The organism is Rhodanobacter denitrificans (assembly GCF_003335105.1).
GTDB classification, from domain to species: Bacteria; Pseudomonadota; Gammaproteobacteria; order Xanthomonadales; family Rhodanobacteraceae; genus Rhodanobacter; species Rhodanobacter denitrificans_A.
In genome coordinates this window covers 171,265-228,935 of the sequence record NZ_QFWQ01000002.1, presented here as the reverse complement: position 1 = coordinate 228,935, position 57,671 = coordinate 171,265, and the positions used below count along the sequence as shown (strand labels likewise).

The 57,671-nt window shown below is 66.5% G+C and carries 46 protein-coding genes and 1 pseudogene (2 of these 47 only partly in view); 22 read left to right on the top strand and 25 right to left on the bottom strand.

All coding sequences use genetic code 11. The annotated features are described in order from the left end of the window. On the bottom strand, positions 1-454 hold the 5' portion of the coding sequence (locus DEO45_RS01915) for a CDGSH iron-sulfur domain-containing protein (RefSeq protein ID WP_114340641.1). It extends 245 nt beyond the left edge of the window; 454 of the gene's 699 nt are visible here — the first part of the coding sequence; the start codon lies at positions 452-454; the stop codon falls past the left edge of the window. Between the two features lie 125 nt (positions 455-579). Next, complete coding sequence (locus tag DEO45_RS01910) at positions 580-1,176, bottom strand: YceI family protein (RefSeq protein WP_114340640.1); 597 nt, start codon at positions 1,174-1,176, stop codon at positions 580-582. Between the two features lie 235 nt (positions 1,177-1,411). Here DEO45_RS01910 and DEO45_RS01905 point away from each other — a divergent pair, with 235 nt between their 5' ends. After that, positions 1,412-3,004: a hypothetical protein gene (locus DEO45_RS01905; protein ID WP_114340639.1), complete on the top strand. Its 1,593-nt coding sequence runs from the start codon at positions 1,412-1,414 to the stop codon at positions 3,002-3,004. A 52-nt stretch (positions 3,005-3,056) separates the two neighbouring features. Here the strand turns inward: DEO45_RS01905 and DEO45_RS01900 are convergent, their stop codons facing one another. Together DEO45_RS01900 and DEO45_RS01895 are read right to left on the bottom strand one after the other, a co-directional pair. Next, complete coding sequence (locus DEO45_RS01900; RefSeq protein ID WP_114340638.1) at positions 3,057-4,721, bottom strand: APC family permease; 1,665 nt, start codon at positions 4,719-4,721, stop codon at positions 3,057-3,059. Positions 4,722-4,954: 233 nt separating this feature from the next. Further along, entirely contained in the window at positions 4,955-6,337 is a 1,383-nt protein-coding gene (locus tag DEO45_RS01895; protein WP_114340637.1) for an L-serine ammonia-lyase, read from the bottom strand. Positions 6,338-6,414: 77 nt separating this feature from the next. On the opposite strand from DEO45_RS01895, the gene DEO45_RS01890 reads away from it, so the two are divergent. After that, positions 6,415-6,651, top strand: a complete 237-nt coding sequence (locus DEO45_RS01890; RefSeq protein ID WP_114340636.1) for a glutaredoxin family protein — start codon at positions 6,415-6,417, stop codon at positions 6,649-6,651. A gap of 81 nt (positions 6,652-6,732) precedes the next feature. On the opposite strand, the gene DEO45_RS01885 is transcribed toward DEO45_RS01890, so the two are convergent. The 6 genes from DEO45_RS01885 to DEO45_RS01860 all read right to left on the bottom strand — a co-directional run bounded on the left by DEO45_RS01885 (position 6,733) and on the right by DEO45_RS01860 (position 12,451). Beyond that, the gene (locus DEO45_RS01885; RefSeq protein ID WP_114340635.1) at positions 6,733-7,305 is read right to left on the bottom strand and encodes a DUF4337 domain-containing protein; all 573 of its coding nucleotides are present in this window, start codon (positions 7,303-7,305) and stop codon (positions 6,733-6,735) included. A 97-nt stretch (positions 7,306-7,402) separates the two neighbouring features. Beyond that, positions 7,403-8,770 carry a GTP-binding protein gene (locus DEO45_RS01880; protein WP_114340634.1) on the bottom strand — a complete coding sequence of 456 codons (1,368 nt, stop codon included), beginning with the start codon at positions 8,768-8,770 and terminating at the stop codon, positions 7,403-7,405. A 10-nt stretch (positions 8,771-8,780) separates the two neighbouring features. Further along, positions 8,781-9,329: a YceI family protein gene (locus DEO45_RS01875; RefSeq protein WP_114340633.1), complete on the bottom strand. Its 549-nt coding sequence runs from the start codon at positions 9,327-9,329 to the stop codon at positions 8,781-8,783. Further along, the gene (locus DEO45_RS01870; protein ID WP_114340632.1) at positions 9,326-9,907 is read right to left on the bottom strand and encodes a cytochrome b; all 582 of its coding nucleotides are present in this window, start codon (positions 9,905-9,907) and stop codon (positions 9,326-9,328) included. The genes DEO45_RS01875 and DEO45_RS01870 overlap by 4 nt, the downstream gene beginning before the upstream one ends. Beyond that, positions 9,904-10,524 carry a YceI family protein gene (locus tag DEO45_RS01865; protein ID WP_114340631.1) on the bottom strand — a complete coding sequence of 207 codons (621 nt, stop codon included), beginning with the start codon at positions 10,522-10,524 and terminating at the stop codon, positions 9,904-9,906. The genes DEO45_RS01870 and DEO45_RS01865 overlap by 4 nt, the downstream gene beginning before the upstream one ends. 925 nt (positions 10,525-11,449) lie before the next feature. Beyond that, a complete protein-coding gene (locus DEO45_RS01860) occupies positions 11,450-12,451 on the bottom strand; it encodes a polyprenyl synthetase family protein (RefSeq protein WP_114340630.1) in 1,002 nt (333 codons plus the stop codon). Positions 12,452-12,581: 130 nt separating this feature from the next. Here DEO45_RS01860 and DEO45_RS01855 point away from each other — a divergent pair, with 130 nt between their 5' ends. The 10 genes from DEO45_RS01855 (at position 12,582) to ssb (ending at position 24,695) form a co-directional block, all read left to right on the top strand. Then, positions 12,582-13,796: an MFS transporter gene (locus DEO45_RS01855; protein WP_114340629.1), complete on the top strand. Its 1,215-nt coding sequence runs from the start codon at positions 12,582-12,584 to the stop codon at positions 13,794-13,796. Positions 13,797-13,873: 77 nt separating this feature from the next. Beyond that, positions 13,874-14,857: a DedA family protein/thiosulfate sulfurtransferase GlpE gene (locus DEO45_RS01850; protein WP_114340628.1), complete on the top strand. Its 984-nt coding sequence runs from the start codon at positions 13,874-13,876 to the stop codon at positions 14,855-14,857. Between the two features lie 242 nt (positions 14,858-15,099). After that, positions 15,100-15,192: a K(+)-transporting ATPase subunit F gene (gene kdpF / locus DEO45_RS01845; RefSeq protein WP_114340627.1), complete on the top strand. Its 93-nt coding sequence runs from the start codon at positions 15,100-15,102 to the stop codon at positions 15,190-15,192. Then, positions 15,189-16,991, top strand: a complete 1,803-nt coding sequence (gene kdpA / locus DEO45_RS01840; RefSeq protein WP_114340626.1) for a potassium-transporting ATPase subunit KdpA — start codon at positions 15,189-15,191, stop codon at positions 16,989-16,991. The genes kdpF and kdpA overlap by 4 nt, the downstream gene beginning before the upstream one ends. Positions 16,992-17,027: 36 nt before the next feature. Next, complete coding sequence (kdpB, locus tag DEO45_RS01835; protein ID WP_114340625.1) at positions 17,028-19,100, top strand: potassium-transporting ATPase subunit KdpB; 2,073 nt, start codon at positions 17,028-17,030, stop codon at positions 19,098-19,100. Beyond that, on the top strand, positions 19,100-19,897 hold the full coding sequence (locus DEO45_RS01830; protein WP_114340624.1) for a TorF family putative porin: 798 nt from the start codon (positions 19,100-19,102) through the stop codon (positions 19,895-19,897). Before kdpB ends, DEO45_RS01830 begins: the two co-directional genes overlap by 1 nt. A 75-nt stretch (positions 19,898-19,972) precedes the next feature. After that, positions 19,973-20,566, top strand: a complete 594-nt coding sequence (gene kdpC, locus DEO45_RS01825; RefSeq protein WP_114340623.1) for a potassium-transporting ATPase subunit KdpC — start codon at positions 19,973-19,975, stop codon at positions 20,564-20,566. A gap of 34 nt (positions 20,567-20,600) precedes the next feature. Next, positions 20,601-23,282 carry a sensor histidine kinase gene (locus DEO45_RS01820; RefSeq protein WP_114340622.1) on the top strand — a complete coding sequence of 894 codons (2,682 nt, stop codon included), beginning with the start codon at positions 20,601-20,603 and terminating at the stop codon, positions 23,280-23,282. 24 nt (positions 23,283-23,306) lie between these two features. Then, positions 23,307-23,999, top strand: a complete 693-nt coding sequence (locus DEO45_RS01815) for a response regulator (RefSeq protein ID WP_114340621.1) — start codon at positions 23,307-23,309, stop codon at positions 23,997-23,999. A 177-nt stretch (positions 24,000-24,176) separates the two neighbouring features. After that, positions 24,177-24,695, top strand: coding sequence for a single-stranded DNA-binding protein (gene ssb, locus DEO45_RS01810; protein WP_114340620.1), 519 nt, complete (start codon positions 24,177-24,179; stop codon positions 24,693-24,695). A gap of 289 nt (positions 24,696-24,984) precedes the next feature. Here ssb and DEO45_RS01805 read toward each other — a convergent pair whose 3' ends face one another. The 5 genes from DEO45_RS01805 to DEO45_RS16820 form a co-directional block, all read right to left on the bottom strand. Next, positions 24,985-25,464 (bottom strand): NUDIX domain-containing protein, encoded by a 480-nt coding sequence (locus DEO45_RS01805; protein WP_114340619.1) that lies wholly within the window; start codon positions 25,462-25,464, stop codon positions 24,985-24,987. A gap of 168 nt (positions 25,465-25,632) precedes the next feature. Then, on the bottom strand, positions 25,633-27,429 hold the full coding sequence (locus DEO45_RS01800; RefSeq protein ID WP_147269665.1) for a tyrosyl-tRNA deacylase: 1,797 nt from the start codon (positions 27,427-27,429) through the stop codon (positions 25,633-25,635). Between the two features lie 55 nt (positions 27,430-27,484). Continuing rightward, entirely contained in the window at positions 27,485-28,387 is a 903-nt protein-coding gene (locus tag DEO45_RS01795; protein WP_147269664.1) for a hypothetical protein, read from the bottom strand. Positions 28,388-28,467: 80 nt separating this feature from the next. Continuing rightward, entirely contained in the window at positions 28,468-28,899 is a 432-nt protein-coding gene (locus DEO45_RS01790; RefSeq protein WP_114340616.1) for a hypothetical protein, read from the bottom strand. 104 nt (positions 28,900-29,003) lie between these two features. Next, entirely contained in the window at positions 29,004-29,456 is a 453-nt protein-coding gene (locus DEO45_RS16820; protein WP_114340615.1) for a helix-turn-helix transcriptional regulator, read from the bottom strand. A 197-nt stretch (positions 29,457-29,653) separates the two neighbouring features. Between DEO45_RS16820 and DEO45_RS01780 the strand changes: the two genes are divergently transcribed. Both DEO45_RS01780 and DEO45_RS16420 read left to right on the top strand, forming a co-directional pair. Further along, complete coding sequence (locus tag DEO45_RS01780) at positions 29,654-32,995, top strand: winged helix-turn-helix domain-containing protein (RefSeq protein ID WP_114340614.1); 3,342 nt, start codon at positions 29,654-29,656, stop codon at positions 32,993-32,995. Continuing rightward, the gene (locus tag DEO45_RS16420; protein WP_147269663.1) at positions 32,961-33,383 is read left to right on the top strand and encodes a hypothetical protein; all 423 of its coding nucleotides are present in this window, start codon (positions 32,961-32,963) and stop codon (positions 33,381-33,383) included. The genes DEO45_RS01780 and DEO45_RS16420 overlap by 35 nt, the downstream gene beginning before the upstream one ends. Before the next feature lie 212 nt (positions 33,384-33,595). Here the strand turns inward: DEO45_RS16420 and DEO45_RS01770 are convergent, their stop codons facing one another. Continuing rightward, a complete protein-coding gene (locus tag DEO45_RS01770) occupies positions 33,596-34,915 on the bottom strand; it encodes a PQQ-dependent sugar dehydrogenase (RefSeq protein ID WP_189339652.1) in 1,320 nt (439 codons plus the stop codon). Further along, positions 34,908-35,351, bottom strand: coding sequence for a hypothetical protein (locus tag DEO45_RS01765; RefSeq protein ID WP_114340611.1), 444 nt, complete (start codon positions 35,349-35,351; stop codon positions 34,908-34,910). Before DEO45_RS01765 ends, DEO45_RS01770 begins: the two co-directional genes overlap by 8 nt. Positions 35,352-35,714: 363 nt before the next feature. On the opposite strand from DEO45_RS01765, the gene DEO45_RS01760 reads away from it, so the two are divergent. Next, the gene (locus tag DEO45_RS01760; RefSeq protein ID WP_428992417.1) at positions 35,715-37,838 is read left to right on the top strand and encodes a TonB-dependent receptor family protein; all 2,124 of its coding nucleotides are present in this window, start codon (positions 35,715-35,717) and stop codon (positions 37,836-37,838) included. 81 nt (positions 37,839-37,919) lie between these two features. Next, a pseudogene (ligD, locus tag DEO45_RS01755) lies at positions 37,920-38,774 on the top strand (non-homologous end-joining DNA ligase); the annotation flags it as partial. A gap of 133 nt (positions 38,775-38,907) precedes the next feature. On the opposite strand, the gene DEO45_RS01750 reads toward ligD, so the two are convergent. The 5 genes from DEO45_RS01750 to DEO45_RS01730 form a co-directional block, all read right to left on the bottom strand. After that, on the bottom strand, positions 38,908-40,890 hold the full coding sequence (locus tag DEO45_RS01750; RefSeq protein WP_114340609.1) for a M1 family aminopeptidase: 1,983 nt from the start codon (positions 40,888-40,890) through the stop codon (positions 38,908-38,910). Positions 40,891-40,915: 25 nt separating this feature from the next. Then, positions 40,916-42,127 carry an AGE family epimerase/isomerase gene (locus tag DEO45_RS01745; RefSeq protein WP_114340608.1) on the bottom strand — a complete coding sequence of 404 codons (1,212 nt, stop codon included), beginning with the start codon at positions 42,125-42,127 and terminating at the stop codon, positions 40,916-40,918. Then, entirely contained in the window at positions 42,124-43,104 is a 981-nt protein-coding gene (locus DEO45_RS01740; RefSeq protein WP_114340607.1) for a carbohydrate kinase family protein, read from the bottom strand. Before DEO45_RS01740 ends, DEO45_RS01745 begins: the two co-directional genes overlap by 4 nt. A 2-nt stretch (positions 43,105-43,106) precedes the next feature. Then, positions 43,107-44,363, bottom strand: coding sequence for a sugar MFS transporter (locus DEO45_RS01735; protein ID WP_189339660.1), 1,257 nt, complete (start codon positions 44,361-44,363; stop codon positions 43,107-43,109). 94 nt (positions 44,364-44,457) lie between these two features. Next, a complete protein-coding gene (locus tag DEO45_RS01730; RefSeq protein ID WP_114340605.1) occupies positions 44,458-45,510 on the bottom strand; it encodes a LacI family DNA-binding transcriptional regulator in 1,053 nt (350 codons plus the stop codon). A gap of 127 nt (positions 45,511-45,637) precedes the next feature. Between DEO45_RS01730 and DEO45_RS01725 the strand changes: the two genes are divergently transcribed. The 6 genes from DEO45_RS01725 (at position 45,638) to DEO45_RS01700 (ending at position 54,588) form a co-directional block, all read left to right on the top strand. Next, entirely contained in the window at positions 45,638-47,980 is a 2,343-nt protein-coding gene (locus DEO45_RS01725) for a GH92 family glycosyl hydrolase (protein ID WP_114340604.1), read from the top strand. Positions 47,981-48,074: 94 nt separating this feature from the next. Then, a complete protein-coding gene (locus tag DEO45_RS01720) occupies positions 48,075-49,865 on the top strand; it encodes a sensor histidine kinase (protein ID WP_114340603.1) in 1,791 nt (596 codons plus the stop codon). Beyond that, complete coding sequence (locus tag DEO45_RS01715; protein WP_114340602.1) at positions 49,862-50,308, top strand: response regulator; 447 nt, start codon at positions 49,862-49,864, stop codon at positions 50,306-50,308. Before DEO45_RS01720 ends, DEO45_RS01715 begins: the two co-directional genes overlap by 4 nt. An 89-nt stretch (positions 50,309-50,397) precedes the next feature. Beyond that, positions 50,398-51,960, top strand: a complete 1,563-nt coding sequence (locus DEO45_RS01710) for a response regulator (RefSeq protein WP_189339650.1) — start codon at positions 50,398-50,400, stop codon at positions 51,958-51,960. Positions 51,961-51,994: 34 nt separating this feature from the next. Beyond that, positions 51,995-53,326 carry an ABC transporter permease gene (locus DEO45_RS01705; protein WP_114340600.1) on the top strand — a complete coding sequence of 444 codons (1,332 nt, stop codon included), beginning with the start codon at positions 51,995-51,997 and terminating at the stop codon, positions 53,324-53,326. Beyond that, complete coding sequence (locus DEO45_RS01700) at positions 53,323-54,588, top strand: ABC transporter permease (protein WP_114340599.1); 1,266 nt, start codon at positions 53,323-53,325, stop codon at positions 54,586-54,588. The genes DEO45_RS01705 and DEO45_RS01700 overlap by 4 nt, the downstream gene beginning before the upstream one ends. 152 nt (positions 54,589-54,740) lie before the next feature. Here the strand turns inward: DEO45_RS01700 and DEO45_RS01695 are convergent, their stop codons facing one another. The 3 genes from DEO45_RS01695 to DEO45_RS01685 all read right to left on the bottom strand — a co-directional run. After that, positions 54,741-56,126, bottom strand: a complete 1,386-nt coding sequence (locus DEO45_RS01695) for a sigma-54-dependent transcriptional regulator (RefSeq protein WP_114340598.1) — start codon at positions 56,124-56,126, stop codon at positions 54,741-54,743. A gap of 94 nt (positions 56,127-56,220) precedes the next feature. Beyond that, on the bottom strand, positions 56,221-56,406 hold the full coding sequence (locus tag DEO45_RS01690; protein ID WP_114340597.1) for a hypothetical protein: 186 nt from the start codon (positions 56,404-56,406) through the stop codon (positions 56,221-56,223). 19 nt (positions 56,407-56,425) lie between these two features. Further along, positions 56,426-57,671, bottom strand: the 3' portion of a protein-coding gene (locus DEO45_RS01685) for an MFS transporter (RefSeq protein ID WP_223250743.1). 23 nt of this gene lie beyond the right edge of the window; only the last 1,246 of its 1,269 coding nucleotides appear in the window; the start codon falls outside the window, past its right edge; the stop codon is at positions 56,426-56,428.

The window sequence follows — 57,671 nt, the reverse complement described above, 5'->3', positions numbered from 1 at the left end:
CCACCAGCCGTCCGGACGGGCAGGCGCAGGTCTGGCTGACGAAGTGCTTGCCGGCCGCGGGCTCATCGGATGCGCCGACGAGGTTCCACACCTTGCCATGCGGGTCGCAGAAGCGCGCGAACGCGCACAGGCCCTCGACGTCGGTGAGCGACATGGTCGGGCCGCGGATGACTTCGGCCTGATCGAGATAGGGCTCGCGACTCGCCGTTTCGCTGCCGTCGAATCCGACCTTGGCGTGCGAGCCATCGCAGAATGGCTTGCTCGCGCTGTGGCCGCAGCGGCACAACGCGTATTGCTCCTGCTCGGGGTACTGTCGACCCTTGTCCCAGCTTGTCGACTCGCCGTCTTCGTTGGTGCCGATGGTCTGCCTGTGCAGAGGTAGCGCCCCGGAAACGAGATAGGGGCCGTTCCTCGAAATCTTGACGCGCGCACCCACCGGCTTCTGCGGATTCATCTGACGCCCCTCGGTTGAACAACGTGAAGGCCACGATCCATGAATCCACTGTACAACTTGTGCCGTGACGGGGCGGTCATTCGGAATGACAAAGCGCGCGGTACGTGGCGCTGGCCCGAGGCGACTCAGGTGGCGGGCACGGCGATCGCCTCGACCTGGATGCGCAGCGTCACCGCCATGCCGAAGCCGTAGGGTTTGCCGGCGTCCATGCCGAACGCGTCGCGCTGGAAGGTGGCCAGCGCGTCGGCGCCGCACACTTCGCGTCTCAGCATCGGATGCGGCATGCACTTGAAACTGTCGATCTTCAGTTCCAGCGGGCGGGTCACGCCGTGCAGGGTGAGCGTGCCGACCACGCGGGTCGGCTTGCCGTCGACGAAGCCGGCGAGGCGGCCCGCGTAGACGGCTTGCGGATACTTCGCCGTGTCGAACAGTTCCTCACCCTGGGCCTTCTGGTTGAGCTGGTCCTGGCCGAAGTCGGCGCTCTTCATGTCCACCACGACTTTCACCATGCCGCTGCCGGCCGCCTTGTCCAGCGTCACCGTGCCGCTGCTGTGGTTGAACTTGCCGCGCCATACCGACAGGCCGCCGAGGTGGTCGGCCTCGAAGCTGGGGTAGGTGTGGTCGGGGTCCAGCCGGTACTTCACCTCGGTGGCGTTGGCGACGGTCAGCGGCAGCAGGGCCAGCAGGCTGAGGGCGAGGGCGGTGCGGATCGTGGACGGCATGGGCGGTTTCCTTGCGTGGCAGGAGGGGTGTCTGCGGGAACGACGAATCGGGCGCCGCGATTTCGACATTGCCATGCGCCGGTGATCGCCACCATCCCGTATTGCGTCGCTGCGCGGTTGCCGCCAATGTCCGGATGTCCACATGCAGGAGAGATGACTCGATGAACTCCCGTTCGCCGGCGCCGCCGGCATCCCCGCACGGCGGCGGCGCGATCGGCCCGGGTGGGTTCCGCGCATGAACGCCTCAGCCAACCGCTGGTTCGCCCCCGGCGACCTCAACGGGTTCCTTGGGCTGGTGGTGGACAACCTGTCCATCATGGGCTTCCTCGCCGCGGCGCTGATCGGCCTGTTCGGCTTTCCCGCGGACATCGTGTTCCTGCACATGTTTCCGGGCACCGCGCTGGGCGTGCTGCTGGGCAACCTCGCCTATACCGTGATGGCGCGCCGGCTGGCACGGCGCAGCGGCAGCAACAACGTCACCGCGATGCCACTGGGACTGGATGCGCCGACCAGCATCGGCATGGCGCTGCTGGTGCTCGGCCCGGCCTTCCTCGGCTTCAGGCAGGGCGGCATGGACGAACATGCCGCCGCGATCGCCACCTGGCAGCTGGGCATGGCCTCGCTGGTGGTGATGGGCGTGCTGAAGTTCGTGCTGTCGTTCTTCGGCGCGATGGTGCAACGGCACGTACCGCGCGCCGGCCTGCTCGGTTCGATCGCCGGCATCGCGCTGGTGCTGATGGGCTTCCTGCCGCTGGTGGAAATCCTGAAGTTGCCGGTGGTGGGATTCGCCGGGCTCGGTGTGGTGCTGTACGCGCTGGTCGCGCACGCGCGCATGCCGTTCGGCCTGCCCGGCGTGCTGGTGGCGTTCGTGGTGGGTGCGCTGCTGTACTACGGGCTCGGCGCGCCGGGCTGGCTGGGCGCGGGCTACCACGCGCCGGCGGCGTGGCAGTGGCGTTTCGCGCTGCCGTGGCCGACCCTGCAGTGGGTAGACGGGCTCGCCTACGTCGTGCCATACCTGCCATTGATCCTGCCGTTCGGCCTGCTGATGGTGGTGGGCGGCATCAACGTCACCGAGAGCGCACGCGCCGCCGGCGATGACTATTCCACCCGCGACATCCTGCTGGTCGAGGCGCTGGCCACGCTGGCGGCCGGCTTCTGCGGCGGCGTGGCGCAGACCACGCCGTACATCGGCCAGCCGTCGTACAAGGCGATGGGCGCGCGCAGCGGCTACACCCTGCTCACCGGCATCGTGATCGGGCTGGGCGGCGTGTTCGGCTATCTGTCGAACCTGGTCGAGCTGCTGCCGTTGCCGGTGCTGGCGCCGATCCTGGTGTTCGTGGCGATCGGCATCACCGTGCAGGCGTTCGAGGCGACGCCGACGCGCTACGCCGCCGCGGTGGTGTTCAGCTTCTTTCCGGCGATCGCGCGAATGCTCACGATCAAGCTCAGCGACCCGGCCTATGTCTCGCCCGAACATTTCGCGCAACTGTTCAACGACGGCGCGCACGGCATCTCCGAGCTGGCGGTGATCACCGTGCTGGGCAACGGCTTCATCATCACCGCGATGGTCTGGGCCAGCTTCGTGGTGGCGCTGATCGACCACCGCCCGCGGCGTGCCGCGCTGATCCTGCTGCTGGGCGGGGCGCTCAGCCTGTTCGGGGTGATCCATTCGGTCGAGCTGTCGGGCGGCATCTACCTGCCGTGGCTGCTCGATGCCGCCTCGCGCGGCATCGTGTGGCAGTTCGCCGGGGCCTACGGGGTGCTGGCGGCCGTGCTGGCGCTGCTGTCGCTGGGCGATCCGCGGCGCACGACCGGCGCCGCACGCTGAAACGAAAACGCGCGGCTCGTCGCCGCGCGTTCGTGTCGATCGGATGGCAGGGTCAGTGCCCGGCGATCCGTTCCGCGGTCTGCTCGTCCGGCGGCACCAGCGGCGCGTCGGGGGCGAGTTTCGCTTCGACCTCCGCCGCTTCCACCGACGGCGTGCGCCAGCCAGATTTTACGCCCCAGACGTAATAGAACAGGCCGATCACCGCGACCACGGCCAGGTCGGTGCCGTAGGACAGGTAACCCTTGCCGCCGAACGTGGTGCTGCCGGCCCAGGAGACGAATGCCAGCGTGGGCAGGTAGAACACCAGCCACCACGCCCCCTTCATCTGCCGGCCGAAGTCGTGCCAGCCGGACTTGGCCTGGTAATAGAAGTACACCGGCAGCGCGACCACCATCAGCAGGATGATCTCGCCGGTCAGCGGCCAGCGCGCCCAGTACAGGAGCTCGGTGGACATGACGAAGGCGATGCCTGCCAGCACCGGCAGGCCGGCGAGGCGCAGCGGGCGGTGCAGCCCCGGCGCGGTGCGGCGCAGGGTCATCACGCTGACCGGGCCGGTCAGGTAGGAGATGATCGTGGCCACCGAGATCACCGCCGCCAGCGTGCCCCAGCCGCGGAAGAAGAACAGGAACAGGAACGACACCACCAGGTTCACCCACATCGCCGGGCGCGGCACGCCCCACTTCGGGTGGATGCGACCGAGGATCTTCGGCAGCGTGCCGTTGCGTTCCATGCCGTACAGCATGCGCGCGGTGGTCGCGGTGTAGGTCATGCCGGTGCCGCTGGGGCTGATCACCGCGTCGATGAACAGCAGCGTCGCCAGCCACTGCAGGCCGAGGATGATCGCCAGGTCGGCGAACGGCGAGCTGAAGTTGATGCCGTGCCAGCCCACATTGGCCAGCATCTCCCGCGGCACCGCGCCGATGAACGACACCTGCAGCAGCACGTAGATCACAGTGGCCAGCGCGATCGAGCAGACGATCGCGAACGGGATGCTGCGGCCGGGGTTGTGCGCCTCGCCGGCCAGGTTCACCGGGCTCTGGAAGCCGTTGAAGCTGAACACGATGCCGGCGATCGCCACCGCGGTGAGCACCGAGGCGAAATCGGTCTTGTGCAGTTCACCGTGGATGCCGACGCTGAAATTCTCCGGGTGGAAGCCGCTCATCATCAGCAGCACTGCGGTTAGCGCGGGGATCACCAGCTTGAACAGCGTGATCGCGGTGTTCGAGCGCGCGAACAGCTTCACGCTCCAGAAGTTCAGCAGGAAGTACACGATCACCAGCGCCGCGGCGATCAGCAGGCCGTTGGCGCTCAGCTCGCCGTGGCCGCCGGGCACCTGGTGGTACAGGTCCTTCGCCCACTGCCATTTCCACGACGACATGTACTGCGCCGACGCCTCCGCCTCCACCGAGATCACCGAGACGATCGCGATCCAGTTCGCCCACGCCGCGATGAAACCCACCAGCGAACCGTGCGAGTAGTGGCCGTAGCGCACCATGCCGCCGGATTCGGGGAACATCGAGCCGAGCTCGGCATAGGTCAGCGCGATCGCCATGATCACCGCCGCGCCGATCACCCAGGCCCAGATTGCGCCCGGCCCGGCGATCTGCGCCGCGCGCCACGCGCCGAACAGCCAGCCGGAGCCGATGATCGAGCCCAGGCCGGTGAGCATCAGGGCGAACGGGCCGACGTCGCGGCGGATGGGGCTGGCTTGGGACATGGAAGCTCCTGCGGAGGGCGTCTGGATGCGCCAAAAGAGGCCGATGGTTGCAGAATTGACCGCTCGGTGCCACCTGCCGGCGGTCACGCCATGTTCTGGCCGTCGTAGGGCGGGCACGGCCCGCCGGCTTTCGCTTCAAGCCGGACGCGGAGCGGCGGGCACTGCCCGCCCTACGAAGCTGCCTGTCTGGCATCTGCCATGTAGGGAGCATCGTCCGCGAACAGGAGGGAGCATCAGCACTCGATGACGTTCACCGCCAGGCCGCCGCGGCTGGTTTCCTTGTACTTGTCCTTCATGTCGCGGCCGGTGTCGCGCATGGTCTTGATGACCTTGTCGAGCGAGACGCGGTGCTTGCCGTCGCTCTTCAGCGCCATGCGGCTGGCGTTGATCGCCTTGACCGAGCCCATCGCGTTGCGCTCGATGCAGGGGATCTGCACCAGGCCGCCGATCGGGTCGCAGGTGAGGCCGAGGTTGTGTTCCATGCCGATCTCGGCGGCGTTCTCGACCTGCATCACGTTGCCGCCGAGCGCGGCGGTGAGGCCGCCTGCGGCCATCGAGCAGGCCACGCCGACTTCGCCCTGGCAGCCGACCTCGGCGCCGGAGATCGAGGCGTTTTCCTTGTACAGGATGCCGATGGCGGCGGCGGTGAGCAGGTAGTTGATGATGCCTTCGTCGTCCGCCTTCGGGCAGAAGCGCAGGTAGTAGTGGCCGACCGCGGGCACGATGCCGGCGGCACCGTTGGTGGGCGCGGTGACCACGCGGCCGCCGGCGGCGTTTTCCTCGTTGACGGCGAGCGCGTAGAGGTTGACCCAGTCGAGGATGGTCAGCGGATCCTTCAGCGCGGCCTCGGGCTGATTGCGCAGTTCCTCGGCCATCGCCGGCGCGCGGCGCGTGACGTGCAGGCCACCGGGCAGGGTGCCGGGCGAGCGCAGGCCGCGGGTGACGCAGTCCTGCATCGCCTTCCAGATGGTCAGCAGGCCGGCGCGGGTTTCCGCTTCGGGGCGCCACACGCTTTCGTTCGCCATCATCAACTGGGCGATGGTCAGGTTGTGTTGCTTGCACAACGCCAGCATCTGGTCGCCGGTGGTGAATGCGTAGGGCTGCTCGGTGGTGTCGGCGACGATGCGGTCTTCCGCGGCCTCGTCGGTGTTGACCACGAAGCCGCCGCCAACCGAGTAGTAGTCGCGGCTGGCCAGCTCGTTGCCATCGGCGTCGTAGGCGGAAAAGCGCATGCCGTTGGTGTGGAACGGCAGCTTCTGGCGCTTGTTGAAGACCAGGTCGCGCTTCTCCTCGAACGCGATCTCGTGCTTGCCGAGCACGCGCAGGCGTTGCGTCGTGCGGATGCGTTCGAGCGTGGCCGGGATCCGGTCGGGATCGACCGTATCCGGGTGCTGGCCCTCCAGCCCCAGCAGCACAGCCTTGTCGGTGCCGTGGCCACGGCCGGTCATCGCCAGCGAACCGAACAGCTCGGCGCGCACGCGGGCGACGCGGTCGAGCACGCCCTTCTCCTCCAGCCAGTGTTCGGCAAAACGCGCGGCGGCGCGCATCGGCCCCACCGTGTGCGAGGAGGACGGCCCGATGCCGATCTTGAACAGGTCGAATACGCTGACGGCCATGGATGTGCTGCTGGCGAAGTGAATGAACCGGCTATTCTACGCGGCACCCCTGGTTTTGGCAGTCCATTCGCAAGCGCATGTCCGACCTGATCCTGTACCAGCGCGACTACTGCCACCTGTGCGACCTCGCGCTGGCGGTCATGGCTGAGGCGCGCGCGCCGGATTTCGACAGCGTGTGGGTGGACGACGCCGACGAGCTGGAGCAGCGCTACGGCACGCGGGTGCCGGTGCTGCGCGACGCGCGCGACGGCCGCGAGCTGGACTGGCCGTTCGACGCGGCGGCGGTGGCCGCGTTCCTGCGGGTGGCTGGATAAGCGCCCGCTCCCTTCCGCTCCGCCGCGCCGCGAGGCGGCAGCTGCATCGCGCTGCCGCGGTGCCGCCATGCCGGGGGCGACTCAGATGCCGAAATATGCCAGCGTGCCGACGACGAGGCCGAGAGCGCCCATCACGAGCACCAGCCGGCCCAGCCACTGCTTGCGCGTGAGCAGCGCGATCGCGGCCATGGCGATGCCGATCTGCAGCAGCATCGTGGCCTGCGCCCACCGGTGGTGGCGGTGCATCTGCGCCTCGCTCTTTTCGTCGAGCGCGGCCGAAGCCTGTTCGAGCTTGTCGGCGGCGAGCTTGATCTCGACCTTCTGCGCCTCGTAGCGTTTCATTTCGGCCGCGAAGAACGGCTTGCGCGCATCGCTGGACAGCTCCATGCCGAGCTCGCTCAGGTTCTGCTTGTTGCCCTTCGCCTGGTAGTAGTTCCACTGGTTGGCCGCTTCGGTTTTCCGGATGGCGGCATCGTTCTTGAGCAGGGCGGCGTCGGCCTGGGTGCTGCCGGCCATGTACGAGAACATGGCGCCCATGGTGGCCAGGATGGCGGTGATCACCGCCAGCCGGCCGGCCATGCCGCGGGGCTCGCGTTCAGCGGCTTCGTCCATGTGGTTCTCGTGCACGCCGCGGACCTCGAATTCTTCTGACATGCGCTCTCCGAACAGCCGGCCAAGGTGGGATGCGGATTCTAGACGCGATTGCCGTGCACGCAGCATATCCCGCAAGAACTATCGCGGCGCGACCGGTTCAGCGGGTGGCGCCGGGATTCCTGAGCCGCCGCAGGATCTCCTCGCGCGCCTCGCGCAGGATCGAGTCGCGGTCGAGTCCGGCCACAATATCGGCGACGGCGCGCTTGGCGCCGCCCTCGCCCCAGGACTTGCCGGCGACGAGGTAGCGTTCGGCGGCGCGACCGATCAGCACCGTGGCGTACCAGCCCAGCGCGCCCTGCGCGGCGGCGGTGACCAGCACCGACAGGCCGGCGCTGAAGCCTTTCAGCGCCGAGGCGACCAGCTGCATGCCCCAGATCGCGCCCATCAGCGCGGCCAGCTGCGCCGAGATCACCGCCACCAGCCGGCCGGATTCGGCGCGGGTCAGCGGCAGGCCGTACACGCGCGACAGCTGCACCACCATCGCCGCGTCCAGTCCGGCGGCGGCGAGCAGGTCGGCCACCGGGATCGGGTTCAGCGCCACCGCCAGGCCCTTGGCCAGGCAGTACTGGCGGATCAGTTTCGCCGCCACCGCCTGCCGTGTCTGCGCGATGCGCGCGCTGACCTGGTCGGTGAGCCGGCCGGCGTACAGCCCGGCGTTGATCGCCGACAGCGTCTTGCCCTCGCGCGCGGCGATCGCCAGCAGCCGCTCGCGCAGGGCGGCGACGTCGGGCATGCGCGCCTGCTCGCGGACCTGCTCGTGGCCGCGCGCGTCGACCTCGACCACCCGTTGCGGCGTCGGCCGCGCGGCCACCGCGAGCACGTCTTCCGCGCGCACCAGGCCGGCCACGCGCAGGCGCAGGTGTGCCAGCAGGTCGGCGAGCTCGTCGGCGCCGTAGCGGTCGGCCTTGTTCAACGCCAGCAGCAGCGGGCGCTGGGTGGCGGCCAGCGTCTTCAGCGCGTCGAGTTCCTCGCGGGTGAGGTCGCCGTCGCCGACGAACACCACCAGGTCGCTGACCTCGGCCACCTCGAATGCCAGCCGCTCGCGCGCCTCGCCGTCCAGTTCGTTGATGCCGGGCGTGTCGATCAGCACCAGGCCGTCGTGCTGCGCCTCGTCGAGCATCGCGTGGCCGGCTTCGGTGGTTGTGCCGTGCAGCACGCCCACGGCGAACGCCTCGCGGCCGAGCAGGGCGTTGCCCAGCGCCGACTTGCCGGTGGAAACGCGGCCGAACACGGCGACGTGCAGCTCGCCGCGCTCGAGCTTGTCCAGCATCGCCTCGATGCGGCCGAAGTCGCCGGCCAGTTCGCCGCGCACCGCGGCCGGGATGGTTGGGTCGTCCAGGAGCGCGCGCAGGCTGTCGGCCACCTGCGTCGAACCGGCGGCGTCGCGAGGCGCTGTGGCCACATGGCGGCCCGGATCGGGCCTGACCCAGCCGCGCAGGCGTTGCCACAGCGTGTCGCGCGCCATCGCGGCGGCGTTACTTCGGCGCCAGTTGCAGGTGCGCGGTGACCTTCACCTCGCCACCGATCACCGAAGTGTCGGCGTAGTCGCCGGTACCCACGCCGAAGTCGAGCCGCTTCACCGTGCCGGCCACGTCCAGCGTGGCGCCGCCGGCCTGCGGTTTGAACGTCACGTCCAGGATCACCGGTTTGGTCACGCCGCGCAGGGTGAGCGTGCCGTCGGCGATCACCTTGCCGCCGCTGCGGCGGAAGCCGGTGGTGACGAAGTGCGCCTTCGGGAATTTCGCCACGTCGAAGAAGTCCGAACCGGGCAGCGCCCCGTCGCGGTCCTTGTCGCCGGTCTTCACGCTGGCCAGGTTCACCTCCACGTCGAACTTCGACGCGGCGAGGTTGGCCGCGTCGTAGCGGATCGCCGCGGTCCACTGGCCAAAGTGGCCGTCGAACGATTCGCCCTGGAAGGTGTTGCTGAAACCGAGCGTGCTGGACGCCGGCTGCACGGTGTAGTCGGTGGCTGCAGCGAGCCCCGGCAGGGCGAGCGCCAGCAGCAGGGTGGCAAGGCGTTTCATCGGGAGTCTCCTTCGGAAGCGGGGGGCGCGCGCAGACGGCCGAACGGCAGCATCCGGCGCAGCGTGTTGTCATGGTCGAGCAGGTGGTGTTTCAGCGCGCCGCCGACATGCGCCACCAGCACCAGGATGAGGAACCAGAACAGGTACTCGTGCACGCCGTGCGCGAAATCGCGCAGCGCGTCGTTCTTCTGCACCAGCGCCGGCAGGTTGAACAGCTTGAACCACTGCAGCGGCTTGCCGGTGATCGAGTTGAACCACCAGCCGCTGAGCGGCAGCAGCACGATCAGCACGTACAGCGCGCCATGCGCCGCCCGCGCGGCAAGCTGCTGCCAGCGCGGCGCCGGTTCCTCCGGCGGGCGGCGGTCGGTCCAGCGCCAGGCGATGCGCAGCAGCACCAGCGCCAGTACGGTAAGGCCGATCGACTTGTGCAGGGCCAGCCAGTTGATCTTCTGCATGGGCGAGCTGGCCAGGTCCATCAACAGGCCGAACAGGCCGTTGCCGAGGATGCCCAGCGCGATGATCCAGTGGAAGAACCTGGCGACCGAGCCCCACTGGCGGTCGTTGCTGCGCAGAGTCATGGCGTTTCCTTGTCGGATGGAGCGGCGTGGTCGTCACGGATAGCCTCCAGCTCGAGCCACACGCTGACGTTGGCGCCGATCGAGTTGGAGTCGGCGGTGATGCCGAAGTTGTTGCGGTCCAGGCTGGCGGTGGCCGAGAAGCCGGCGACCTCGTGCCGTTCGTAGATGGTCCTGGCGGCGCGGTTGAAGGTGAACGACAGGTCCAGCGGGCGGGTGACGCCATGCAGGGTCAGCTCCCCGTGCAGCACGCCGTGGTGCTCGTCCTTGCGTTCCACCCCGGTACTGCGGAAGTGCGCGTAGCGGTGATTCGCGCAGTCGAGCAGGGCCGGCTTGCATACGGCCTTGTTCCAGTCGGCGTCGCCCATGTCCACGCTGGCCAGGTCGAGGTCCAGCTCGGTGGCCGCCGTACTCCAGTCGCCTGGGTCGAAGCGCAGCCATCCGCGCGCGATGTGCAACTGCCCGAACGGTCGCGAGTAGCCGTTGTGGCTGATGCTGAAGACGACCTGGCTGTGCACCGTGTCGTAGCGCCAGCCCTCCGCGGCGGCGTGCGCCGACGCCAGCGGCAGCACGGTTGCCGCGAGACACCACAGCCAGCGGGTTGGGCGCATTCGGAACATGCGGTGAAGTCTGGCCGATCGGCGGCGAGGCCGCCAGCGACGGGGGCTGAACGATGGGTTTCCGTGGGTGAGCCAATGGGGGACGGTCGATGGGTTCACTCCGTGGCCTCTGCTCTCTTTTGAGCACAGGGCTTTTGCTCGCCGGGTACATCTGGAGGAGCGCACTTGTGCGCGACAGCTCTTGCTCTTGCCGCATTCAGAGCGAAAAGCATCAAAGACAAGAGCTTTCGTGCGCCTATGGCGCCCGAGTTACTTTCTCTTTGCGTGGCCAAAGAGAAAGTAACCAAAGAGAAAGGCCACCCCGCTTGGCGCTTGCCGGGCTCCTGCCCGGCAAGTCCGTGAGTCGGGGCCGGGCTTTTCGAGCGGGCATCGTGCCCGCGCGAAAAGGCGTTGCCATCCGTGGCAACGCCCGCTGCGCGGCCTGTCGACCCCGACTCACCGCCGCGCAAGGGACCCCGGGTAAAGCAGCGGGCCGTCGTGGCCCGCACTCGGTGATGAAGCCGCGAAGCAAAAGCAAAAGCAAAAGCAAAAGCAAAAGCGGCAGAGCAGAGCTCCATACTGCTGTTGCCTTGCTGTGGTTGTTGCCCTGGCTGTTGCTGTGGTTCTTTCGAAGAGTGCGGGCCAGGATGGCCCGCTGCTCTACCGGGTCCCCTCTGAAGCGGCGGGCGGGTGGTGGAAAAGCCCGCAGGGTGGCCGGCAGGGATGCCGGCCAGTTTGGCGTCAGCACAGGATGTGCTGTCGACAAACCCCACCACCCGACCGCGGACCTTGCGGGCAGGATGCCCGCAAGGCGCGCAAGCGGGGTGTCGTTTTCTCTTGGGTACTTCTCTTTTGGACAAGCAAAAGAGAAGTACCTCGGCCTCCGCAGGAGGACGAAAGCTCTTGGCTCTCGATGCAGGAGAAGGCGACCGAAGCGCCGCAAACCTCAGAACGTGCGCTGCACCGAGTAGTCGGCCAGCGTGGCCAGCGCATCGCGGTGGGCCGAGGGCGGCAGGGCAGCGAGGGCGTCGCGCGCGGCGCGGGCGTGCAGCAGGGCGCGGTCGCGGGTGCGTTCCAGCGCACCGGAATCGCGGATCGAGGCGATGATGCGGTCCAGCGAGTCGAGCCCGCCGTGCTCGATCGCGTGGCGCAGCGACTGCACCTGTTCCGGGTTGGCTTTCTCCAGTGCGTAGATCAGCGGCAGCGTCGGTTTGCCCTCGGCGAGGTCGTCGCCGATGTTCTTGCCCAGGGTGCCGGCGTCGCTGGTGTAGTCGAGCAGGTCGTCGGCGATCTGGAACGCGTAGCCCAGTTCCATGCCGTAGCGGCGCAGTGCGGCCACTTCGTCTTCGGGCAGGCCGCCGAGCAGGCCGCCCAGTTCGGTGGCGGCGGCGAACAGCACCGCGGTCTTGCGTTCGATCACCGCCAGGTAGGCGGCCTCGCTGACGTCGGCGTTGCCGATGTTGAGCAGCTGCAGCACTTCGCCCTCGGCGATCGTGTTGGTGGTATCGGCGAGGATGCGCATGATGCGCATGTCGTCCAGTTCCACCATCAGCTGGAACGAGCGCGAGTAGAGGAAGTCGCCCACCAGCACGCTGGCCGCGTTGCCCCACAGCGCGTTGGCGGTCTTGCGGCCGCGGCGCAGGTCGGAATCGTCGACCACGTCGTCGTGCAGCAGGGTGGAGGTGTGGATGAACTCGATGATCGCGGCGAGCTTGGTGTGATGCTCGCCGCGGTAGCCGGCCGCGCCGGCGGCCAGCACGTGCAGCATCGGGCGCAGCCGCTTGCCGCCGCCGGCGATGATGTGGTCGGCGATCTGGTTGATCAGCACCACGTCGGAGGACAGCCGCCGGCGGATCAGCGCGTCCACGCGCTGCATGTCGGCGGCGGCGAGGTCGCGCACCTGGGCGAAGTCGGCGGGGCGGGTGGCGTCGGCAGGCATCGAGTTCATGGGTGCATCGCAGCGGCGTAGGGCGTGATTATAGGGGCTGCAGGAATTTGCGCCGCGACATGTCACCACAGTCGTGGCGCATGGCGCCCCCTATAATGCCGGCCATGACTTTGGCGATGTATATCCCCCGGTGAGCAAACTCTCCAGCCTCGAACTGCGCAGCGCCCTGACCCTGGCCTGCGTGATCAGCCTGCGCCTGTTCGGCCTGTTCCTGATCATGCCGGTGTTCTCGCTGTACGCGAAGGCGATGCCCGACGCCACCGGCTTCATGATCGGCCTGGCGCTTGGTGTGTACGGCATCGGCCAGGTGCTGCTGCAGATTCCGCTGGGGCTGCTGTCGGACCGGATCGGGCGCAAGCCGGCGATCACCTTGGGGCTGATCCTGTTCGCCATCGGCGGGCTGATCGCGGCGATGTCGCATACGCTGGCCGGCATCGCGATCGGCCGCGCGGTGCAGGGCATGGGCGCGGTGGCCGGTGCAGGCATCGCGCTGGCGGCAGACCTTACCGCCGAGGAAAACCGCGGCAAGGCGATGGGCATCATCGGCGTGTCGATCGGGCTGGCGTTCCTGCTGGCGCTGATCCTGGGGCCGCCGCTGGAAGCGGTCGCCGGGTTGTCCGGGCTGTTCGCCGCCACCTCGATCCTGGCGCTGGCCTCGCTGGCGCTGCTGTGGCTGATCGTGCCCACGCCGGCGCGCGCCCGTGCGCCGGCGGCGGCCGGCTTCGGCCCGGTGCTGGCGATGCTGCGCGACGGCCGCATGCTGGTGCTGAACGGCTCGGTGTTCTTCCTGCACGCGCTGCTCACCGCCAGTTTCGTCGGGCTGCCGCTGCTGCTGGCGAACACGCTGCACCTGCCGGTGAACCGGCACTGGGAGCTGTACCTGCCGGTGATGACGGTGGCTGCGTTCGTGATGGGGGCGAGCCTGCACCATATGCGTGAGATCGCGCAGAGCCTGCGCATCGTGATGGTGTGCGTGGTGGCGATCGGGCTGGCCCTGCTCGGCTTCGCGCTGTCCGGCCGCCACCTGGCGGCGTTCGGCGTGGCCGCGGCGGTGTTCTTCTCCGCCTTCAACCTGCTCGAGGCGGCGCTGCCCAGCCTGGTCTCGCGGCTGGCGCCGGAACACCTGCGCGGTGCGGCGATGGGTGCCTATTCGACCAGTCAGTTCATCGGCGCGTTCGTCGGCGGCACGCTTGGCGGCATCGCGCTGGGCCGACTCGGGCCCGACGGCGTGTTCGTCTGCGCCGCGGCGCTGACCCTGCTGTGGCTGCCGCTGGTGATCGCCGGCTCGCGCCGGATCGGTCGCGCTGCCGCGGTACGGATGCAGGCCGTGCAGGAACCGCGGTAGAAGTTTGCAATGGCCGCCGCGCGGCCCAATCATGAGCCCCTGCGGCGTGGCCGCACCGTGCATCGGGTACCGCTTCGATGGCTCATGAAATCATCGCGCTGATCGCGCAATACGGCGTGTTGCTGGTATTCCTCAACGTGCTGGTGACCCAGCTCGGCGCGCCGGTGCCGGCGGTGCCGACGCTGGTGGTGGCCGGTGCGCTGGCGGCGCATGGGCAGGTGTCGCCGGTCAGCGTGCTGCTGGTCGCCGTGGCCGCGTGCCTGCTCGGCGACGCAGTGTGGTATGCGGCCGGCCGGCGCTACGGCGCGGGCGTGATGCGCCTGCTGTGCCGCATCTCGCTGTCGCCCGACTCGTGCGTGCAGCGTTCGGAGCTCAAGTTCCAGCGCTGGCGCGGGCAGGTGCTGCTGGTCGCCAAGTTCGTGCCGGGGCTGTCGACCGTGGGCTCGTCGCTGGTGGGCGCGATGGGCCTGCCGCTGTCCCGCTTCGTATTTTTCGATGGGCTGGGCTCGCTGCTGTGGGCCATGGTGGCGGTCGGCGCGGGCTATGCCTTTGCCGAACAGGTCGACGGCCTGCTGGCGGCCATCGCGAGTGCCGGCACGCTCGCGATGGAAGCGCTGCTGGGCCTGCTGGCGCTGTATGTCCTGACCCGCTGGTGGCAGCGCCGGCGCCTGCTGCGCACGCTGCGGATGGCCCGCATCACGGTCGAGGAGCTGGAGCGGGCGATGAAGTCGTCGCCGGCGCCGGTCGTGCTGGACGTGCGCGCGGCGGGCTCGCGGCTGTTCGACACGCGGGTGCTCCCCGGCGCGCTGCTGCTCGACGACCGCGGCATCGACCGCGCCGTGCACGACATCCCGTTCGACCGCGAGCTGGTGGTCTACTGCAACTGCCCGAACGAAGTGTCCGCCGCCCGGGTGGCCAAGGTCCTCATGGCGCAGGGTTACCGCCGGGTGCGCCCGCTGCTTGGCGGGCTGGAGGCGTGGGACTCGGCCGGCTATCCGGTCGACCGGTTGTCTTCATCGCCCGGCGCCGCAGATGACGGGGTCGCACGCGCGGCCGGCTGATCGCCGCGCGCCAAAAATTTACGCGTTGCATACGCGGATCGGCGAAATCGCTACCCCGTTCTTATACGGCGTTTCCTACAGTGCGCGTCGCCTCTTCATGGAGTCGACGCCGATGGATTTCGTCTACCTGTTGTTCCTGCTCGTGCTGTGCGCGGCGGCGCTCGGCTTCCTGCTGATCTGCGATCGGCTCGATCCGCGCAAGTAAACCGCTCCGCCTTTCCCGTCTGCATGAGTCTCCCGCCATGAATGTTCTCCACGTCCTCGCCGGGGTGATCGCGGTCGCCCTTGCCGGCTACCTGTGCGTGGCCCTGCTCAAGCCGGAGTGGTTCGAATGACCACGAATGATTTGCTGCAGGTCGGCCTGTATCTGGTCGTGTTGCTGCTGCTGGTGAAGCCGGTGGGAAGCTACCTGGCATTGGTATTCGCCGAGGCGCCGAATCGGGTTACCCGCTTCGGCGGCCGCGTGGAGCGCGGCATCTACCGGCTGTGCGGCATCCGCGCCGAGGAGGACATGGGCTGGAAACGCTACGCACTGGCCATGCTGCTGTTCAACGTGCTCGGCGTGCTGGCGGTGTATGCGCTGCAGCGCGCGCAGCAATGGCTGCCGCTGAATCCGCAGCATTTCGGCGCGGTGTCGCCCGACTCGGCGATGAACACTGCGATCAGTTTCGCCACCAACACCAACTGGCAGGGCTACGCCGGCGAATCGACGATGAGTTACCTGACCCAGATGTCGGGGTTGGCGGTGCAGAATTTCCTGTCCGCAGCGACCGGCATCGCGGCGCTGGTGGCGGTGGTGCGCGGCTTCAGTCGGCGCAGTTCGCTCGGCATCGGCAACTTCTGGGTCGATCTCACGCGCAGCACGCTGTATGTACTGCTGCCGCTGTCGTTGTTGATCGCGCTGCTGCTGGTGTCGCAGGGCGTGGTGCAGAACTTCAAGCCGTATGTCGATGTGCCGGTGGTACAGGTCGGCAGTTACGCCGAGACGGTGAAGAATGCGGCCGGCAATACGCTGAAGGATGCCGCAGGCCACGACGTGATCAGGGAAATCCCGGTCACCACGCAGACCCTGCCGATGGGTCCGGCCGCTTCGCAGGTCGCCATCAAGATGCTCGGCACCAACGGCGGGGGCTTCTTCAACGCGAACTCCGCGCATCCGTACGAGAACCCCACGCCGTTCTCCAACTTCATCGAGATGCTGGCGATCTTGCTGATCCCCGGCGGGCTGTGCGTGATGTTCGGCCAGATGGTCGGCGACCGGCGGCAGGGTTGGGCGATCCTCGCCACCATGCTGCTGATCTTCATCCCGTTGACGATCGGCCTGGTCGCTGCGGAGCAGGCCGGCAACCCGGCATGGCACGGATTGGCGGTGGATGCGCGTGCCTCCGCGCTGCAGGCCGGCGGCAACATGGAGGGCAAGGAGGCGCGCTTCGGCATTGCTTCCAGCGGCCTGTTCGCGGCGATCACCACGGCCGCCTCGTGCGGCGCGGTGAATGCGATGCACGACTCGCTGACCCCGCTCGGCGGCCTGGTGCCGATGTGGCTGATCCAGCTCGGCGAGGTGATTTTCGGCGGCGTGGGTTCGGGCTTGTACGGCATGCTCGCATTCGCGGTGGTGGCGGTGTTCATCGCCGGCCTGATGGTGGGCCGCACACCGGAATATCTTGGCAAGAAGATCGAGGCCTACGAGATGAAGATGGCCAGCCTCGCGGTGTTGCTGCCCTGCGCGCTGGTGGTGATTGGCACGGCGGTCGCGGTGATGCTGCCAGCCGGCGTGGCGGGTATCGCCAATTCCGGCACACACGGTTTCAGCGAAATCCTCTACGCAGTCAGTTCGGCCTCCAACAACAATGGCAGCGCGTTCGGCGGACTCTCGGCGAACGCGCCGTTCTGGAACGTGCTGCTCGGCATCTGCATGTTCCTTGCGCGCTACCCGCTTGCGATAGCGATGCTGGCTCTGGCCGGCTCACTGGCGGCCAAGCGGCACGTGCCCGAATCGGCCGGCACGCTGCCGACGCATACGCCGCTGTTCGTCACGCTGCTGGCCTGCGTGGTGATCGTGATCGGTGCGCTCACCTTCCTGCCGGCGCTGGCTTTGGGGCCGATCGCCGAATACCTGATGTCGGTCCACTGAGCCATTCGGGCCGATCTTTCAAGGGACTCTGATTCCATGACTCCGCAAACGCATGCCGCTCAAAGTTTCGATCGCGAGCTGGTTCTCGCGGCGATGGCCGATTCGTTCCGCAAGCTGTCGCCGCGGCTGCAGTTCCGCAATCCGGTGATGTTCGTGGTGCTCGTCTGCAGCGTGCTGACCACGCTGCTGTGGGCACAGGCACTCGCCGGCCATGGCGAGGCACCGACCGGCTTCATCTTCTGGGTCAGCCTGTGGCTATGGTTCACCCTGCTGTTCGCGAACTTCGCCGAAGCGCTGGCGGAAGGCCGCGGCAAGGCGCAGGCCGACGCGCTGCGCGGCTCGCGCAAGGACGTGATCGCGAAGAAGCTGGCATCGGCCAATCGTCATGCAACGATCGCCTTCGTACCGTCGGCTGAATTGCGCGCCGGCCACCACGTGCTGGTCGAGGCCGGCGAGCAGGTTCCCGGCGATGGCGAAGTGGTGGTTGGTGCGGCCAGCGTGGACGAAAGCGCGATCACCGGCGAGTCCGCGCCGGTGATCCGCGAGTCCGGCGGTGACCGCAGCGCGGTCACCGGGGGCACCCGCGTGTTGTCCGACTGGCTGGTGGTGCGCATCACCAGCAACCCCGGCGAGAGCTTCCTCGACCGCATGATCGCGATGGTCGAAGGTTCCAAGCGGCGCAAGACGCCGAACGAAGTCGCACTGACCATCCTGCTGGCCAAGTTCACCCTGATCTTCCTGCTCGCCTGCGCCACCCTGCTGCCGTATTCGATCTACAGCGTGCAGGCGGCCGGCCTTGGCCATCCGATCACGCTCACCGTGCTGGTCGCGCTGCTGGTATGCCTGATTCCCACCACGATCGGTGCGCTGCTGTCGGCGATCGGCATCGCCGGGATGGACCGGATGATCCGCGCCAACGTGATCGCCACCTCCGGCCGCGCGGTCGAGGCGGCCGGGGATGTCGACGTGCTGCTGCTGGACAAGACCGGCACGATCACGCTGGGCAACCGCCAGGCGGTTGCGTTCCATCCGGCGCCGGGCGTGGCGGAGAGCATCCTCGCCGAAGCCGCGCAGCTCGCGTCGCTGGCCGACGAGACGCCGGAAGGGCGCAGCGTGGTGGTGCTGGCGAAGGAGCAGTACGGCCTGCGCGAGCGGCCGCTGGAGGCATTGCACGCGCAGTTTGTGCCGTTCGCCGCGCAGACCCGCATGAGCGGCGTCGATCTCGGCACGCGGCAGATCCGCAAGGGTGCGCTGGACGCGGTGGGGAAATATCTGGAGGCGCAGAACAGCCACCTGCCGCCGCTGGTCAAGCGCATGGCCGAGGATATCGCGCGCCGCGGCGCCACGCCGCTGATCGTTACCGAGGCGGACCGCACGCTGGGCGTGATCGAGCTGAAGGACATCGTCAAGGGCGGCATCAAGGAGCGCTTCGCCGAGATGCGCCGGATGGGCATCAAGACCATCATGATCACCGGCGACAATCCGCTCACCGCCGCCGCGATCGCGGCCGAGGCAGGCGTCGACGATTTCCTCGCCGAGGCCACGCCGGAAGCCAAGCTGAAACTCATCCGCGACATCCAGGCGCAGAACCGGCTGGTCGCGATGTGCGGCGACGGCACCAACGATGCGCCCGCGCTGGCGCAAGCCGACGTGGCGGTGGCGATGAACACCGGCACGCAGGCCGCGAAAGAGGCCGGCAACATGGTCGACCTCGATTCCAACCCGACCAAGCTGATCGAGGTGGTCGAGATCGGCAAGCAGATGCTGATCACCCGCGGTGCGCTGACCACGTTCTCGATTTCCAACGACATCGCGAAATACTTCGCGATCATCCCGGCGGCGTTCGCGACCACCTACCCGGCGCTCGGCGCGCTCAACGTGATGCGGCTGGCGACGCCGCAGAGCGCAATCCTGTCGGCGGTGATCTTCAACGCGCTGATCATCATCTGCCTGATCCCGCTGGCGCTGAAGGGCGTGAAATACCGCGCGCTCGGCGCCGCTGCGCTGCTGCGCCGCAACCTGCTGGTCTACGGCCTGGGCGGCCTCGTGGTGCCGTTCCTCGGCATCAAGCTGATCGACCTGCTGCTGGTCCTGCTGGGGCTGTCCTGATGCGCATCCTTCCACTGGCCGCGCTCGCCACGGCACTCGTCCCCTGCCTCGCCAACGGCGTGCCGGCAGACGAAGTCACCGGCAATGTCGCGCTGACCTCGGACTACGTATTCCGTGGCCTCACCCAGAGCTGGGGCCGCCCGGCGATCCAGGGCGGCGCCGATCATGCGAACCCGAACGGCTTTGCCGCCGGTTTCTGGGGTTCCAGCGTGAGCGAGCGCAGCTGTCCCGGCGGCGCGATGGAGCTGGACCTGTATGCCAGTTACGGCCGGGCGATCGACCGCGACTGGTCGTGGCGCGCCGGCATCTATGGTTATGTCTATCCCGGTGCCAACCTCGATCAGCCCGGACTGCCCGCGCGCTCGCTGAACACCGCCGAGGCCAACGTCGCGTTGAGCTGGAGACAGTTCACGCTGAAGTACAACCGCTCGCTCACCGACTATTTCGGCGTTGACACCGAGCAGGGCTATCGCGGTGATTCGAAGGGCACCGGCTACCTGCAGCTGGACACTGCCTTCCCGTTGAGCGATGCGTGGAGCCTGGCGTTGCACGCTGGCCACACGCACTACACCACCACGTTGACGGCACCGCTGGCCGCCGGCGCGCGCGATCCAGGCTACAGCGATTTCGGCGCCACGCTGAAGTATCGGATGGCGGCCCACTGGTCGCTGAGCGCGGGGGTGACCTACGCCACCAATGCGGATTTCTACCGACGCACTTCCAGCCTTCTCGATGCGCGCGACACACGCAACGTCGGCGGTTCGCGCGGTTTCGTGATGCTGCAAGGAAGTTTCTAGCGCGATCGATCCCTGATCGCGAGAGCAATAAGCGGCCATTCGTAGCCGCACTTTTCAAAAAGAACGGAGCCCGCCATGAGCAAGCTGCTGCGTCAGTCCTTTGTACTGCTGCTGGTGATGACGCTGATTACCGGCGTCCTTTATCCGCTGGTCGCCACCGGGCTGGCCCAGCTGATTTTTCCGCAGCAGGCCAACGGCAGCCTGATCGTGAAGGACGGCAAGCCGGTTGGCTCCGTGCTGATCGGCCAGTCGTTCACCGGCCCGAAATACTTCTGGGGCCGGCCGTCGGCCACCACGCCGCAGGTGGACAACGGCATCAATTCCGGCGGCTCCAACCTGGGTCCGACCAACCCCGTGTTGACTGACGTGGTGAAGCAGCGCATCGCCGCATTGCGGGCGGCCGACCCGGGCAACAACGCGCCGGTGCCGGTGGATCTCGTCACTGCTTCGGCCAGCGGCCTCGATCCGGAGATCAGCCTGGCGGCGGCGCGGTACCAGCTGGCGCGCGTGGCAACGGCGCGTGGATTCGGCACTGCGCGGGTACTGGCGCTGGTGAACGAATACACCCGCGGCCGCCAGCTCGGCGTGCTAGGCGAGCCGCGGGTGAATGTGCTGCAGCTCAACCTCGCGCTGGATGCGGAGCAGGCGCTTGGCGCCGGATCGCGCTAACGTAGCGTCACCGACCGGATCGACCCGTGCGTGCATGAGTGAACCATCCCGCGAAGCGCGTGCCGATGCCCTGTTGAGTACCGGGCAGGATGAGCGTACCCATCGATTGAAGATCTTTCTCGGCGCCGCGCCCGGCGTCGGCAAGACTTACGCAATGCTGTCCGCCGCGCGCGAGCTGAAGCGGCAGGGCGTGGATGTGGTGGTGGGCCTGGTGGAGACACATGGCCGCGCCGAGACTGCGGCCTTGCTGGAGGGCATCGAAGTGTTGCCGCGTCGCCCGGTGCGTTACCACGATCGTGACGGCGGTACCCATGACCTCAGCGAGTTCGATCTCGATGCCGCGCTGGCACGCAAGCCGGCGGTGCTGCTGGTTGACGAACTGGCACACCGCAACCTGCCGGGCGGCCGCCACGAGCGGCGCTGGCAGGACATCGCCGAACTGCTCGATGCCGGCATCGAAGTGTATAGCGCGCTCAACGTGCAGCATCTGGAAAGCCTCAACGACCAGGTGCGGCGTATCACCGGCGTCGCCGTGCGCGAGACCGTGCCGGACGCCTTCCTCGACCGCGCGCGCGACATCGTGCTGATCGACCTGCCGCCACGCGAGCTGATCGGGCGGCTGAAGCAGGGCAAGGTGTACGTGCCGGAGACGGCTGCCGCCGCGCTCGACGCGTTCTTCTCGCCGACCAACCTGGCCGCCTTGCGCGAGCTGGCACTGGATACCATCGCCGGTCACGTGGAGAGCGACCTGCGCGAGCATATGCTGGCGCGTGGCAGCGCGATGACGGTGCGTCGCCGCGTGTTGGCGGCGATCGACGGTTACGGCCAGAGCGAGTATCTGGTTCGGGTGGCGAGGCGGATCGCCGAGCGTCGCGGTGCGCCGTGGAGTGTCGCCTATGTCGATACCGGTGCTCGCCTGGACCCCGCACGGCGCGAACAGCTGGATGCGGCGATGCGGCTGGCACGGCGGCTCGGCGGCGAGGCGATCATCCTGCGCGGCCACGCGGTCGCGGACGAGCTGATCGCGCATGCGGATCGCGAGGGCGTGGGCCAGATCATCCTGGGCCGTACCCGCGAGCGGGTGGTGGCGCGGATGCTGGGCCGCTCGCTGACCCAGCTGTTGCTGCGCCGCGGCGCACACCTGGAACTGACCATCATCGCCACGCCGAGCGAGCGGGCGAAAGCGCGCCGCCGCTCGCGTCTGCCGTCCGCGCACGGTTCGCGCAGCGAATACATCTACGCCACGCTCACTACGCTGATCGCGTTCGGGCTGGCCTTCGTGGCCGACCGTTACCTGTCGGTGGCGAACCTGTCGCTTATCTTCCTCACCGCGGTGCTGGTGGTAGCGGTTCGAACGCGTATGTCGGTAGCCGTCTATACGGCCATCTTTTGTTTCCTTGGATACAACTATTTCTTCGCGCCACCACGCTACACGCTCGAAATTTCCAGCTTCGACGACGTGCTGGGGGTGACGCTGTTCCTGGTGGCGGCATTGGTCTGCAGCCGTCTGGCCACGCGGCTGGCGAGCCAGGTGGAGTCATTGCGCGGCGCGCACGTGCAGGCGCGCGCATTGCTCACACTGGGCCAGCAACTGGCCACCAGCACCGACGCCAGTGGCATCCGCGATGTCGGCAGCAAGGCGCTGGCGCATGCGCTGCGTTGCGATGCGGCCATCCTCGCCCGCGATGCGGATCAGGTGCTGCGGGTGGTGGCGAACGTGCCAGCGGAGCGTGCGCTGTCGGCCCAGGATCTGGCCGCAGCCGACTGGAGCGACCGGCACGGCGAGCAGGCCGGTCGCTATACCGACACCTTGAACGCGGCACCGTACTGGATGCTGCCGCTGGGCGGCGAAAACCATCCGCTGGGTGCCGTGGCATTGCGCTTCGATCCGGCGTTTCGCGAACTTGATCCGGATCGCCGCAGCCTCGCGCTGGCGATGACCAAGGATATCGGCCAGGCGCTGGAACGCGCGCGGCTGTCCGACGAACTCGAAGGCGCGCGCGTGCAGGGCGAGACCGAGCGGCTGCGCAACGCGCTGCTGTCGTCGGTGTCGCACGACCTGCGCTCGCCGCTGGCCTCGATGATCGGTGCCGCCGGCACCCTGGTCAGCTACGAGCAGAAATTGCCGCCGGAAGAACGCCGCGACTTGCTGCAGGCGATCCTCGGCGAGGGTCAGCGGCTGGACCGCTACATCCAGAACCTGCTAGACATGACCCGGCTCGGCCACGGCACGTTGAAGCTCAATCGCGACTGGACCGACAGCGCCGAGATCGTCGCCGCGGCGGTGACGCGCCTGCGCAAGTTGTTCCCGGAGCTGCGTGTGGAGACGATGACGCCGGCGGAGACGGTTCTGCTCTACGTGCATCCGGCGCTGATCGAGCAGGCGCTGTTCAACATCCTGGAGAATGCCGCGCGTTTCTCGCCGCCGGGCGAAGCGGTGCGGGTGACCGTGCACCGCAGCAGCGAGAGCCTGCTGATCGACGTGATGGATCGCGGCCCCGGCATTCCGGAGGACGAGCGGGCGCGTATCTTCGACATGTTCTATTCGGTGTCGCGTGGCGACCGCGCGCCGCAAGGCACCGGGCTGGGCCTGGCGATCTGCCGCGGCATGATCGGCGCGCACGGTGGCAGCGTGGAGGCCTTGCCCGGCGACGGCATTGGCACCACCATCCGCATCAGCCTGCCGCTGCCGCCGCCGCCCGATGTCGAACAGTAACGCCAGACGCATGACGCCATCACCATGACCTCAGCCGCTCCACGCATCCTGGTGATCGACGACGAGCCGCAGATCCGCCGCTTTCTGGATATCGGCCTGCGCGCCGAGGGCTACGAGGTGCTGCTGGCGGCGACGGCGGCCGAGGGACTGGCGCTGGCCGCCATGCGTACGCCGGACCTGGTGATCCTCGATATCGGCCTGCCCGACATGGAGGGCCACGCGGTGCTGGCCGAGCTGCGCCAGTGGAGCCAGCTGCCGGTGCTGATGCTGTCGGTGCGCGATGCCGAGAGCGAGAAGGTGTGCGCGTTGGACCATGGCGCCAACGACTACATGACCAAACCATTCGGCATCCAGGAGCTGATGGCGCGGCTGCGCGCGCTGCTGCGCAACCGACCGGGCGAGCCGGAACGGCCACCGCGTTACGACGACGGCCGGCTGGTCGTCGATCTGGCGAGGCGTGAGGTGAGCCTGGACGGTGTGCCGCTGGCGCTCACGCGCAAGGAGTACGCCGTGCTGGCGCTGCTGCTGCACCATGCCGGCCGCGTGGTCACCCAGCAGCAGCTGCTGCGCGAAGTATGGGGCCCTACCCATGTCGGCGACAGCCAGTACCTGCGCATCGTGATCGGCAAGCTGCGGCAGAAGCTGGGCGAGGACCCGGCGAACCCGCGCTGGCTGAAGACCGAGCCGGGCGTGGGACACCGCTTCCTGGTGAACTGAGCGCTCCGGCGGGCCCGCCGTCCGGCGCCTGCGCCCCGGCACGGCCGCGGTCGACCCCGCATTCAGCCATTCTGCGGCTGGACTCGGCCTCGCTCGCGGTTATGATAGCTAGCCTGGATCCACCATTCCGGCCGCAACCCATCGCAGACTTGCGCCCGGCTCAACGAGGACATACCCATGGCACGTGGCGTCAACAAAGTCATCCTGATCGGCAACCTTGGTTCAGACCCGGAGCTGCGCAGCACCGGCAGCGGCATGAGCATCTGCAGCTTCAGCCTGGCCACCTCCGAGTCGTGGACCGACAAGCAGTCCGGCGAGAAGCAGGAGCGTACCGAGTGGCACCGGATCAAGATCTTCGGCCGGCTGGGCGAAATCGCCAACGAGTATCTGAAGAAGGGGCGCCAGGTTTACATCGAGGGATCCATTCGCACCGACAAGTTCACCGGCAAGGATGGTGTGGAAAAGTACTTCACCGACATCATCGCCAGCGAGATGCAGATGCTCGGCGGCGGCAGCGAGGGTGGGGCGGGTGGTGGCGGTTTCCAGCGCGAGCGCCCGCAGGGCGGCCAGCGCCAGGGTAGCGGCGGCAGCGCCGGCGGTGGCCAGTCGCGCGGTGGCGATTACGGCAACCAGTCGCGCCCCTCGTCACCAGCACCGGCCGACAACGGCTTCGCGGATGACGAGATTCCGTTCTAGACAATACAAGTTTGGAGGTGTTGATTCAGATTTGAAAAGCCCTTGCTCTTGCAAGGGCTTTTTTCTTTTTCCCGGCATCGAAAGTTGAAAGCGCTGATCTGAAATGCTAAACGTCCCGGAACAGTAGGGAGCGAGTACGCGTCGTGTATCAGATCACCGTTCGTGTTCCTGCAAGCGGCGAGCAAGTTCGCTTGCTTCTGGACTCCAACGCACAGCCGCTGTTCCATCCGGCTTTGTTCATCACGACTAGAGTTGCTGGGCCGGGACAGTCGTTCAATACGATCATCAGCTAGAGGAGATCACGGCGATTCGCCTCAGCCAATCCCCTCCCAAACCAATCGGTCTTTCCCTTGATATCAAAATCTTGATTCTCCCAGCATTTTGTCCTTTTTACTGACTCGAGAACTTTGAAGGACGCTGGCTTAGTCTTGTCCACCCATCGCTTACTTTTGAGCTCCCCGACACTTTCCACGGCAATCACGAAAAAGCGGATCGCATAATTGTCCAAGATGAGATCAAAGGACGACTCCGGTGGGGTCTTGCTGTTAAACGGTATGTCCTCGCCGCCAATGAGCGTCTCTTCCTTGAACTCTCGCAATGCCGCCTCCCACGCTGTTTCATTCGGCTCGACCGTCCCGCCGGGCAAATGCAGCCCTTCTCGGTCTGTTTGACTCTCATCGATCTTGCCTCCCCGGCCCGCGAGGATCGAGGTTGCATCTTTGATGATTGTGTAGGCTTTATTGGGTTTTGGCTTTTTTGGTTCGTCCATCACACTGCTCCTGGGTGGTATCCGTTTTCGTGCTGCCTGGAATGCAGCGATTTCCGCGCGACCTGGGCGATGCGCCCGAAGCGGCTCCCAGGACGGCTGATTCAGTTGCTCGGCTACCAGACAGCATGCGCATTCCCGCGTGCTGTCTGGTAAACATCGACTACACCCTCAACCCGCGTCGCGTTGCAGTTCTTCGCGATAGTTCTGCAGGTCATAGATTTTCGCGCTGGCGCGCTTCTCGCGTTCCTTCGCGATACCTTCAAGGCGTCCGCCCGCCTCGTCCAGGAAGCTTTTCAGCTTTTCCCCGGTAAGGTACTTGGCGTCGAGATCGACCATGCGGGTGCGTCCATCCTTGAATGCGTCCAGGAACATTCCGGACACGCTGAGAACGGCATGCCAATTGGCCGCTTGCTTGACGAAGAAGATATCCGTGCTCTTCACCAGGCTGCGCAGTTCATTCGAACGCAGCTTCTTGGTCTCGGTGGCTTCGAACCTGGCCAACTGCCGGTTGGCGTCGTTGGAGACCTCTCCCATGAAGTTGGCGAACGACCTGAAGAAAAATGCTATCTCCCGGACAATCTCCTGCATCCGCTTCAGGGATCCGATACTGAGATCAAGGGACCTGACTGCGAGCTGCAACTTTTCGTCCTCAGTCTGCTGCCCTTCGAGTAGAACCTTGATACGGACCAGTTCCGCGGCCTGAGTACGCCGCTCCGTCTCGTACTTCTCGGCCTTGTCCAGCATCTGCATCTGCATCTCGCGAAGACTGGCTGCCTGATCGCGGTTCTGTTCAGACAACTGCTTGAATTCCTGCTTCGCCTTGTCGAGGCCTTCCTGCAGCTTCGTGACCGCGTCATTGAGCTGTGCAAGCTTCAGCTTCTGCGCGTCGAGCCGTTCCTGGCGTTCGCCTATGCGCTCTTCGTACGCTTTCTTGGCGGTTTCATCGTCGTCGGGTTTGGGCTTTGCCTTCAGCTCCGTGATTTCCTTATCCAGATTGTCGACGTCCTCCTGTACCTTTTTCTGTTCCGCCAGCTTGTCGGCCAACTCCGTCTTGGCCTGCGCCTCATTTTGGTCTGGATTCTTCGGCTTTGGCTTCGCCCCGGCGGCACCCTGCGTGGCGGAGCCGATGAGCCCAGAGGAGGCCAACAGGGCTACCGGCGGCACGATGGCAGCAACGATCGATGCGGCTGCGCCGATGATCGACAGGACAAAGGAGCGCTCCTCCGCGGTTGAAGCCCGGTTTTCGAACTCCTTGGCCTTGTCTTCGAATTTCTTCACCTCGCGGCCCAGCTCGTCGACAAGCGACTCGAGCTTCGCGCGTTGCGCATTGTGCTGGTTGATTTCACGCTGCAGTTCGTCGCGTTCCTTGATGTAGGCGCCGAGTGCAACCTGGCTGTCGTCGGTCGCTTTCTGGGTATTTTCGATGATCGAGTCGTATTCGGCAGCGCAACCCAGCAGCCGCTTTTCCACCTCGCCCGCCTTTTCCGCGATTTCGCCGGCAAGGCTCATCAAGTCGCTCTTGACGAAATCGCGAAGTTCCTGGATCTGCTCGGGTGTTCCTTCGCCGTTCACGAGCGGCTGACGGATATCCAGCCACGTCGGGAATGCGTCATTCAAGACATTGTTGATCTCGCGCGCCCTGCGAAGAGCGAAGCTCATCGTGTCAATGCTTTTCTCCTGGGCCTTGATGAGCTTTTCGATGATGCTGCTGATCTTGACGCGTATCCCTGCCTCCCTTTGAGGGGTGGCGCAGTAGGCGATGTAGAGCAGATCTACGGCATTGTCCGTATCGCGCTTGGCGTTGGCGGCATCGTAGGAATCCAGGATGCGCACGACGCACCGGGCGACTACGGAATCACTGGAGCTTGGGAGCGTAAACGGGGTTCTCGCAAGCAGCGTTGAAACATCGGCATCGATGTCGGAAGCCAGCTTTTCCTGATTGCTTTGAAACGGCACAGTGGACATCAGACTCTCCTGGTAATGGGGTATGGTCGGGCTTCAGTACGCACGTCGACTGCGCTCAGTTTTTCGCGCAGGCGTGCTGGGCGCTCTCGGGCAGGGCAGGTCCGGCTGATTTCATCAACTGGCAAGCCTGGCCGATTTCCGCAACAAGCTGGTCCCTCAGACGCGCCAGCCGGCGTTCGATCACGTCGGGACGCTGCGAAGGTGGGAGTGCGTTGAATTCGTCCAGCTGGGCGGTGAAGCTGCCAAGCGCTTCGTGGTGCGCTTGTGACGTCTTTCGATATGTCCCCAACGCCGCCTGCAGTGCGATCAGCCGGTTCCCAAGCTCATCGATGGCACGCTTTGTTCGAACCTGGTTGGACGCGAGGACTTTCTGATCTTGCTGCAGCCGATGGAGCCTGGAACGAGCGAGGACGTACTCATTGTTGACTTGCATCCACCGCCTGGTGGCGTCAACCAGCTGGCTGTCGAGGCTGGCAAGCTTGCCGCCGAGATCCGCAAACAAGCAGTAAAGCTGTGCAACTGGGATATAGCAGGTGATTGACTCTTTCCTCTTCTTCTCGATTTCCCTTTCAATGCTCTGGCGCTGCCCTTCAATTTTTTCCCGCTGAGCTTGCGCGTCCGACACCACGCTTTCCCTGCTCCGGATATCGGCTTCCACTTCATTCATCTTCGTGCTGATCGACGCCTCCTGGTCCATCCACCTGCCGAGGTCGATCTGCAGCCGGTTGCTTTCAGAACGTGCTTTTGATTCCTGCTGCTCCATCAGCGCGACGCGTTTGCCCAGTTCCTGCTCAATGGCCAACGCATTCCTGTGCAGGGCGCTGTCCTGCGACTGGGAGGCATCCGGCGCTGGAGCAGCGTCCAGCCCCGCAGCATTAAGCGGTTGCATGGCCATGGCGAGCGAGAGGAAAAGGGATGCAATGCTTCCCGATACGAATCGGGAAATCGTCGATTTCATGTGTCTTCTCTCTTGATGTCAGGGGATCGAAATCCCCGCCGGTTGCGGCGGGGCGCTTTACGGGCCCACCCGTGGGCGAATCAGCGCGTGCCGGCGCTGCAGCAATAGGCAAGCAGGAAGGTGTTGCAGGCGGCCCCACCCGAGGGGACCAATGCACGGATGTCCTGATTCAGCTTCGCCATCACGGCGGTGACGGGATCGGGACCCGTGGGCACCTGGTTGTTGAAGTCGTGCACTACGAGAGTGACTGGATGGTTGTCGGCCGTATGCGGCGAGACCAGCCGCCGATCCTCCTGGGCAAAGCGCTCGTCACGCGTTGCCACCGCACCGACCTTACCCGCGCAATAGCCATGGGTGCCGGACATGATGTGGATGCTATGGCCGGCGCCATTCAGCTGGCCTGCAATCTGTTTGACCGCCGCCGCGACGTGCTGCACGGTGATCGAACCATGGAATCCCCAGATGCCCACTTTGTTCGGACCCTGGGACGCGATGTTTTCAAGACTTGGCATGATGTACCCCTGTGTTCGAGATGACCTGTCGATCGGTAGGCCGCTGGCAACTGCGGCAAGAAAATCTTTCTCCGTTGCGACCCGTCCTTCGATGGCCGACCGTCTCAATTCCTGACTTCGCGTCTCTGCGGTGAGCGCGCACTCCGCGTCTCCCCCGGCGTGTGCCCGTAGAGTCGTTTGAACCGCCTGTGGAAATGGCTTAAACACTCGAAGCCGTGATCGAGGGCGATGGAACTGATCGGGATCCGCGGAGCGGCGGTAGCCAAGTCGGTATGTATCTGCTCAAGGCGCAGTCGCTGGATGTAGTCGGCGACGGTTATCCCTTTTGACTGGAAGGCCCGGTACAGCGTGGCTCTCGAACAGCGCAGCTGCTGCGCGATGCCGGCCGGAGACAGCTTCGAATCGCGATGGGCTCCGGCTATCCAGGTGCAGGCTCGGCTGAACACATCCTCGAGCAGCAGTGCCCGACCCGGGTGCGGCCCGGTGCAGGGATGATCACTAGAGTTGGACTCGCAGTTCTGTGATGATGATGCAGGGATGTCAGGGGAAATCGGCATATGCGCCTCGGCGGTATCAACGGCGGGCGGTCCACCCGCCCTGTGAGCGAGAGGCACGGTGACTCTCGCTCAGGGTTTTGTGCTCCTGGCGCCGGGCATATACCTTCCGGAATCCTTACGGATCGCACCTCGTTGATTCGTCGTGGAAATGTTCCTGATGCCGGCTCTCCGGCACGCAGGGGCCGCACGACCTTCCAATGAGTGTTGCCACCCGGTCACCGCGCTTTCGCCTCGGCGAGTGGCTGGTCGTGCCACAGGAATGCCGTCTCTACGGCACGGGCGGAAGTCGAACCATCGAGCCCAAGCTGATGGATGTGCTCGCGTTTCTGTGTGAGCGGGCCACCGAGGTGGTCAGCGCTGAAGAACTGCTGATCGCCCTCTGGGGCGGTGTGTTCTACGGCGACAATCCCGTGCACAAGAGCATCGCCCAACTGCGCCGAGCACTTGGGGATAGCGCGACCGAGCCGCACTACATCGCCACCATTCGCAAACGCGGCTATCGCATCGTTTCCGAAGTGCTTTTCATGCAGAACTACGCGCCGGTGCCTGCATCCGTCGCGATGTGGACAAAAGGCAGTCCATATCCCGGTCTCGCCGCGTTCGACGCTGACCGCCAGGCCGTGTTCTACGGCCGCAGCCAAGCCCAGGCTGCCGTGCTGTCGCGATTGCAATCCCGGCTCGCCGAGAAGCGGGGATTCGTAGTGATTCTCGGCCCGAGCGGTTCGGGGAAAACCTCCCTCCTGCAGGCGGGCGTCATTCCCCTGCTGACCCAGGCGCACGGATTCAGCGGTACGCATGTGCTTTCCGTGGCACGAATCGAGCCGACCCACATCGTCGCGGATCCTTGCGCGACTCTGGCTGCAGCGATGCTTCAGTGGCGCGCCGGCAATGAGCCGCTGTTCCACGAGACAGAAAAAGCGTGGCTCGCCACCTCACTGGCGGAAGATATCCAATGCCTGCTTGCCAGCATGGAAGACCGCCTCCAGCGTCGAGCCGGGTTTCGTGCATCGGAAGACCAAGCGCCGATCTTTCTACTGGTGCTGGATCAGATGGAGCGCGCGTTCACGCAGCAAGGCGACACCATCTCGGCCCTGGATGAGTTTTTCACCAAGATATCGGACTTGCTGGCGACGGGTCGCGTGGCAATGCTGACTACCTGTCGCAACGACTTCTACCCGAATCTCGTGCACATCCCGGCCCTGGTGGAACTGAAAGCGGAAGACGGGCAGTTCGACCTTGCCCCGCTGTCACCAGGAGAGGTCGCCCAGATCATCCGCATTCCGGCGCAAGCGGCAGGCCTGTGCTTCGAGCAAGACCGGGAAACGGACCTGCGCCTCGACGACATGCTCCGCGACGCCGCTGCGTCGAGTTCGCAGTCGCTCCCTCTGCTACAGCACACGTTGTCGGTGCTGTATGAGAAGCGCACGACATCCGGCATGCTCACTTTCACGGCCTACCGGGAGATTGGCGGTCTCGCGGGATCACTCGCCCAGCATGCGGAAAACGCCTTCGCGCAGCTTGCCGAAGCCTCGCAGCGCTGCCTGCCTGAACTCCTGCGCAAGATGGTTTCCATCGATGAGGATGACCGCTCCCCGGTCAGCCAGCCCGTCCCGTCGTCGCAGATCGACGACCCGAATGCCGATATTCTGGTACGCAAGTTCGTGGATGAGCGCCTCTTCGCCAGCACTCTTGTTGGCGACATAGCCGCCATCGCCGTGGCCCACGAGTCTTTGCTTGGTCATTGGCCTCGCATCCAGCAATGGATCGAGGAGAATCAGCGCCTGCTGATCGTGCGTGCCCGCGTGGCTCAAGCGCAACGACGCTGGAGCAGTGAGAACGAAAGCCGCGACTTTCTGCTTCCAGCGGGCCATCAGCTTCATGACGCCTTGCAGGTGGCGTTGCATTCGAAGCTCTCGCTGGCAGTCGATCAGCGTCGTTTCATAGAGCGTTCCCTTCGTCGGGCGAATCGCCAACGCTATGCACGTAACGTCGCGTTCAGCGCCATCGTTCTTCTTGGGCTGGCCACGGGTGTCGCCGGCATCGTTGCAATGATTCAACGCCGCGCTGCCGTTGAGCAACGCCTGCAAGCCGAATCCCTTGTTGGCTTCATGCTCGGCAAGCTCACCGACAGCCTGCGCCCGATCGGCAAGCTCGACGTGTTGGACAGCGTAGGAAACGAGGCGATGAGATATCTCGCCTCCGTGCCTCAAGAATCCTCCGACCTGCCCGTAGAGTTGCTGCGTGCGCGCGCATACCGGCAAATCGGCGAAATCCGCCTTGCGAGAGGAGACAATCGGGGCGCCGCCGAATCGTTTGGGCGCGCTGCGGACTTGTCACAATCAATAGTGCAGGCGCACCCAAATAATGTGGATGCGTGGTTCGACTACGGCAATGCCGTCTTCTGGATCGGGCAACTCGCTTACAACAGATCCGACTTCGCCGGCGCATCCTGGAATTTCGGGCGCTACCTTCGGGCGGCTACCGAACAGGTCAAGCTCCGACCGGACGATGAAAGATCCCTGATTGAATTGTCCTACGCACACAGCAATCTTGCCGTACTGAATTTCCGGCTTGGCCGCTACAAGCAGGCGCTGGCCGGATTCAACGCATCCCTGGAACTGAAGCGACACGTCCATTCCGTGAACACAGGGAATCTCGGCATCCTGATGGACATCGGGAACACTCTGACGTGGCTTGGCAACGTGGACGAGGCGCAGGGCGATCTCTCCGGCGCAGAGCATCGCCATGAACAAGCGCTTCAGGTGATGGAGGACATATGCCGCGCGAATCCGGAAAACCAGCAATACCGTTACAAGCTGGCGATCGCGCGCATGCACGTGGCCAGTGTCGCACTGGACCGCGGAGAAGTTGATATATCAGCGACCGAATACAGAAATGCCTATGAAGAGCTTCTCTCATTGCGGCAGATTGATCCGAAGAACGCCGAATGGCGCCGCGAATCGATCACCGCCGGCCTCGAATTTGGACTGGTAGAGTCCTTCCGCGGCCGGAGACAGGAGGCAAGAGATCTCGTGACCGCCAACGCCAAGGCGGTCGCCGACCTGGCGAGGGGGAACCCGGCAGCCCCGGAAAGCATCCTCCTGCACGCGCTTGCTTTGACTCAGCAGTTGCGCATTGGCAGCAGCCCGGTATCCGAGACCTCTCTGTCCGGGGAAATCAGCGCACTGCGCCATTTGCTCGAGAAGACGCCTGCCAATCTCTCGGCACGTAACTGGTTGGCCGAGATGTTGCTCCTTCGCGCTTCGTGCGGCCACTGTGATTCGGCACCAGGTGCCAGCAGCTATGCGAACGAGGCAATCGCCATCTTGAGCAAGCTCGACCGCTCCAGCTCAAAGGCAAGATTCTACGGTCAGCAGGTAAAAGCATACCTGTTGGCTGGCGACAAAACCGAAGCCCTGGAAATCATTGGAAAGCTCTCGAGCTTTGGTTATCTTCACCCCGCTTATATTCAATTGTTGCGTTCCTTCCGACTGGAGCAAACCGATGGGCAAAGCAAAGACCGCCAAGAGCAAAAATAAGAGCAACAAGCCATTGGAGTATCAGTTGACCGTGGTACGTGTCGGTTTCGGTGGCAACTCTGGAAATGGCAAGTACTTTTACACCTACTCTCACGATCCCATCCACCTGGTGGGCATGAAAAAGGGCCTGAAGATGCACTTCAGCCTGTCATCTGATACGCCCGCTGATTTCAAGATATGCCAGGGTGTCGGGACAGGCTTCGCCTGGGATCAAATCATCGACCCGCAAGTCAGCAAGGATGGCCGATCGGTCAAATTCACCAACAAGAACGATAAACATTGCTCGTTCAACATCGGCATCATTGTCCATGATCCGATAAACAGCGAATTTATCGTTTGCGACCCGGAAGTCGTCAACGTCCCTGACCCACAGCCCGCGGCGTATTGAGCAGCAATCCGATCCGTACGGAATGCCGTTCTGGACTGTTGCCGGTTTCACAGACATCGGCTCCATGTCGAGCTTTGGGGCGGCTGGGCATCATGCTCAGGTGTCAAGAAGCGTTCTAGCGATTGCCTGCGGCTTCGTTGGCGGGTTTCAGCAAAAAGCCCCCGAGCAATCGGGGGCTTTTTATTGCGTTGGCGATATTTCGATCGGCGTATTCAGGGTGAGGCTGACGTCACCCGCCAGACGGCATCGCCGACATCGTCCGCGATCAACAGAGCGCCGTCCTTGTCCTGCGCCAACCCGACCGGTGCACCGTACAGCTGCGATTCGTCGTCCGAGTAAAAGCCGGTGACGAGCGGTTCAGGCACACCGGTCGGCTTGCCGTCCACGAACGCGACATGGACGACGGCGTAACCGCTCAGTGGCGAGCGGTCCCAGCTGCCATGCTCGCTGACGAAGGCACCGTTGTGATACTTCTCCGGCAGCGCGTTGTTGTCGGAGAACAGCAGCCCGAGCGCGGCGACATGCGACCCCAGCGCGTAATCGGGCTTGATCGCCTTCGCCACCAGGTCCGGTCGCTGCGGCATGACGCGGCTGTCCACGTGCTGGCCGAAATAGCTGTATGGCCAGCCGTAGAAACCGCCCGGCTGGACGGAGGTCAGGTAATCGGGCACCAGGTCCGCGCCGATCTCGTCGCGTTCATTGACGATCGCCCAGAGCTTGCCCGTATGCGGCTCGATCTGCAGCCCTGTCGGATTGCGCAGGCCCGAGGCGTAGATCCTGCTGCCGGCGGTGGCCACGTCCACCTCGAGTACATTCGCGCGCCGGTATTCCTGGTCGATGCCGTTCTCGGTGATGTTGCTGTTGGAGCCGACCCCGACATACAGCTTGCTGCCGTCCGGGCTGGCCACCAGTGCCTTGGTCCAGTGGTGGTTGATCGTGGCCGGCAAGTCGGTGAACTCCACCCCGGGCGCCGTGATCTGCGTTTCGCCCGTGACGTACGGGAACTTCACGATCGCGTCGGTGTTGGCCACGTACAGGGTGTCGCCAATCAGCTGTACCCCGAACGGCGAGTGCAGGTGCTGGATGAAAACGTGCTTCTCCCATTCACCGCCGGCGTTGCCGTTCCTGCGCAGCAGGGTGATCCGGTTGCCGCCTTTCGCACCCTTGCCCGAGAGGTTCTTGATCTTGTTGGCGATCAACTGTTTTGGCGTGGTCACCGGCTCGGAGCCGGGGCCGTTGGATTCCACCACCAGGATGTCGCCGTTGGGGAGGGTGTAAAGCTGGCGCGGGTGCATCAGTCCGCTGGCGATCTTCTCGATCCTGAGCCCCGCCGCCACCTTGGGCGCCTGGCCCTGCTTCCAGCCGGCATAGCGGGGAACCTGCATCGGCGGGACCAGGAAGTTGCGGGCGCCGGGCAGCGGCGGAGCATTACCCGACTGCTGCGCGGGCTGATACGACGCCTTTCCGCTGCATCCTCCCATAATCATTCCGAAGACCAATACCAGCGCACTGCGAAGGACGATCTTATTCATGGACGTACTCCTCCGCTGCAGAGCGTTGCACGGCCATCACGAGGTGGGCGATGGCCAGCAGGACGACCGTGCATGCCGAGAGCCAGACGCCGGCGGGAACCACCGCGTAGGCATCGCGGCTGTGCACGAACGCATTGAAGATCGCCGCGACAATGGCGAACAGGTTGAGCCAGAAGTCCAGCCTGTCGGCGCGTCGGGCGATGTGCCGGGAAGTGATCCAGACCTGTGCGAGGTTGACGAAGCGCGGGATCACAGCGAGCAGCAGGCCGAACACGATCAGCCACGCGGCGCCCTTGTTCCACAGCACGCCTGCGGTCCGGACGTAGGTGATGTCGAAAATCAGCGCGGCGACAAAGAAGCCGAATGGGAGGGGATTGAGCAGGCCATAGACGGCGTTGGCCAGGGTGGAACGATGCGGTACGACGAGAGAGTTCACGGGCAGCTCCTCTGCGGGAAGGATGCTATGGACGGCCAAGAACGATCTGCACGGGAGCCGGTGGGAGAGCGGCCGTCGGGCATTCTGCTGGTTTCCCCGCCCCACCCCCAACGCTTCCGGCAACACCGGAAATCGTAGCCGGCCGACCGCCATATTGGGCGTAACGGCGTGACGCGTTCGTGACATGCCTTGGCCGTCGGAGCTTCGTGACACACTGGCGGCATGTGCCCGCGTGTCTTCGACTGTTCCACCCCGGCCTTCGTCGCGTCGGCTTCGCCCGGAGGTGGCTCCGCGCCCGGTGGCGGTTTGTTCGGCCGTGTCCGCGCTGGTGGAGCTGGAGTGCGTTGGCCGGTCGTCGCGGTCCTGCTTTGCCTGGGACTCGCCCAGCAACGGCTTGCCGCCCAGGAGCCTGTGCCGGCGAGGGTTGATCCCGCCCGTTCGGCGCCCACGTCGTTGCCCGCAGTGCAGGTCCATGCCGTTCGCCTGGACATTCCCCCTTTCGATCTTCCCGCCGCGCTCAGCGTGGTGCAGGTGGCGCCGGCCGCGGCGGGCCAGCCGGGCGTGAATCTTTCCGAGGCGCTGGTCGGCGTGCCGGGCATCCTCGCGCGTGACCGGCAGAACTATGCGCAGGACGCGCAGATCTCGATACGCGGCTTCGGCTCGCGCGCGACGTTCGGCGTGCGCAGCATCCGCCTGTATGTCGACGGCATCCCGGCGACGTTGCCGGATGGGCAGGGCCAGGTCTCGCACTTCAATCTCGATTCGGCCGATCGGGTGGAAGTACTGCGTGGCCCGTTCTCGGTGCTCTACGGCAATGCTGCCGGCGGCGTGGTGCAGTTGTGGAGCGCGGAGGGTACGCCGACGCCGGTGACCACCCTGGGCATGAACGCCGGCAGCAACGACGCGTTCCGATACAGTGTCGACACGCGCGGCACCCTGGGGCCGGTCGACTACAACATCGCCGGATCGGAATTTCTTTCCGGGGGCTATCGGCCGCACAGCCGGGTGCGTCGCGAATCGGACAATGCCAGGTTCGGCATGGACCTGGGCGACGGGAAGAAACTCACCATCGTGGCGAATCGCCTGAATCAGCCGATATCCCAGGATGCGCTCGGGCTCACCCGCGAGCAGGTCGATGCCGATCCGCGACAGGTCGCCTCGGCGGCCACCCAGTACAACACCCGCAAGAGCATCCTGCAGAATCAGCTTGGCGCCATCTACGAGCAGCGGCTGGACAGCGGGGATCAATGGCGCGCGATGGGCTACTTCGGCCAGCGCAGCATCCTGCAATACCAGTCGATTCCGGTGGGTGTCGAGCGCAGTCCGCTTTCGCCGGGCGGCGTGGTGGCGCTGGATACCGACTATGGCGGCCTCGACACGCGCTGGACCCATACCGGCCAGTTGGCCGGCCGCGATGTCGAATTCGTGCTGGGCGCAAGCATCGACGGGCAACGGCAGCACCGCCGTGGCTACAACAACTTCATCGGCAACACGCTCGGGGTGATCGGCGCACTGCGACGAAACGAGGACGACAACGTCGACAGTGTCGATGAGTACGCGCAGTGGTACTGGCACTTCGCCGAACAGTGGTCGCTGCTGCTCGGCGCACGGCATGACGACGTGCGCTTCAGCGCACGCGATTTGCACATCACGGCGATCAATCCGGACGACAGCGGCGGCGTGAGCTACGCCGCCACCACGCCGGTGGCCGGGCTGGAATTCCGGCCCGGCCACGATCTGCGGTTCTATATCAGCTACGGCAAGGGTTTCGAAACGCCGAGCTTCAACGAACTCGGCTACCGCAGCGATGGATTGCCTGGCCTGGCCTTCAACCTGCGGCCGGCACTCAGTCGCCATCTGGAATTGGGCGCGAAGTGGCAGATCACGCGTGCGCTGGAGTTCGATGCCGCGGCGTTCGGTTCGGATACGCGTGACGAACTGGCGGTCAGGACGAGCGAGAGCGGCCGGTCCACCTACCAGAACGTAGGCGACACGCGGCGCCAGGGCGTCGAGTTCTCGTTGACCGGCCAACTGGCGGACAGCTGGCAGGTCAGCGCCGGTTTCACCCATCTGCAGGCGCGCTTCCGCAGTGCGTTCCTCGCCTGTCGCAGCACACCGTGCACGATGGTCACCATGCCGGTGGCAGCGGGCACCCGGATCCCGGGCGTGCCCGAAAACTACGGTTCGCTGCGAATCCAGCACGGCAGCGATCTCGGCTGGCACGAAAGCCTGGACCTGACGGGCGTGGGTTCGGTCACCGTCAACGACACCGCCACCCAGCAGGCTGCCGGTTACGGCCTGATTGGCATGGATGCCAGCTACACCTTCGCGCTGGCTGCAAGCACGCGACTGCAGCTCAGCGCCCGCGTGGACAATCTGGGCAACCGCCGCTACATCGGCTCGGTGATCGTCAACGACAGCAATGGGCGCTATTTCGAGCCGGGCCCGGGCCGTACCTGGATGCTGGGCGCACGGCTGGTTTTCTAGCGCGGCAGGTCTACCATCGACATCTTGACGCGTGTCGGTTGGCAGGACCAGGAGATGAACGAATCCGGTTCGACTCCCGCGGTGGCGATTACCCACGCCGCGCGCGTGGTCTATCCAGGTAGCGGGATCAGCAAGGGCGACGTGGCCGCGTATTACGCCGCGGTGGCGCGCTGGATGCTGCCGGAGCTGGCGAACCGGCCGCTGTCGCTGCTGCGTTGCCCGGACGGGGTGGGTGCGGGCTGCTTTTTTCAGAAGCATCACGCGAACGCGCTGGGAGAGCATGTGCAGGCGATCTCGCTGCGCGAGAAGGATGGCGTCGTCGATGACTACCTGTACGTGCGCGACCTAGCCGGCGTGCTCGATCTGGTGCAGATGAATACGCTGGAGTTCCATCCGTGGGGCGCGCAGGTGGACCGGCCCGATGCCCCTGATCGCCTGGTGTTCGATCTCGATCCGGCGCCGGGCGTGCCGTGGCCGGCGGTGGTGCTGGCGGCGCGCAGGATCCGTGCACGGCTGCGGGAAACCGGCTTGCAGGGCTTCGTGCGCACCAGCGGCGGCAAGGGCCTGCACGTGGTGGTGCCGTTCCGCCGCGGGCCGGACTGGGAGGCGGCGAAGCGTTTCTGCGAGGCGCTTGCGGAGGCGATGGCGGCGCGGTATCCGCAGGATTACATCGCCACTGCGAGCAAGGCCCGGCGCAAGGGCCGCATCTTCATCGACTGGCTGCGTAACACCCGCGGCGCCACCAGCGTGTGCAACTGGTCGCTGCGGGCCCGCGCCGGCGCGCCGGTGGCGATGCCGTTGCGCTGGGAGGAACTGGCGCGGGTGGAGAGTGGTGCGGCGTTCGACATGCGCAAGGCGCTGAGGCGGGCGGCGGCGTTGAAGCGCGATCCGTGGGAGGGCGTGGCCACGTTACGGCAATCATTGCCGAAGCCGTAGGCGAGCTCCCCCTGCCTCGCAGCTTTAGCAGGGCGGGCACTGTCCGCCGGCTTTGCCTTGGGCCTCGACGAAGAGCGGCGGGCGGTGCCCGCCCTGCGAAACTTCTCTGCAGCTTGCGAGAGACGAGGATGTTCTACTTCACCTGCAGCGTGTTGTTCGCGCGCTGCGCGTCCGGCAGCACATGCGCCGGGTCGATGGTAGCCGAGACCACCTTGCGCGTGCCCGCCACGCGCACCACGTAGCTGCGGTGCTCCTGCCAGGTTTCCACCGGCACGCGGATGTCCTGCTTGCTGCCGTCGTCGTAGACCACCTGCAGCGTGGCCGGCAGCACCAGCCGGTCGAGATTGGCCACGGTGACTTCGGCGCCGTGGCTCCAGTTGCCGTCGATCGGTGCGACTTTCTGCACCGCCATGTCGAACGTCCAATTGTGCTGGTACCAGCCGCGCCAGAACCAGCCGAGGTCCTCGCCGGTCTCGTTTTCCATGAAGCGGAAGAAGTCCGAGGGGCTGGGGTGCTTGTACGCCCAGGTGGCGATGTAGCGGCGGAACGCGGGGTCGAAGCGCTCCGGCCCGATGATCTGCTCGCGCAGCAGTACCAGGCCGAACGCGCCCTTGAAGTAGCTGATCGGGTGGCGGTACTTCTCCGGCGTCATGTCGGCGCCGTTGAGCAGGGTGGGCGCAGTGGGGTCGGCGAGCACCGCGGCGATCTCGTCGGCAGGGTTGCCCTTGCCTGGCGCGTATTCGCTGTCGCGCTTGGGCGCATACTCGCCGTGGTTGAAGGCGTCCGCCTCGTAGACGTCGATGAAGGTGTTGAAGCCTTCGTCCATCCAGGCGTCGCGGCGCTCGTTGCTGCCCACGATCATCGGGAACCAGCTGTGCCCGATCTCGTGCGCGATCACCATATGCAGAATCCTGCCCTTGGCCAGCTTGTGGTCGAAGGTGATGCCGGGATACTCCATGCCGCCGACGGTGCCGGCTTCGTTGATCGCCACCGGCCACGGGTACGGATACCACTGCTTCGAGAAGTATTCGGTCGACGCCTTGAGGTATTCGGTGGCGCGGCCCCAGGCGTCGTTGCCGCCGCTTTCGGCGGGGTAGACCGACATCGCCAGCGCGGTCCTGCCCTCGGGCAGGTTGATCCGCGCGGCGTCCCAAACGAACGCCTTCGAGGCGCCGAACGCCACGTCGCGGGTGTTCTGCATGCGGAAGTGCCAGGTCAGCGTGCCCGGCTTTTTTGGATCACGGGGCTGCGGACGGCTGGACGGCTGGGTGACTTCCTCCGCGGTGCGGATCATCACGGTGGCGTCGCTGTGGCGGGCCTGCTCCAGCCGCTGCTGCTCGGTCTTCGTCAGCACCTCGCCGGGGTTCACCAGCTCGCCGGAGCCGGCCACGATCATGTCCCACGGCACGGTGATTGCGTAGTCGAAATCGCCGTATTCGAGATAGAACTCGCTGTTGAGGTAGGGCGCGGTGTCCCACCCGCGCAGGTCGTCGTAGACGGCCATGCGCGGGTACCACTGCGCGATCTCGAAGATCTCGCCGTTCTTGCTGGGGTTGACGTCGGTGCGGCCGCCGAACTCGCCGGGCAGGGTGTAGCTCCAGGCAACGTGCAGGCGCAGGCTGCCGCCGTTGCCCTTCAGCGCCGCGGGCAGCTGCACCTGCATGCGCGTGTCGGAAACCACCCATTTCACCGGTTGCCTGCCACCGTGCGCATCTTCCACTTCCACCGCAGCGATCCGGTAGCCGTCGGTGAACTCGGTGGGGAACTTGCTGGTGAACGCGCCGCGGGCATCGCGGCGGTAGCGGTTCTGGTCGAGCTGCAGCCACAGCACGTCGAGCGCGTCGGGGCTGTGGTTGGTATAGCTGATCACCTCGCTGCCGCTGAGCCGGCGCGTGGCCGGATCGAGCGTGGCCTCGATCCTGTAGTCGGCGCGGTTCTGCCAGAACAGCGGACCGGGTTTGCCGCTGGCGGACCGATAGGCCGTGGCTGGCTGCGGGTAGCTGTACGGCGCGAAGGTCTGCAACGGATCGTAGCGCGAGGCCGCGTCGTCGGCGAACGCGGGTGCCGCCAGCAACATGGTGGTCGTGATGGCGAGGAACAGCGCGGGCTTCTTCATGCGATGCCTTGGGAAAGGTGGCGGATCACGGGCGGCCACCGGCGCGCAGCAGCGCCAGCACTTCGTGGCAGGCGCCCATGGTGTGGTAGTCGGTCTTGCCGGCCGGACTTTTCGCGTCGCTGAGCTTGCGGTTGTCGCGGGTGAGGATGCGATACCAGGCACCGTAGCGGTGGTCGACGAAATGCTGCCAGGCGTAAGCCCACAGCCTGCCGTACCAGTCGTCATACCTGGCCAGGCCGGTGCGCGCATGCAGCAGCGCGGCGGCGGCCAGCGATTCGGCCTGCACCCAGAAGTACTTGTCGTCGTCGCAGACGCTGCCGTCCGGCGCGAAGCCGTAGCAGAGACCGCCGTAATCGTCGTCCCAGGCGCGCGCCAGCGCGGTGTCGAACAGGTGCATCGCGGTGGGCAGCAGCCAGTTTTCCTCGCGGCCGCGCTCCAGCAGCAGCGGTTCCAGGATCAGCAGCAGCTTGGCCCACTCGGTCTGGTGGCCCGGCTGGAAGCCCCATGGGCGGAACAGGTGCTTCGGGTCGTCGCGGTGGTAGTCCCAGTCGATGCGCCAGCCGGCGTCGTAGTGTTCCCACACCAGCCCGCCGCCCTGGGCCGCCTGGCGGCGGGTCATATGGTCGGCGAGGGTGAGCGCCCGTTCCAGGTAGCGCGGCTCGTCGCTGGCCTGGTACGCGGCCAGCATCGCCTCGCACATGTGCATGTTCGCGTTCTGCCCGCGGTAGCCGCTGAACTGCCAGTTTGCGTCCGCCTCGTCGCGGTACAGCCCGGCGTCGGCGTCCCAGAAACGCTGCTCCAGCAGGTCCCAGGTTTCGTCCATCCAGGCGGCGGCCTCGCCGATGCCGGCCTTCACCGCGCTGGCGTAGGCGAGCAGCACGAAGGCCACGCCGTAGGCATGGTTGGTGCGATCTTCCGGCTGCTCGTCGCGGATCGTCCAGGCATAGCCGCCGGTATACGGGTCGCGATGCACCTCGCGCAGGTAGCGCAGTCCATGGCGCGCCGCTTCGAGATAATCCGCACGGTCGAATTCGATCGCCGCCATCGCGTAGTTGAAGACGAAGCGGGTACTGCTGACCAGGTGCCGGTGGCTGCGGTCGTAGATCGTGCCGTCGTCCCTGAAATAGTGGAAGAAGCCGCCTGCCGGGTCGATCGCGCGGGGATGGTAGAACGCCATCGTCTGGGCAATGTGCTCGCGCAGGAAGGTCGGCGAGCGGAAGTCGGGGGTGGTGTTCATGCCTGGTGCTCCATGAAAGCGAGTACCTCGTCGCCACGCGGCATCGCGGCGAACGAGCCCTGGCGGGTCACGGTGAGTGCGCCGCAGGCGGCGGCGAAGCGGAGCATGGCGTGCAGGCGCGGCAGGGCGGCGACCAGGCGGTCGAGCCGGTCGGGGGCGGCTTCCAGCTCGGCCAGGCAGCACAGCAGGCCGCCCACGAAGGCGTCGCCGGCGGCGGTGCTGTCGACCACCGCGACCGGATAACACGGCAGCTCGCCTTCCGCCTCGGGATGGAACCAGCGCAGCGGCTGCGCGCCGTCGGTCACCACCACCAGCCGTGTACGCCCCAGCCACAGCCGGTCCAGCGCGACCTGTTCCCCGTCGACTGCCAGCCAGGCGAACTCCTCGGCGCTCAGCTTCACCACGTCGGCCAGATGCAGCGCCGGCCACAGCAACGGGCGTGGATCGGCATCGGCTGGCCACAACGCCGGCCGCAGGTTGACGTCGAAGCTGACCAGCGCGCCGGCACCGTGCGCGCGCTGCATGCCTTCGCGGGTGGTCGTGGCCAGCGCCGGGTCGGTCATGCTGTTGGAGCAGACGTGGAACACGGCGAGGTCGCGGAACGCCTCCGCGCGAAAGTCGGCCGGCCGGAAGCGCAGGTCCGCCGTGTCGTTGCGGTAGAAGCTGAAGCTGCGTTCGCCGTGGGCATCCAGCGTGACAAACGCGAGCGCGCTGTTCGCCGCGTCGGTGCGCACCACGTCGTCGGTGCCGACGCCGGCCTGCTGCAGGCTGTCGAGCAGGAAGTCGCCGAAGCGGTCGCATGCGAGCATGCCGGCAAAGCGTGCCTGCCCGCCCAGCCGCGCCGCGGCCACTGCCACGTTGGCCGGCGCACCGCCGGCGAACGGCACGAAGCGGGCGGCAAAGCCGCGCGTGTCGAGACCGTCGGCGTGCAGGTCGATCAGCGCCTCGCCGAAGCACAGGATGGATCGCATGGCCATGCTCAGCGGCTTCCGCCGGCATCCGGCGCCGGGGCGCTGCGGATGCGCGAACCGCGCAGGCCATAGAACACGATGTACAGGTAGCACAGCAGCGGCAGGAAGAACGCATGCTGCAGGCCGATCCGGTCGGCGAACACGCCCTGCACGAACGGCACGATCGCACCGCCCACGATGGCCATGATCAGCAGGCTGGAGGCCTTGCTGGTCATCGGGCCCAGCCGCTCGATGCCGAGTGCGAAGATGGTGGGGAACATGATCGAGTTGAACAGGCCGATCGCGATGATGCTGTACATCGCCAGCGCACCACTGCTCGACATGGTGGTCAGCACCAGCAGTGCGTTGATCGCGGCGAACGCGGCCAGCAGCTTGCGCGGCGAGAACTTCGCCATCAGCGCCGAGCCGACGAAGCGGCCGATCATCGCGCCGCCCCAGTACCATGAGACGTAGCCGGCGGCCTGCTGCTCGCTCAGGTGCCCGATCTCGGGCATCGACAGGTAGTTGACCATGAAGCTGCCGATCGACACTTCCGCGCCGACGTAGAAGAAGATGCCGAGCACGCCGAACAGCACGTGCGGATGGCGAAGAACCTCGGCGAAGCCGTGGCGCGCATGATCACCCTTGTCGGTGGCCTCGCTCAGCGCCGGCAGGCGGAACAGCCACACGAACACCGCCAACAGGAACAGCACCACGGCCAGGCCGATGTACGGTCCCTGCACCGCCTGCGCCTGCTGGGTGTCGTAGAGCAGGCGTTGCGCCGGTTCCAGCGCAGCCAGTTCGCCCGGGCTTTTCACCACATTGGACAGGATCAGCAGGCCGCCGAACCATGGCGCCAGGAAGGTGCCGAACGAGTTCAGCGCCTGCGCCAGGGTCAGCCGGCTGGAGCTGGTGCGCTCCGGGCCAAGCAGGGCCACGTAGGGATTGGCCGCCACCTGCAGCACGGTGATGCCGGTGGCCAGCACGAACAGCGCGCCGAGGAAGGCCGGGTACAGATGCAGCCCCGCGGCCGGCCAGAAGCCCAGCGCGCCGACGCTGGCGATCGCCAGCCCGGCCACGATGCCCTTCTTGTAGCCCAGTGCGGCGACCAGCCGGCCGGCCGGCAGCGCCATCAGGAAGTACGCGCCGAAGAAGGTGAACTGCACCAGCATCACCTGCGCGTAGCTGAGCTGGAAGATCGACTTCAGGTGCGGGATCAGGATGTCGTTGAGGCAGGTCAGGAAGCCCCACATGAAGAAAATGACGGAGAGCACGCCCATCGCCATCGGGAAGTCGGTGTAGTGCTCGCCGCGTGCGGGGGTGCCGGGCGCGGTTGACGTTGGTTGGGCGAAGGCCATGGGGTTCCCCGGGGTTTGGTGGTCAGGTGATGGGTGGCGGGCAGCTGCTTTCGCGGACGATCAGTCGTACCGGTGCCACGGTTTGCCGGCTGGCGGCCTGCGGTTGCTGCAGGCGTTCAAGCACCAGCTCCGCCGCCTGCCCGCCGCGCTCGCGCGGCGCGGCCGACAGGGTGGTCAGCGGCGGCATTCCGAGCGCGGCCTCGGCGATATCGTCGAAACCGGTCAGCGCGAAGTCATGGCCAGGACGCAGCCCGCGCTGGTTGAGGCCGAGCATCAGCCCCAGCGCGACCGCGTCGTTGTAGCAGACTGCGGCGGTGGGGGCGAACGCGCCGGCAAACAGGGCCGGGGTGTGGTGGGCGGCGTCCAGCCGGGTCGGCGCGCATTCGATGCGCCAGTGCGGTTCGGTGCGCAACCCGGCGCCGCGCATCGCCTCGGCGTAGCCGGCGTGGCGCTGCCGGCACGAGCTGGAATCGTGGTGGCCGCCGAAGAACGCTATGCGCCGGTGGCCGCGCTCGAGCAGGTGTTCGGTGGCCAGGCGGGCGCCATGCTGGTTGTCCAGCATCAGCTGGTCCCAGTGCGCGAATTCGGGCAGCGCGCCGCCCAGCTCGCGGTTGAACAGCAGCAGCGGCGCCCGCCGGCCGACCGCGGCCAGCACGTCCGCTGCGCGGCTGTGCTCGGCCGGCGACAGGATGATCCCGGCCGGGCCGTGCTCCAGCAGCGAGCCGAGCACGGCCTGTTCGCGCGCGGGCGATTCGCCGGTGCAACCGAGCAGGGTGACGAAACCGGCGGCGGCCAGCGCCTCGTCCACGCCGGCGGCGAATTCGGCGAAGAACGGGTTGGCCAGATCGTTCAGCACCAGCGCGATGCTGGTCGAGGTGCGCCGGCGCAGGTTGGCGGCGGCACGGTTGTAGACGTAGCCTTGGCGGCGCAGCTCCTCCTCGACCCGGGCGCGGGTGAGCTTGTTCACCAGCGGACTGCCGCGCAGCACCAGCGAAACCGTGGCGCGCGACACGCCGCAGCCGGCGGCGATGTCGTTCAGGGTGACCTTGCGCCCGATCGGGATATGGCTGGACATGCGGTTTTACCGGTTTGGAACGATCCAAAATTAGCTTATCGACGCTTTTAAGCACGACGCGGCGCAACATGCCTTGTCCGCCAACGGGTGTTAGCGTGCCGCCGGATCGTTCCAAAAGGTAGCCCAGATGACCGCCCGCTTGCATGCCCCGTTTTCCCTTCTGCTCGCCGCCGCGCTCGGCGCCGCCGCCCTCGCGCCGGTCGCCGCGCATGCCGCGGCGGGCCACGCCGGCGAGGTCGACCCGCGCATCGGCACGGGCGGCGACGGCCACACCTTTCCCGGCGCCACGGTGCCGTTCGGCATGATCCAGCTGTCGCCGGACACCGCGATGCCCGACTTCAAGCATGCCTACAAGTGGGCCGCCGGCTACCAGTATGGCGACAGCAGCATCATGGGGTTCTCGCATACCCACTTCTCCGGCTCCGGCCATTCGGACCTGGGCGACGTGCTGGTGATGCCGATCGCCGGCGACGTGCGGCTGGAACCGGGCGACCCGGCCGCTCCATGCAGCGGCTACCGCTCGCGCTTCTCGCACGACAGCGAGGTGGTGCAGGCCGGCTACTACGCGGTGACGCTGAGCGATTACGGCGTGCGCGCCGAACTCACCGCAGGGCGCCGGATCGGCTGGCACCGCTACACCTTTCCGGCCGGCAAGCCCGCGCACGTGCTGCTGGACCTGCGCCCGAGCATCTACGACTACCCCGGCAAGGTGCTGTGGGCCAGCCTGCGCGTGCATGCCGACGGCACCGTCACCGGTTGCCGCACCACCCGCGGCTGGGCGCCGGGTCGCGAGCTGTGCTTCGCCATGCGCTTCTCGCAGCCGATGACCTCGCGCGAGCTGTACAACCGCGAGACCGACATCACCTACAAGGGCTTCAAGGGGCCGGGCAACCAGGCCGAGGACCGCGATGCGCAGGACGGCCGCGCGCTGGTCGGTGCGTTCGACTTCGGCCAGCTGAAGCGGCCGCTGGAAGTGAAGGTGGCGATCTCGCCGGTGAGCGAGGCGAACGCCGTGGCCAACCTTGACCACGACGGCACCGGCTGGGATTTCGACGCCCGCCGCGCCGAGGCGGCCGCGGCCTGGGACAAGGCGCTGGCGGTAATCGACGTGGAGGCGCCGAAGACTGCGAAGACGCAGTTCTATACCGCGCTGTACCACGCCATGCTGTCGCCCACGCTGAGCATGGACGTCAACGGCGAGTACCGCGGGCCGGACCATGCGGTGCACCGCGCGGACGGTTTCGAGTTCCATTCCACCTGGTCGCTGTGGGACGTCTACCGCGCGCAGCAGCCGCTGATGGCGTTGCTGCACCCCGCGCGCAGCACCGATTTCGTCCGCTCGCTGATCGCCGCGCGCGAGGCCAGCCCGTTCGGCATCCTGCCGGTGTGGGCATACCAGGGGCTGGAGACCTGGTGCATGATCGGCTACCACGCGGTGCCGGTGATCGCCGACGCCTACGTCAAGGGCGTGCGCGGCTTCGACGCGGACAAGGCACTCGCGGCGATGGTGGCCAGCGCCAGCTACGGCCCGTACGGCGACCTGGCCGATTACATGAAGCTCGGCTACGTGCCGATCGACAAGGAGCCCGAGGCCGCCTCCAAGACGCTGGAATACGCCTACGACGACTGGTCGCTGGCACAGATGGCCAAGGCAATGGGCAAGGCCGGCGTCGCCGCCACGTTCACGAAGCGGGCGGGGAACTGGCGCCACGCCTGGGATCCGCAGACCGGCTTCATGCGCGCGCGACTCAGCGACGGCAAGTTCCGCGAACCGTTCGACCCGGAAGCCGCCGGCTATGGCAGCGACTACACCGAGGGCAACGCCTGGCAGTATTCCTGGTACGTGCCGCAGGACGTCGCCGGGCTGATCGGCGCGATGGGCGGCGATACGAAATTCGTGGCCAAGCTCGACGCACTGTTCGAGGCGAAGGTCGACCCGAGCCATTTCAAGAATGTCGAAGACATCACCGGCCTGATCGGCTGGTACGCGCACGGCAACGAGCCAAGCCACCACATCGCCTACCTCTACGACTACGCCGGCGCGCCGTGGAAGACGCAAGCACGGCTGAAGCAGATCATGGACAGCCAGTACGCCGCGCGCCCGGACGGCCTCGCCGGCAACGACGACCTCGGCCAGATGTCGGCCTGGTATGTGTTCAGCGCGCTCGGCTTCTATCCGGTGACGCCGGCCAGCGACGAGTACGCGCTCGGCCGGCCGTTCGTGGCGAAGGCGGCGATCCACCTCGCTAACGGCCGCACGTTCACGGTCAGCGCCGCGCCTCTGGACGACGCCCATCCGTACGTCGGCGCGGTGACCCTCAACGGCAAGCCGCTGGATCGCACGTACTTGCGCCAGGGCGAGATCGTGGCCGGCGGCGAATTGCATTTCACCATGCAGGCCGAACCGAATCGGGAGTGGGGCAGCGCGGTGGCGGCGCGACCAACGGCGATGAGCCGCTACGGCGGATGAGCGATGCCGGCTGCCCCGTGGGCGCGGCGTGAATGAATCATGCAAGAATGCCCCGGAGACCTTCCGGGGCGAACCTGCCGATGCGGCGAGCGGCATGAAAACCAGGGGCATCATGCGCTGGCGTACCGCCGGCCTGCTGCTGGCGATGCTGATCATCGTCGGCCTGCCCTACTTCGTCACGCGCGAGAGCGCACGCAGTACCGAGTACGCCACGGACTGGGTGGGCCATTCGGTCGCGGTGAGATCGCTGGTCTACCATGTGGCCTACGTCGTGCACGACAGCGAGGCGGCCACCTACCGGCTGCTGGACGGTGACGAGAGCGACGCTACCCGCAAGCGCGCCGCGCGCGCCAGCCAGGAGGCGCCGCAGCTGATGCAGCAACTGCGCCTGATGACGCGCGACAACGCCGAGCAGCAGGCCGGACTCGGTGCGCTGGGCGGCAGCGTCGCCGGCCGCATCGCCTTCATGGACCGGGCGCTGGACCGGATGCGGCACGGCGACCCGGCCGGCGCGCGGCAATCGCTGCGCGACGGCGACGACCTGTTCGGCATGAGCGACAAGATCGCCGGCATCGCCAGGAACGAGGAGGATCTGCTGAAGCAGCGCCAGGCCGAAGTCGCGCGGCAGTCCTTCAACGGGCATGTCGCGCTCGCCGTCACCGCGCTGGCGCAGCTCGTGCTGCTGGTCATCATCGTGATCACCTCCGAACGGCAGATCGGCCGGCGCCAGCTGGCCGAGACCCGCGAGGGCCGCGCGGTGCTGCGCTCGCAGATGATCTTCCAGTCCGTGCGCGAGCCGATCGCGCTGTTCGACGAGGAGTTGAACAGCCTGCTGGTGAACAACGCATTCGGCGAGCTGTACGGCGTCGATCCACGGCAGCGGGCGGTGCCGCTGGCGCAGATCGGCAACGGCGCCTGGGGCGACAGCGTGCTGCTGCAGCGTCTGAGCGACGTGCTGCTGCGGGACCGCGAGCTGTGGGATTACGACATGGTCCAGCGCACTGCCGACGGCGTCGACCGGCACGTGGTGATCAATGCGCGACGCCTGCAGCAGGACACCAACGTGCATGCGTTGTTGCTCACGGTGAGCGATGTCACCACGCGTGCGCTGGCGGAACAGAAGATCATCGAGCTCAATCACCAGCTCGAAGGCAAGGTAGCCCAGATTTCCGACGTCAACCGCGAGCTGGAGGCGTTCAGTTACTCGGTCTCGCACGACCTGCGCGCGCCGTTGCGCCATATCGCCGGATTCGCACGCAAGCTGGAGCAGCACCTCGGCGACCGCCTGGACGAAAAGGGCGGCCACTACATCGAGGTGATCGCCAGTTCGGCCCAGCGCATGGCCGTGCTGATCGACGACCTGCTGGTGTTCTCCCGGCTCGGCCGCGGCGCGCTGCGGCTGCAGGCAGTGGACATGCAGTCGCTGGCCGAGGAAGCGCGCGTGCTGGCCGAGACAGGGGTGGAGGACCGGCGCATCGTGTGGAGCATCGCGCCGTTGCCGATGGTGATCGGCGATGAGAACATGCTGCGCACGGTATGGCAGAACCTGCTCAGCAATGCGGTCAAGTACACCGGCCACTGCGAGGTGGCGCAGATCGAGGTGAGCGTGCGGCGAGGGCGCAACGGCGATTACGTATTCACCGTGGCCGACAATGGCGCGGGGTTCGACATGCAGTACGCTGACAAGCTGTTCGGCGTGTTCCAGCGCCTGCATCGCGCCTCGGAATTCCCGGGCAACGGGATCGGCCTGGCCAATGTGCGGCGGATCGTGGCCCGCCACGGCGGTCGGGTATGGGCCGAGGCCGAGCCGGGGCAGGGCGCCCGTTTCCACTTTTCGCTGCCGGCCACCGATGTGTCCGGAGCACGCACCGAGAGTCGAGCATGAACAAGAGAGACCTGCGCACCATCCTGCTGGTGGAAGACAGTGTGGCCGACGCCGAGATGGCGATCGATGCGCTGAACGAGGCACATCTGGCCAACCCGGTGGTGCACGTGGAAGACGGCGTGGAATGCATGGACTACCTCCACGGCCGCGGCGCGTGGGATTCGCGCGAGCCGGGCGATCCGGCGGTGGTGCTGCTGGACATCAAGATGCCGCGCATGAACGGGCTCGACGTGCTGACCGCGATGCGCGGCGACGAAAGGCTGCGGCGCATCCCGGTGGTGATCCTGTCGTCCTCGCGCGAAGAAAGCGATCTGGCACGCAGCTGGGACCTGGGCGCCAACGCATACGTGATCAAGCCGGTCGACGTGGACCAGTTCTTCGATGCGGTGCGCACGCTGGGGCAATTCTGGGCCGTGTTGAACCAGGCGCCGGAGCAGGACTGAACGCGGAATCCATGACGGGACCTGCCCGCGCGTTACCTTGGCTCGCGGGCAGGCAGGTGCAGATCAATCGGGCAGTCGCGGGAATTCCTATGCCAAACCGGCAGCGACAGACATTGCCAAACGTTCGCGTGCTTCAGGTCGAGGACAGCCAGCTCGATGCCGAGCTGGTGCTGGCCGAGCTCGATGCCGACCGGATCGACTACGAGGCGCGGCTGGTCGACGACGAGGCGCATTTCGTCACCGCGCTGGACGAGTTCAAGCCGCACATCGTGTTGTCGGACCTCAGCATCCCCGGGTTCTCCGGCCAGCATGCGCTGGAACTGCTGCGCCAGCGCGACGAAGACCTGCCGTTCATCTTCGTTTCCGCCACGCTGGGCGAGGAGGCGGCGATCGAGGCCCTGCGCAACGGCGCCACCGACTACATCCTGAAGCAGAACCCGGCCCGGCTGGCCAGCGCCGTGCGGCGTGCCCTCGACGAGGCCGAGGCGCGCCGGGCCAGGCGCGCCGCCGAGGCGGAGCTGATCCGCGCGCAGCGTTTCGAGAGCCTGGCGATGCTCGCCGGCGGCCTCAGCCACGACCTGCGCAACCTGCTGCAGCCGCTGCTGCTGGTCGGCGACAGCCTGCAGGACTACCAGCACGATCCGCGTCTGGCCCGGCTGGGCAAGCTGGTGCGCGACTGCGGCAAGCGCGGCCTGGACATGGTGCACTCGATGCTGTCCTTCGCCAGGGGCGCGCGTCGCGCGGAGCAGGTCCGGCTGGGTGCGCTGTTCAGCGCGTTCGACCTGCTGATGCAGGGCAGCGTGCCGCGTACGGTGACGATGGAGCTGGCCATCGACGACCCGGAACTGACGTTCGAAGGCAACCATACCGAACTGCAGCAGTGCCTGCTCAACCTGTGCCTGAACGCGATCCAGGCAATGCCCGGCGGTGGCCATCTGCGCGTCGAGGCCGCGCGGGTCCAGCCGGCGGAAGACTTCTTCCGGCCAGGCGAACCATCGCGGCAGTGCTGCTACCTGTGCATCAGCGTGATCGATGACGGACCGGGGATGGAGCCGGCGGTGAGGGAGCGCCTGTTCGAGCCGTTCTTCACGACCAAGGAAGCCGGTACCGGGCTCGGCCTGCTCTCGTGCAAGCGCATCGTCACCAGCCATGGCGGCGTGATGCGGGTGGGCAGCGAGCCGGGCCGCGGCAGCCGTTTCGATCTTTACCTCCCGCTGGAGGCACCGGCTGGCGCCGACGAGCAGATGGACGACCAGGACAACCTGGAGGGCTCAGCCGAGAATGTGCTGGTGGTGGTGGAGGAGGCCGGTCAACTGTCCCTGCTGGCCGATACGCTGGATGCCTGGGGCTACCAGGCGCACGCCAGCCAGAGCGGCACCGCGGCGCTGCAGTGGATCGAGGCTGCCGGCCTGCCCGACATGGTGGTGCTGGACGCGGACATGAACCTTTTCACCGGCGTGCGCACGCTGGCCGCTCTGGTCGAACGGGGCTACGGCGGCGCGGTGGTGCTGCTGGCCCGCGCCGGCGCCGCGCCGGACCTGCACGAACTGCCGCCGCTGCAGCATTTGTACGTGGTCGACAAACCGGTCACCACCCAGGCGCTGCTGCGCGCGCTGCGCAATGCGCTGGGGGCGACCAGGAACAGCAGTTAGCCCGGCCGTTTCGCATGGCCGCTCGGGGGGAGGCTTGTTGACTTATTACTTCGATCTGGCGCTGCGCAGTTGCCGGCGCAGCAAGGCGCTGACGGCGCTGGTGGTGCTGCTGATGGGCTGCGGCGTGGCCACCTGCATGGTCTCCTTCGCAGTGTTCCGCGCCGCCGCGGCCGACCCGATCCCGTGGAAATCCGGCCAGCTGTTCGTGCCGCAGATCGACAACTTCGGCCCGGCGCACAACTGGAAGGGCGAGCCGCCGATCATGCTCAGCTACACCGATGCCGTGGCGCTGCTGCACGCGCGGCAGGCGCGGCGTCAGGTGCTGATCTACGGCAGCAAGTGGACCGTGCTGCCGGACGACGCGCGGCAGCAGCCGTCCCCGCAGGAAGGCGATGCGGTCAGCAGCGATTTCTTCGCGATGTTCGACGCGCGGTTCCGCTACGGCGGCGGCTGGTCGGCCCATGACGACGACCAGCGCGCGTCGGTGGCCGTCATCAGCAGCGCGCTCAACCAGAAACTGTTCGGCGGCGCCGACAGCGTGGGTCGCGAGATCAACCTGGACGCGCATGTCTATCGCATCGTCGGCGTGCTGGACGACTGGGAGCCACGCCCGCGCTTCTTCGACGTGATGAGCACGTTCGATGCCTTTGGCCATCCGCGGCAACTCTATCTCCCGTTCAGCCGCGCCATCGATCTGCAGAAAGCCACCTCGGGCCAGTTCTATTGCAGCACGAATACGGTCGATCCCGACCTGCCGGACTGGAACAGCGTCCTGCACAGCGAATGTGCGTGGATCGTGGCCTGGGTGGAACTGCCCGCGCGTGCCGACGCGGCGCGTTACCGTGACTGGTTGCGCAACTACGCGGCTGAGCAGCAGCGCCTCGGCCGTTTCGGCTGGCCACCGAACGTGCGCCTGTCCGACGTCATGCAGTGGCTGCACCAGGACAGCTTCAACGTGATACCGAAATCGTCGGCGTTGTCGCTGATCGTTTCGGTGAGCTTCCTGCTGATCTGCCTCGTCAACGTGATCGGCCTGATGCTGGCCCGCTTCATGCGTCGCGCGCCGGAGATCGGCGTGCGGCGCGCACTGGGCGCGTCGCGCGGAGCGATCTATCGCCAGTTCCTGACCGAGGCGGCGGCGATCGGGTTGGCCGGCGGTGTTTTGGGATTGCTGCTGACGGCGCTGGGCATGGCCGGCATCGGCAAGGTGTTCGAACCGGAGATTGCCCGTCTGGCGCGGCTGGATGCGTCACTGTTCCTGCTCACCGTACTGGTAGCGGTGCTCGCCAGCTTGATCGCCGCGCTGTATCCCACCTGGCGCGCCGCCCAGGTGCAGCCGGCATGGCAGCTGAAGTCCAACGGATGAACACGACGATGCAGATACGCCCGATCCTTGCCGCGCTGCGCCGGCACAAGATGGCCACGCTGCTGATCGTGCTGCAGATCGCGCTGACCCTGGCGGTGGTCAGCAACGCGCTGTTCATCGTCAAGACGCGGGTAGTGCACCTGTCGCGCCCAAGCGGCACCGACGAGGCGCATTTGTTCGTCATCAACAACCAGTGGATCGGCCGGCCGGACGTGCCGCACATCCACGCGCAGATGCTGGCCGACCTGGCGACCTTGCGCAAGTTGCCGGGCGTGCGCGATGCGTTTGCCAGCCAGGCCTACCCGATGCAGGAGGGCGGCGGCGGGCTGGTGCGCATCAAGCAGCGGGTCGAGCAGAAGAAGCTGCAGCTGGCGCTTTCCTATTTTGCCGACGAGCATGCGATCGACACGTTCGGCATCGCGCTGGTGGCCGGCCGCAACTTCCGCGCCGACGAGATCGGCAGTCTCGGCCCCTACGACAAGGTGGTGCCGGCGGTCATCATCATCACGCGCGACCTGGCCCACAAGCTTTTCCCCGATGGCGCGGCCGTGGGCCAGCGCGTCTACCTCAGGGACGACGGCCCGAGCACGATCATCGGCGTGGTCGATCGGCTGCAAGGCAGTTACGCGGGCAGCAGCACGCGATCGATCGATGAGGACACGGTGCTGGTGCCGGCGCGCTACGCCAGCGCCGACGACGGGGCGGCCTATGCCGGCGGGGTGGTCTATCTGGTGCGTGCGCAACCTGGCCAACTGGTCGCGTTGCTGCAGTCGGCACCGGCCGCCCTGCTCGCGCAGAACCGCATGCGCCTGATCAGCCCGGAAGACGGCGTGGTCACGCTGGCGCAGGCACGCGCGAAGGCCTACGCCACCGATCGCGGCGTGGCGATCATGATGGGCGCGATGTGCGCCTTGCTGCTGCTGGCGACCGCCGGCGGCATCGTGGGACTGAGCAGCTTCTGGGTCGGTCAGCGGCGCCGCTCGATCGGCGTGCGACGTGCGCTGGGCGCAACGCGCGGCGACATCCTGAGTTATTTCCAGACGGAGAACGCGCTGATCGTCGGCTTCGGCGTGGTGCTGGGCGTGGCACTCGGCGTGGCTGCGAACTTGTCGTTGATGACGCACTACGAACTGCCGCGGATGCCGTTATGGGTGCTCGCAGTCGGCGCGGTGTTGCTGTGGCTGCTCGGCCAGCTGGCCGTGCTCGGTCCAGCCCGGCGCGCCGCCGCGGTGCCGCCGGTGGAGGCGACGCGCTCGGTGTGAGCTGATGAGTTTGTAGGGCGGGCAGTGCCCGCCAGCTTGTGCTACGCGTCCAGCCAAAGATCGGCGGGCAGTGCCCGCCCTACAAAACTGGCCCGCAGGCGTGGCGACATCCGGATCGGTAGAAAGGCGGCATCGCCTGTCCCGCAGCGGCCTCAGTCGATGCCGAGCTTCTTCAGCTTGTAGCGCAGCGCGCGGAAGGTGATGCCGAGTTTGCGGGCGGCCGCGGTCTTGTTGTACCGCGATTCTTCCAGCGCCTTGACGATGGCGGTGCGCTCGAGGTTGCTGATGTAGTCGTCGAGGCCGCCGTTAGCGCTCGCCGGCGGCGGTGCCACCGCGGCGACGCCGGCGGCCGGCGTATCGGCGCCAGTGCGCGCGCTGCGCTGCGGCAGCATCAGGTCGGCCGCCTCGATGGTGCTGCCGTCGCACATCGCCATCGCGCGTTCGAGGATGTTCTCCAGCTCGCGCACGTTGCCGGGGAAGTCGTAGGCTTCCAGCGCATCGCGCGCGGACGGCGACAGCTGGCCGACGCTTTCGCCGCTCTTGCCGGCCAGCGCCTTGAGGATGAACGCGGACAGCTGCGGCACGTCGCCGCGGCGCTCGCGCAGCGGCGGCACGCGCAGCTCGATCACGTTGATGCGGTAGAACAGGTCCTGGCGGAACTGGCCCTGTTCGACCAGCTGGCCGAGGTTCTTGTGGGTGGCGGACAGGATGCGCACGTCGACCGGGATCTCGTCGCGGCCGCCGATCGGGCGCACTGCCTTTTCCTGGATTGCGCGCAGCAGCTTCACCTGCATGTGCAGCGGCAGCTCGGCCACCTCGTCGAGGAACAGCGTGCCGCCCTGGGCGGCCTGGAACAGGCCTTCCTTGTCGGTGCTGGCGCCGGTGAAGCTGCCCTTGCGATGGCCGAAGAACTCGCTTTCCATCAGCTCCGACGGGATCGCGCCGCAATTGACCGGCACGAACGGCCCGCTGGCGCGCGGGCCCTGCTCGTGGATCAGCCGGGCCACCAGTTCCTTGCCCACGCCGGATTCGCCGGCGATGTAGACCGGCGCCTGGTTGCGCGCCAGCTTGGCGATGGTGGCGCGCACCTGCTGCATCGCCGCCGAGCTGCCGATCAGCCGATCGCCGGATTCGCCGGTCTTCGCGGCGGCGGCACCAGTGCGCTTTTCCTCGGCCAGGCGCAATGCGGTGCGCACCAGCCCGCGCAGCATCTGGATGTCGACTGGCTTGGAGACGAAGTCGAATGCACCGGCCTTCAGCGCGTTCACCGCGGCGTCGACGTTGCCGTAGGCGGTGATCATCGCCACCGGCATGTCCGGATGGCTCGCGGCGATCAGTTCGATGATCTCGTGGCCGGTGCCGTCGGGCAGCCGCATGTCGGTGAAGCACAGGTCGTAGCTGCGTTCGGCCAGTGCGCGGCGTGCCTCGGCGACGGTGCCGACGGCATCGACCTGCAGATCCATCCGTCCCAGCGTGATGGTCAGCAGTTCGCGGATGTCGCGTTCGTCGTCGATGACCAGGACGGTCTGTGGGTTCATGGCACGGCGCGTGGCAAACGATGCAGCAGAGAATACCCGGGCCCGCGCTGCGGGGCAAAGACTACCAATGTCGCAGCCGGCTCCCCGAAGCCCGCTACCGCGGCGTGCGGCGGGCGCGGTCCGGACGTCTTGCGGGTACCGTCCGGCCTGGCCATCCGGCCGTGGTGTCCGTGTGGTCGCCGGCGGTGGCGGTCAGCAGGAAACCGGGCTCGGTCTGCCCGTGCGCGGTCGCGGCGACGATCAGAAGCACGCCGGCGAGGCGGGCATTGCGGGGTTTCATGATCGCTCTGGGCGGCGACCTATTTCGCGGCAAGCCGGGTTGCCGCCGAGGCATCGACGCCGGCGCGGTCGGTCTCGCGCTTGAACAGGAACAGGGTGGCCAGGATCAGCGTCATCGGCAGCAGCGAGAAATAGAACGCGTGGATGCCGTCGAAGCTGGCGAACACCCGGGCCGTGATGTACGAGCCCAGCGTGCCACCGAGCGCGGAGAACACCACGATCAGCCCGGTCATCGCCGCGTGCATCGGCTTGGGCAGCGAACTCAGCGCCACCGAGTTGATCACCGGGTAGATCGGCGCCATCAGCAGGCCGAGCAGCGGGATCAGGTACGCCGCGAGCGGCGCATCGAACCAGCCGACGTCCGGCCGCGCCACCACGCCACGCGCCAGCGGCAGCACCACGACCACCAGCACGCCCATGCCGAGCACGCACGCATTGAGCAGCGTGTACCAGCGCACCCGCTTCAGCACGACGCCGGCGCCGATGCGGCCCAGCGCGGTCATCCCGGCGAGGATGCTGGCGAACTGGATGCTCATCGCATTCGGCAGCTTCAGGATCTCGTTGTTGAAGGTGGGCAGCCAGGTGCCGAAGCTCTGCTCGATCAGCACGTACAGGAAGGCGGAGGCGAGGAACACGTAGACCAGTGGGCGCACGAACAGGCGCAGCATCTCCATGATCGCGTCGGTGAAGGAGTTGTTGTGCCCGTGCGCATGCGCGGCGTCTTCGTCCAGCTGGCTGGTGGCCAGCAAGGCGATCGTCAGCGCGCACGCGCCGGCGAGCAGCCAGTACACGTTGAACCACACCGGGTCGCCCGGGTTCGCCGGGTCGATGTAGGCGCTGAAGATCCAGTTGCCGGCGAGCACGCCGACCATGAACAGGCCCTCGATGGTATTGGTCAGGCGTGAGTGGGCGGTGCGGTCGGCGGTGAGCAGGCCGATCGAGGAATACACGCCGACCTTGGCCAGCGCGAACGAGAAGCCCACGCAGGCGAACAGCAGCCGCGTGGTCAGGAAGCTGGGGTAGAGCGGCATCAGCAGGCAGGCGCCGCCGACGATGGCCAGCGCCAGCATCATCGAGCGCCGGTAGCCGAACAGCGGCAGGAACGAGGCGACCAGGAACGAGGTGAACGCGATCGTGAGGTCCTTGTAGCGTTCCAGCGCGCTGGCCGCGGGCTTGTCGATGCCGAACGTGGCGATCGACTGCAGGATCACCGTGCCGACGCTGTTGAGCAGGATCGCGAAGATCATGTAGATCAGTGCCAGCGCG

Excerpts from the sequence above, each read along its gene's own strand:
- DEO45_RS01790 (WP_114340616.1), bottom strand. The coding sequence starts at position 28,899 with ATGCCAAGTCTTGAAAACATCGCGTCCCAGGGTCCGAACAAAGTGGGC.
- DEO45_RS01885 (WP_114340635.1), bottom strand. The coding sequence starts at position 7,305 with ATGTCAGAAGAATTCGAGGTCCGCGGCGTGCACGAGAACCACATGGAC.
- DEO45_RS01780 (WP_114340614.1), top strand. The coding sequence starts at position 29,654 with ATGAGTGTTGCCACCCGGTCACCGCGCTTTCGCCTCGGCGAGTGGCTG.
- DEO45_RS01715 (WP_114340602.1), top strand. The coding sequence starts at position 49,862 with ATGAACAAGAGAGACCTGCGCACCATCCTGCTGGTGGAAGACAGTGTG.
- DEO45_RS01860 (WP_114340630.1), bottom strand. The coding sequence starts at position 12,451 with ATGAACTCGATGCCTGCCGACGCCACCCGCCCCGCCGACTTCGCCCAG.
- kdpA (WP_114340626.1), top strand. The coding sequence starts at position 15,189 with ATGACCACGAATGATTTGCTGCAGGTCGGCCTGTATCTGGTCGTGTTG.
- DEO45_RS01890 (WP_114340636.1), top strand. The coding sequence starts at position 6,415 with ATGTCCGACCTGATCCTGTACCAGCGCGACTACTGCCACCTGTGCGAC.
- DEO45_RS01830 (WP_114340624.1), top strand. The coding sequence starts at position 19,100 with ATGCGCATCCTTCCACTGGCCGCGCTCGCCACGGCACTCGTCCCCTGC.
- DEO45_RS01710 (WP_189339650.1), top strand. The coding sequence starts at position 50,398 with ATGCCAAACCGGCAGCGACAGACATTGCCAAACGTTCGCGTGCTTCAG.
- DEO45_RS01770 (WP_189339652.1), bottom strand. The coding sequence starts at position 34,915 with ATGAATAAGATCGTCCTTCGCAGTGCGCTGGTATTGGTCTTCGGAATG.
- kdpB (WP_114340625.1), top strand. The coding sequence starts at position 17,028 with ATGACTCCGCAAACGCATGCCGCTCAAAGTTTCGATCGCGAGCTGGTT.
- DEO45_RS01690 (WP_114340597.1), bottom strand. The coding sequence starts at position 56,406 with ATGAAACCCCGCAATGCCCGCCTCGCCGGCGTGCTTCTGATCGTCGCC.
- DEO45_RS01820 (WP_114340622.1), top strand. The coding sequence starts at position 20,601 with ATGAGTGAACCATCCCGCGAAGCGCGTGCCGATGCCCTGTTGAGTACC.
- ssb (WP_114340620.1), top strand. The coding sequence starts at position 24,177 with ATGGCACGTGGCGTCAACAAAGTCATCCTGATCGGCAACCTTGGTTCA.
- DEO45_RS01795 (WP_147269664.1), bottom strand. The coding sequence starts at position 28,387 with ATGAAATCGACGATTTCCCGATTCGTATCGGGAAGCATTGCATCCCTT.
- DEO45_RS01875 (WP_114340633.1), bottom strand. The coding sequence starts at position 9,329 with ATGAAACGCCTTGCCACCCTGCTGCTGGCGCTCGCCCTGCCGGGGCTC.
- DEO45_RS01720 (WP_114340603.1), top strand. The coding sequence starts at position 48,075 with ATGAAAACCAGGGGCATCATGCGCTGGCGTACCGCCGGCCTGCTGCTG.
- DEO45_RS01895 (WP_114340637.1), bottom strand. The coding sequence starts at position 6,337 with ATGGCCGTCAGCGTATTCGACCTGTTCAAGATCGGCATCGGGCCGTCC.
- DEO45_RS01880 (WP_114340634.1), bottom strand. The coding sequence starts at position 8,770 with ATGGCGCGCGACACGCTGTGGCAACGCCTGCGCGGCTGGGTCAGGCCC.
- DEO45_RS01870 (WP_114340632.1), bottom strand. The coding sequence starts at position 9,907 with ATGACTCTGCGCAGCAACGACCGCCAGTGGGGCTCGGTCGCCAGGTTC.
- DEO45_RS01730 (WP_114340605.1), bottom strand. The coding sequence starts at position 45,510 with ATGTCCAGCCATATCCCGATCGGGCGCAAGGTCACCCTGAACGACATC.
- DEO45_RS01865 (WP_114340631.1), bottom strand. The coding sequence starts at position 10,524 with ATGTTCCGAATGCGCCCAACCCGCTGGCTGTGGTGTCTCGCGGCAACC.
- DEO45_RS01740 (WP_114340607.1), bottom strand. The coding sequence starts at position 43,104 with ATGGCCATGCGATCCATCCTGTGCTTCGGCGAGGCGCTGATCGACCTG.
- DEO45_RS16420 (WP_147269663.1), top strand. The coding sequence starts at position 32,961 with ATGGGCAAAGCAAAGACCGCCAAGAGCAAAAATAAGAGCAACAAGCCA.
- DEO45_RS01750 (WP_114340609.1), bottom strand. The coding sequence starts at position 40,890 with ATGAAGAAGCCCGCGCTGTTCCTCGCCATCACGACCACCATGTTGCTG.
- DEO45_RS01745 (WP_114340608.1), bottom strand. The coding sequence starts at position 42,127 with ATGAACACCACCCCCGACTTCCGCTCGCCGACCTTCCTGCGCGAGCAC.
- kdpC (WP_114340623.1), top strand. The coding sequence starts at position 19,973 with ATGAGCAAGCTGCTGCGTCAGTCCTTTGTACTGCTGCTGGTGATGACG.
- DEO45_RS01905 (WP_114340639.1), top strand. The coding sequence starts at position 1,412 with ATGAACGCCTCAGCCAACCGCTGGTTCGCCCCCGGCGACCTCAACGGG.
- DEO45_RS01805 (WP_114340619.1), bottom strand. The coding sequence starts at position 25,464 with ATGGACGAACCAAAAAAGCCAAAACCCAATAAAGCCTACACAATCATC.
- DEO45_RS01725 (WP_114340604.1), top strand. The coding sequence starts at position 45,638 with ATGACCGCCCGCTTGCATGCCCCGTTTTCCCTTCTGCTCGCCGCCGCG.
- DEO45_RS01910 (WP_114340640.1), bottom strand. The coding sequence starts at position 1,176 with ATGCCGTCCACGATCCGCACCGCCCTCGCCCTCAGCCTGCTGGCCCTG.
- kdpF (WP_114340627.1), top strand. The coding sequence starts at position 15,100 with ATGAATGTTCTCCACGTCCTCGCCGGGGTGATCGCGGTCGCCCTTGCC.
- DEO45_RS01700 (WP_114340599.1), top strand. The coding sequence starts at position 53,323 with ATGAACACGACGATGCAGATACGCCCGATCCTTGCCGCGCTGCGCCGG.
- DEO45_RS16820 (WP_114340615.1), bottom strand. The coding sequence starts at position 29,456 with ATGCCGATTTCCCCTGACATCCCTGCATCATCATCACAGAACTGCGAG.
- DEO45_RS01800 (WP_147269665.1), bottom strand. The coding sequence starts at position 27,429 with ATGTCCACTGTGCCGTTTCAAAGCAATCAGGAAAAGCTGGCTTCCGAC.
- DEO45_RS01735 (WP_189339660.1), bottom strand. The coding sequence starts at position 44,363 with ATGGCGATGGGCGTGCTCTCCGTCATTTTCTTCATGTGGGGCTTCCTG.
- DEO45_RS01695 (WP_114340598.1), bottom strand. The coding sequence starts at position 56,126 with ATGAACCCACAGACCGTCCTGGTCATCGACGACGAACGCGACATCCGC.
- DEO45_RS01815 (WP_114340621.1), top strand. The coding sequence starts at position 23,307 with ATGACCTCAGCCGCTCCACGCATCCTGGTGATCGACGACGAGCCGCAG.
- DEO45_RS01850 (WP_114340628.1), top strand. The coding sequence starts at position 13,874 with ATGGCTCATGAAATCATCGCGCTGATCGCGCAATACGGCGTGTTGCTG.
- DEO45_RS01900 (WP_114340638.1), bottom strand. The coding sequence starts at position 4,721 with ATGTCCCAAGCCAGCCCCATCCGCCGCGACGTCGGCCCGTTCGCCCTG.